Raw genomic sequence first — 57671 nt, forward strand, 5'->3', positions numbered from 1 at the left:
GCGGGGCATCCGGGCGGTTCAGGCGTACCGCCGTCAGGCACGCAACCAGCAGATCTTCGACTCGGTCAACGACGACTATCGCAGGTCCAGCCGGCATGCCTTCCATCTGATCGCGACGTACTCGCCGGGCATCAAGCTGATCGGCAACGTCACGGTCGCGGTGGTGCTCTGCTATGGCGGCGCCCGGGTGCTGGGCGGCGACACCGGGGTCGGTGTGCTCGCGGCCTTCCTGCTCTACCTGCGCCGGTTCTTCGAGCCGATGCAGGAGCTGAGCCAGTTCTACAACTCGCTCCAGTCGGCGACGGCGGCGCTGGAGAAGCTCGCCGGGGTGCTCGACGAGCGGCCCTCGGTCGCCGAACCGGCCCGGGCGGTGCCGCTGCCCGACGGCCCGACCCGTGGTGCGGTCCGCTTCCACGCGGTGTCGTTCGGGTACCGCCTCGACTCGCCGATCCTCACCGGGCTGGACCTCACCGTTCCCGCCGGGCAGACCGTGGCCCTGATCGGGCCGACCGGCGCCGGTAAGTCCACTGTCGCCAAGTTGCTCGCCCGCTTCCACGACCCGGACGCGGGCACGATCACGCTCGACGGGGTGGACCTGCGCGAGGTGGCCGACGCCGACCTGCGCCGGACGATCGTGCTCGTCACCCAGGAGACCCACCTGTACGGCGGCACCGTGGCGGACAACATCCGGTTCGGTCGCCCGGACGCGGACGACGCCGCCGTCGAGGCCGCCGCTCGGGCCATCGGCGCGCACGACTTCATCTCGGCGCTGCCCGACGGGTACGCCACCCAGGTACATCGACGCGGTGGCCGGCTCTCCGCCGGGCAGCGCCAGTTGGTCGCCTTCGCGCGGGCGTTCCTGGCCGACCCGGCGGTGCTGATCCTTGACGAGGCCACCTCGTCGCTGGACGTGCCCACCGAACGTCTGGTGCAGCACGCGCTCGGCAGCATCCTGCGGGACCGGACCGCGCTGGTGATCGCGCACCGGCTCTCCACGGTGGAGACCGCCGACCGGGTCCTGGTCCTCGACCGGGGCCGGATCGTCGAGGACGGCCCGCCGGCCGAGCTGATCGCCGAGGACGGCCGGTACGCCGCCCTGCACCGCCAGTGGCGCGACTCGCTGCTCTGACCCGTTCGTGGTCAGGTAATGGCGTGCCCACCCCGGTACGGGTGCCTAGGATCGGCGAATGACTGATACGGCGAGGACGGCCCGTACCGGTGTCCCCGAGCGTCCGAACCTGGACGGGCTCGAGGAGAACTGGTCGCGCCGCTGGCAGGAGGACGGCACGTACGCGTTCGACCGCACGAAGGAGCGGTCGGACGTATACGCGATCGACACCCCGCCGCCGACCGTATCGGGCGAGCTGCACATGGGCCACGTCTTCTCGTACACGCACACCGACCTGGTCGCCCGGTTTCAGCGGATGCGTGGTCGGACGGTCTTCTACCCGATCGGCTGGGACGACAACGGCCTGCCCACCGAGCGTCGGGTGCAGAACGTCCACGGGGTGCGCTGTGACCCGTCGCTGCCGTACGACCCGGACTGGGAGTCGCCGGCCGGTCCGGTGGACGACGCCGCCCGGAAGAACCCGACAGCGATCTCCCGGCGCAACTTCATCGAACTGTGCGAGCGGTTGACGGTCGCCGACGAGCAGGTCTTCGAGGCGTTGTGGCGGCGGCTCGGCCTGTCGGTGGACTGGTCGTTGATGTACACCACCATCGGACCGGTGGCCCGGGCCACCTCCCAGCGGGCGTTCCTGCGCAACCTGGCCCGGGGTGAGGCGTACCAGGCCGAGGCGCCGACGCTGTGGGACGTCGGGTTCGCCACCGCCGTGGCGCAGGCCGAGTTGGAGGACCGGGAACGCCCTGGCGCGTACCACAGGTTGCGCTTCCACGCGCCCGGCGGACGCGAGGTCCTCATCGACACCACCCGACCGGAGCTGCTGCCGGCCTGCGTCGCGCTGGTCTGCCACCCCGACGACGAGCGGTACGCCGACCTAGTCGGCACGACCGTGCGTACCCCGGTGTTCGGGGTGGAGGTGCCGGTGCGTGCACACGCGCTGGCGGACCCGGCCAAGGGCACCGGCGTCGCGATGGTCTGCACCTTCGGTGACCTGACCGATGTGACCTGGTGGCGGGAACTTGCCCTGGACACCCGGGTGGTGGTCGGCCGGGACGGCCGGCTGCTGCCGGAGCCACCGGCGGGGGTGCCGGCCCGGCCGTACGCGGCGCTTGCCGGGCAGACGGTGAACGCCGCCCGGCGGACCGTGGTGGAGCAGTTGACCGAGGCGGGTGACCTGGTCGGTGAGCCGCGCCCGATCACCCATCCGGTGAAGTTCTACGAGCGGGGCGACCGGCCCCTGGAGATCGTCTCGACCCGGCAGTGGTACCTGCGCAACGGTGGCCGCGACGCCGACCTGCGGGAGGATCTGCTGGCCCGGGGGCGAGAGCTGCGCTGGGTGCCGGAGCACATGCGGCACCGCTACGAGCACTGGGTGGGCGGCCTCACCGGCGACTGGCTGGTCAGCCGGCAGCGCTACTTCGGGGTGCCGGTGCCGGTGTGGTACCGGCTCGACGACGCTGGCGAGCCGGACTGGAGCCAGCCTCTCACGCCTGACGAGTCCACGCTGCCGATCGACCCGTCCGAGGACGCTCCGCCGGGGTACGACGAGTCGCAGCGTGGCGTGCCGGGCGGATTCGTCGGCGACCCGGACGTGCTGGACACCTGGGCAACCTCCTCGCTGACCCCGCAGATCGTCGGCGGCTGGGAACGTGACCCGGATCTGTACCGCCGGGTCTTCCCGATGGACCTGCGCCCGCAGGGGCACGACATCATCCGCACCTGGCTGTTCGCCACGGTGGTCCGGGCCCACCTGGAGCACGGCACGCTGCCCTGGCGGACGGCGGAGCTGTCCGGTTGGATCCTCGATCCGGACCGCAAGAAGATGTCGAAGTCCAAGGGCAACGTGGTCACCCCGATGGCGCTGTTGGAGCAGCACGGCTCGGACTCGGTGCGGTACTGGGCGGCCAGTGGCAAGCCCGGCACCGACCTGGCCTTCGACCCGGCCCAGATCCGGGTCGGCCGGCGGCTGGCGACCAAGCTGCTGAACGCGTCGAAGTTCGCGCTCGGGCTGGGCGCCGCCGACGCGCTGCGCGCACCCGCGACCGAACCGCTGGACCGGGCCATGCTCGCCGAACTGTCCGAGGTGGCGGCGGCTGCGACAGCGGCCTTCGAGGGGTACGACCACACAGCCGCGCTACAGACCACCGAGTCGTTCTTCTGGCGGTTCTGTGACGACTATATCGAGTTGGTGAAGGAGCGCGCCTACGGCAGCGGGGCCGGGGCCGACTCGGCCCGGGCGGCGTTGGCGACCGCGCTGTCGGTGCAGTTGCGGCTGTTCGCGCCGGTGCTGCCGTACGCCACCGAGGAGGTCTGGTCGTGGTGGCGGTACGGCTCGGTGCACCGCGCGCCGTGGCCGACCACGTACGAGGTGGGCCGGGCGATCCAGGGCGACGGTGATCCACAGCTGCTGCGCCTCGCCGCCGACGCGCTGGGGCAGGTCCGCCGGGCCAAGTCGGAACGGAAGTTGTCGATGAAGGCGGAGGTGCCGCTGGCCGAGGCCCTCGGTCCGGCCGCTCTGCTCGACCAGCTCACACTTGTCGTCGACGACCTGCGCGCCGCCGGCCGCATCAACAAGCTCGACCTGCTACCCGACCGCACCCCGACCCTGGTGATCGCCTGCGCCTTCTGAGAATGCCGCGCACCATCGGGGAAAGTGCTGCCTCAACAGCCGGGGAGGCAGCACTTTCCCCGAAAGTGCTGCCTCCCGATGGCCGCCCCCAGGGGTCAGCTGGTTTCGCCGGCTACCGAGAAGGAACGCAGGCGGTCGATGGAGAGGAAGGTGGCGGTAATGATAATCAACGCGGTCATCACCGCTGCCACCGCCACGGAGACGGTGGTGCTGAGCAGGTTGGTCGGGGCCAGCCGGTCGGCCAGGGCGATCACGTAGTGCTGGATCGACAGCACCCGGGTGCCGGTGACCACGTTGCTGAGCAGCCCCTCCCAGATCAGCACGTAGACCAGGCCGAGCAGCACCGGCCGCCGGGTAAGCAGGCTGGCCGCCACGAACAGGGCCGAGTAGGCGAGCGCGCCGACCGACGCGGCCACGGCGAGCGCCACGCCGAGGCGTACCGAGTCGGCGAGCAGGCCCGCCGCGAACAGGGGGACCGCGACGCTTACCGCTGTGACTCCGGCCGCGACGGCGAGCTTCGGCAGCACGATCTGCCAGCGTGGCAGCGGCGTGGTGAGCACGTGCACCACAGTGCCGTCGTCGATCTCGGCCCCGAGCACCCCGGTGCCGACGATCAGGGCGACCACCGGCAGCACCACGGCCAGCCCGAGGCCGACAAGCACCGGCGGCCCCCAGTCGGCGGGTGCGACCCCGAGCCCTCGGGAGAGGACGGCCAGCCCCACCAGCAGGACGGGCAGCGGAAGCAGCAGCAGGAACCGGCGACGCCCGAACAGGCCACGCACGGTGATCCAGGTGACAGTCGACATCAGGCCTCCACCAGGTAGGAGAAGACGCTCTCCAGGGATTCGTCCTCGGGCACCAGTTGCCGTACCCGTACGCCACGGGCCAGAGCGATCTTCGGCAGGGCCCGGGTGAAGGCGCCGTAATCGCCCGCACGGACGGTCAGGCCGTCGCGCCCCAGCTCGACCCCGGTGACCGACACCTCGGCCATCAGCGCCACGGCCAGCGCCCGGTCGTCGGTGGACCGGACGGCGAAGACGTGCGGCCGGTTGGTCATCAGCCGGCGGATGGTCCGGAAGTCGCCGGAGGCGGCGAGCCGGCCGGCGACCATCACCTGGACGGTGCCGGAGACCTGCTCGACCTCCTCCAGGATGTGCGAGCTGAACAGGATCGTCCGCCCCGCGTCGCCGAGGGAGTGCAGCAGCTCCATCATGTGCAGCCGCTGGCGTGGGTCCATGCCGTTGAACGGCTCGTCGAGCAGCAGCACCTGCGGGTCGTGCACAAGCGCCGCCGCCACCCGGGTGCGCTGCCGCATGCCCTTGGAGTACGTGCCGATGCGGCGGTCCTGCGCGTCGGCCATCTCCACCAGGTCGATGGCCCGCCGGGCCGCCGCCTGCGGGTCCGGCAGCTTGTGGAGCTTGGCGGTGGCCAGCACGAACTCGTACGCGGTGAGGAAGCTGTGCACCGCCTCCCGCTCACTGACCAGGCCGAGCCGGCGGTAGACCTCCGGGTTGCGCCAGGTGGGCCGGCCGTCCAGGGTGACCTGGCCCCGGGACGGGGTGAGGAAGCCGGCCATCATGTGCAGCAGCGTCGTCTTGCCCGCGCCGTTGGGACCGAGCAGCCCGGTCACCCCGGGCCCGAGGCTCATGCTCACGTTGTTCACCGCGACCACGTTGCCGTACCAGCGGGAGACCCCGGCGAGGTCGAGGGTGCTGGCGGTGATGGCCGCCGGTGGGGCGGTGTTCGTCGCGGTCATCGTGCGGCCACCTTCTTGTAGCGGGCCAACAGCAGGGCGACGCAGCCCGCCACGAGCGCGACGGCGACAAGCGCGTACACCGGGCCGAAGGACCCGAGGTCGAGGTCGGCGCTGTTGTCCTCGGTGACCAGCAGGTCGCGCATCGTCCAGAGGCCGACGCCCTGCACCAGGGTGGGCGGCGAGGCGATGCCGGCCAGCTGATTCGCCGTCTGCGAGGGCAGGACCGACAGGATGCCGACGATGGGCGTGGTCATCAGGAACACGGCGACGATCCCGCCGGCGGCGAAGGCGCGCTTGCCGGTCATCGAGGCGATCAGCAGACCGACCGAGGCGAACACCACAGCCCACAGCCCGGCGTAGAGCAGCCCGGGCAGCAGGTCGAGCAGTTCGTCCCAGACCGCCCCCATGCCGTCGGCGGTGAAGGCACCGCCGAGGAACATCAGCAGTTGCGGCGCGCCGAGCAGCAGGAAGAGCGCGGTGACCAGAGCGAGCAGCTTGGCCAGCGGGTAGTCGGCGTGCGGCAGCGGCCGGGAGAAGTACAGCGGCAGGACCCCGCTGCGCAGGTCGCGGGAGACCAGCTCGGGCGCGGCCACCGCGACGAAGAAGATGACAAGCCAGCTCATCGCGTCGGCGAACTGGGCGTACGTCATGATCACTTCGCCGATCTGGCTGCGGATCGCGGTCACCGCGGCGGCGACCAGCAGCACGATGCCGACCACCAGCCAGGGGAAGATCTTGGCCTTGGCGCTGCGGCCCAGCCCGAAGGCGGTCCGCACACCGTGCAGGTACAGCGCCCCGAAGACGTGCCGGCGGCCGAGCCGGGGGCCGGTGTAGCGCTGGTAGCCGATGTCGTGGATGACGCCTGTCGGCTCAGGCATGGCTGTTCTCCCTCCGGGCGAAGAGTTCGGCCACCCGGTGCCGGCGCTGGTCCAGCCGGTGCAGCGGCAGGTCCAGCTCGGCCACCGCACCGAGGATCAGGTCGTAGGTGCCCTGGTCGGCCAGCGGCACCAGCAACAGCCGGCCCTCGCGGCCCACCGGCAGGTCGAGCGCGGCGAGCCGGGCGGCAAGCGTCTCGGTGCCCTCGCTCACCTCGACCGCGAGCACGTCGGTGGCCGAGGTCATGGCGGCGATGTGGTCGGCCCGCAGCAGCCGCCCGCCCTCGATGGCGACCAGGGTGTCGCAGATCCGCTCGACCTCGCCGAGCAGGTGCGAGCAGACCAGGACCGAGATGCCGAACTCGGTGCCGATCCGCTGCACCAGAGCGAGCATCGCGTCCCGGCCGGCCGGGTCGAGGCCGTTCGTGGGCTCGTCCAGCAGCAGCAGGTCGGGATCGTGCACAAGCGCCTGGGCGAGCTTGACCCGCTGCTTCATGCCTGTGGAGTAGCCGCCCACCGGGCGGTGCCGTTCCTCGTGCAGACCCACGTGGCGCAGCGCCTCGGAGGCCCGCTCCCGAGCGACGGTGCGTGGTAGGCCGCTGATCCGTCCCAGATGGGTGACCAGTTCGGCGGCGGAGAGATCGGGTGGGAGACAGTCGTGTTCCGGCATGTAGCCGACCCGGGCCCGCACGGCCGCCGTCTCGGCGATCGGGTCGAGCCCCAGCACCTGTATCCGACCCCGGGTAGGAGTGAGCAGGCCGAGCAGCAGCTTGATCAGAGTCGACTTGCCGGCGCCGTTGGCGCCGACCAGGCCGACGATCCCTGGTTCCACCGCGACCGTCAGATCGGACAGTGCGGTGACCCCGCCGCCGTAGACCTTCGTCAACGACTCGGTTGCGATCAGTGTCACGCCGTCAGCCTAGAGCCGCCGGACAATGCGCCGCGCTCCGGAAGCAACCCCCGTTTCCCCTGATACCGGGGCACCCGCTCCCCCTAGGGAGATCGACCACGCCGCCGGTGTGCCACCGCCGGGCCGGGTGAACCGCCGCCGGGCCGGGTACGTCCCACCAGGGTCGCGAACCCGGCCGGCGGACAACCTGTCCCCCAGACCGGGACTGTCTGGTACACAATGGACCTGACTGTCCGCCGGTGCGGCGGCACGCCGGGTGACGGGAGAGCCATGACCGCTGGGGCCCTCAAGGTGAGCGTGGTGGTGCCGACGTACAACTCCGGCGAGGGTCTGGACCGGCTCGTCGCGTCGTTGCTGCGTCAGTCACTTCCGGCGGACGAGTTCGAAGTGATCTTCGTGGACGACGGTTCCACCGACACCACACCGGCCCGACTGGACGCGCTGGCCGCCGCCCATCCGCACTTCCACGTGCTGCACGCCGAGCGTTCCGGTTGGCCGTCGCGCCCGCGCAATCTGGGCGTGGCCCGGGCCGCCGGTGAGTACGTCCAGTTCGTCGACGACGACGACTGGCTCGCCGACGAGGCCCTGGCCCGGCTGTACGGGTACGCGACGGAGCACGGCGCGGACGTCGCCATCGGCAGGATGGTCGGGCACGGCCGTTCGGTGCCCCGGGACCTGTTCCGGGTCAACCGACCGGACGCCACACTTGCCGACGCGCCGCTGATGGAGAGCCTCACCTGCCACAAGATGTTCCGCAGGGCGTTCCTGTCGCGGCACGACCTGCGGTTCCCCGAGGAGGGCCGGAAACGGCTGGAGGATCATCACCTGGTCACCCGGGCCTACCTCCTCTCCCGCCGCACCTGCGTGCTTGCCGACTACACCTGCTACCACCACTCCCGCCGGCCCGGCGGCGACAACCTCACCGCCGCCCCGATCGAGCCGGAAGGCTACTTCCGCAGTCTGCGAGAGGTCCTCGACATCGTCGACGCGCACACCAAGCCGGGCCCGCTGCGTGACCGGCTGCACCAGCGCTGGCTGCGGATCGAGATGGTCCGCCGGCTGCGCGGCGCCCGGTTGCGCAACGCGCCCCGCGACTGGGTCGACGGGGTGGTCGCGGAGGTCGGGCGGACCGTCCGGGAACGCTTCGCGCCGGGTGTCGCGGCCGGGCTGCCGGCGCTGGAACGGACCATCGCCGGCCTGGCCGAGCGGGGACGTGTCGAGGATCTGTTCCGCATCGCCGGGTGGGAGGCCGGCGTCCAGGCGAAGGTCCGACTCAAGACGTACGAGCTGACCGGCCACCGGCTCACCGTCGCGGTCTCCGGCCGGCTCCGCAGCGGTGACCGACCCGTCTCGTACGACCGCACGCCGGACGGCCGGGAGCTGCTCGACCTACCGGTCGAGGAGGTGCCCACCGAGCTGGTCGACTGCTCCGACGAGCTGCTGACGGCCACCGACGAGCTGCGCCGGCCCCGACTCGACGTGGTCGCCCGGCGGGTCGACGACGGCGACGAGTTCTACCTGCCGGTGAGTTTCGAGGTGGATCGCGTACCGCATCGCTGGGGCGGGCTGCGGCTGATGTGGCACGGGCGGACGACAATCGACTTCCGCACCCTCAACGGCGGCCGTACCCGGGGCGAATGGATCCTCACCACGCGGCTCACCGGTTCCGGGTGCGAGGCCGACGCGAAGCTGCCGCTGGCCGTGACGTGTGCCGGCGACGGTGCTCGCCCGCTGGTGGTCGACGAGCGGCAGCCTCCGCCGCGTCCGGCCCAGCCGGCCCGCGCAACCGGGCCGTGGCAACGCCTGAAGCGGGCCGTGCGGCAACGGCTCGGCCGCAGCGCCGGGCAATCGGTTCGCACTTCGTAAGGTTTGCGCCGCTGACACCGCACCACCACCCGCGAAAAACTGGCAGCATGATCAGTCGCCTGTTCCGCACCCCGTTGACGTGGATCGCGATCACCGTGCTGGCCGCCGGCTCGGCCTTCGGCCTCTACTGGTTCCAGCCCTGGAAGCTGCTGACCGACGCCGAAGTGGCCGAGCAACTGACCGAAGTCGCACCGCCGGCCAGCTCGGCGGCGTCGGCCAGCCCGGCCGCGCCCGCCAGTTCCGCGCCGGCTTCCCCGGCGGCCACCGAGCCTGCCACGGCGACCCTGGTCAGCTCCGGTGACTTCATCAGTCACGAGCACGACACCTCCGGCAGCGCGCGGATCGTGCGTACCGCCGACGGGCGGCACCGGCTGGAGCTGGTCGGACTGAACACCTCCAACGGTCCGGACCTGCGGGTCTGGCTGACCGACCAGCCCGTCGTCGAGGGCCGGGCCGGGTGGCACGTGTTCGACGACGGCCGCTGGGTCGAGCTGGGACGGCTCAAGGGCAATCGCGGCGACCAGGGTTACGAGATCCCGGGCGAGGTCGAGTTGACGAACCTGACGAGCGTCTCCATCTGGTGCAAGCGCTTCGCCGTCTCGTTCGGTGCGGCTGCGCTGGGCTGATCGGGCCGACCGCGTACGCCTGGTGGAGCGCCGGCCGGAGCGGCCGGCGACCGGGTGAGCGTGGTGGCGCTCTCGACCGATCGGCGACCGGCTGCGAAACTGTGTGCCGGTCGCCGGAGTTGGGGGTCTGATGAGCAACGGGTGGGTGCTGCCCGACGAGGTGCTGCGGGAGGCACCGGCGTACACGCCGCGTCCCGGTGAACTCGCGGATCTCGAGCTGCTGCTGATCGGTGCGTACGCGCCGCTGGCCGGCTTCATGACCCGGGCCGACCTGGTCTCGGTCAGCCGCCGGGGCCGGCTCGTCGACGGTGCTCCCTGGCCGGTCGCCGTCACCCTCCAGGTACCCACGACGCTCGTGCAGCAACTCGACCTCGCCGACGCGGACCGGCGGACGCTCGTCCTCACCGACAGTGAGGGCGCGCCGATGGCCGCCCTGGAGGTGGCCGACGCCTGGACGATCCGCGACGGGGTGGCCGGGGTCGGCGGCACCGTGCGCCGGCTGGGCGACGGCGGGCACGGTCCGTTCCAGCGGCTGCGGCGCACGCCCGAGGAGATTCGCGGGTTGCTGCCGCCCGGCCGGGTGCTCGGGGTGGTCGCCGACCGCCCGCTGCACCGGCCGCAACTGGCCCAGATCGCGCACGCGGTACGCACCCTGAGCGCGCACCTGCTGATCATGATTCCGGTGGGTGAGGACGGCACCGGCGGGCTTCCGCCGGAGGCGCTGGTGCGCAGCGTGTTCGCCGCCCGGGACCGGATGCCACCGGCGACCCTGGTCGCCGTGCCGTTCTCCCGACGGCGCGACGAGATCAGCGACGCGCTGCTGCTGGCCCGGGTCTCCGCCGCGTACGGCGTCACCCACCTGCTCTCCACCGGAGAGATGCTCTCCGGTGCCGGGCTGCGGGTGCTGGTGCCCCGCGAGCTGGCCTACGACAACCGGGACGGCCAGTGGCGCTGGCGCGACGACATCCCACCCCGCAACCGGCGGCTCGCGCTGAGCCAGGCGGAGATCGAAGACCTGCTGGACCGGGGTTTCCCGCTGCCCGAGTGGCACACTCCGCCGGCCGTGGCGAAGGAGCTGAGCCGGGCCCGGCCACCCCGGCGGCACCGCGGCCTTGTGGTGTTCTTCACCGGGCTCTCCGGTTCCGGCAAGTCGACTGTCGCCCGAGGGCTCGCCGACGCGCTGCGTGAGGAGGGCGAGCGCACGGTCACCCTGCTCGACGGTGACGTGGTGCGTCGCGAACTGACCGCCGGGCTCGGTTTCAGCAAGGCTGACCGGGACACGAACGTGCGCCGGATCGGGTGGGTCGCCGCCGAGATCGCCCGGCACCACGGGATCAGCATCTGCTGCCCGATCGCCCCGTACGCCCAGGCCCGGGCGACCGCCCGGGAGATGGCGGCGGCGGCGGGCGCGGGGTTCGTGCTGGTGCACGTCGCCACGCCGTTGGAGGTCTGCGAGCGACGTGACCGCAAGGGCCTGTACGCCCGGGCCCGGGCGGGACTGCTCACCGGGATGACAGGCATCGACGACCCGTACGAGGAGCCGACCGACGCGGACCTGGTGCTGGACACCACCGAGCTGACCGTCGAGGAGGCGGTGCAGCGGGTGCTGCACCAGCTCACCGAGACCGGTTGGGTGGAGCCCCGCCTGCCCGCGCTCTGACCCCGCGGCAGCACCCCTTCCGGCGATCGACGCCGAACACTAGTGTTTGATTCTGTTCAGTGATGTTTGTTCACGTGAATTCTGGAAGGGGCCGATGCTCGCCCAGCAACGCCATGCGGCGATCCTCGACCGGGTCCGCGTGACCGGCGGCGTACGCGTCGGCGAGTTGGCCGCCGAGTTCGGTGTCTCCGACATGACCATCCGCCGCGACCTGGACCTGCTGCACGAACGCGGCCTGCTCGCCAAGGTGCACGGCGGCGCCACCGTCGCCGGGGCCACCGACGAGCCGGGATTCCAGGCGAAGTCGGTGCGTCAGCAGGCCGAGAAGGCGGCCATCGCGGCGCGTGCCGCGCAGCTGGTCAGGCCGGGGGCCGCGATCGCGCTCTCCGCCGGCACCACCACCGCCGAACTGGCCCGGCACCTGGTCGACGTGCCGGCCCTGACCGTGGTGACCAACTCGCTGCCGGTGGCCGACATCCTGCACGAGCGGGGCCGCGCCGACCAGACGGTGGTGCTGACCGGCGGGGTACGCACCCCCTCCGACGCCCTGGTCGGGCCGCTGACCGTCGGCGCGGTCCGCGCCCTGCACCTGGATCAGCTCTTCCTCGGCGTGCACGGGATAACCGAACGGACCGGTTTCACCACCCCGAACCTGACCGAGGCGGAGACGAACCGGGCGCTCGTCGCGGCGGCGGACCGGTTGGTGGTGCTCGCCGACCACACCAAGTGGGGCACCGTGGGCATCTCCGCCATCGCCGACCTGAGCTCGGCCGACGTCCTGGTCACCGACGACCGGTTGCCGCCGGAGGCCCGACGACTGCTCACCGACCGGGTCGGCGAGCTGATCGTCGTACCGGTCCTGCGAGGCGGGAGACCCCGATGAAGCGTACGGCGATCAGCCTGGCCGACGGCCGTGAACTGATCTATTTCGACGAGCGCGACGACGCGGTCCGGGACCAGCCGGACCGACGCCCGTTGCCACCGCCCCCGCCCGCCTCTCAACTGCGCCACGACCCGCTCACCGACGAGTGGGTGGCGCTGGCGGTGCACCGGCAGACGCGCACCTTCCTGCCGCCGGCCGACCAGTGCCCGCTCTGCCCCTCGACGGCGGACCGGCTCAGCGAGATCCCGGCACCGGAGTACGCCGTCGCGGTATTCGAGAACCGGTTCCCGGCGCTGAGCGAGCGGGTGGTGGCGGAGCCGGCCGCGATCACCCCGTTCACCGCGGCCCGACCGGGACAGGGGCGCTGCGAGGTGGTCTGCTTCACCGACGACCATGACGCCTCGTTCGCCGGGCTGCCGCCGAGCCGGGTGCGTACCGTGCTGGACGCGCTTGCCGACCGGACCACGGCGCTCGGCGAGCTGCCCGGTGTCGAGCAGGTGTTCTGCTTCGAGAACCGGGGCGTGGAGATCGGCGTGACGCTGCATCACCCGCACGGGCAGATCTACGCGTACCCGTTCGTCACCCCACGGACCCGGTCGCTGCTGGGCGCGGCCCGCCGGCACGCCGAACGCACCGGCGGCGGCAATCTCTACGCCGACGTGCTGGCCGCCGAACGCGCCGCCGGCGAGCGGGTGGTGGCGACGAACCAGCACTGGACGGCGTACGTGCCGGCGGCCGCCAGGTGGCCGTTCGAGGTGCACCTCGCACCGCACCGGGTGGTGCCCGACATCCCGGCGTTGACCGACCCGGAACGCGACGCGTTCGGTCCGCTCTACCTGGACCTGCTGCGCCGCTTCGACGGGCTGTTCGACAGTCCCATGCCCTACATCGCCGCCTGGCACCAGGCACCGGTACGCGTCGAGCGCGAGTTGGGGCATCTGCACCTGCAACTGTTCAGCGTCCGGCGGGCGGCGGACAAGTTGAAGTACCTGGCCGGTTCGGAGTCGGCAATGGGGGTCTTCATCAACGACATCGCTCCGGAACGCGCTGCCGAGTTGCTCCGCGCGGTGTGACGGGCGGTCCGCCTCGGCCGCCGCGTCGGGCAGGGCCGCAGCAGCGGCGCCGGACAACAGGGCGCGGGGGGCCCGGGACAGGGCCCCCCGCAGGGAAGGGACGGCTGGCTGTACTCGACAGCCGGGAAGGCTGGCTGCTGGGCACGCGTGTCGCGCGGTGGCGACGGTCAACCTTCCTGGACGGGACTGGCATCTCGTCCACCCAGGTCAACGAGGCGCGCCGGACGAAGTGACGCCGGCTGGCGCGTCCTTCACGACACGCCGCTGATCCGCGTACCGGAAACACCGAGCCCGCCGGCGCTCGGGCCGGCGGGCTCGGTGAATGGTTCTCAGGCAGCGAGCCGGCGCGCCAGGTTCTCGTCGAGCGTGTTCATGAACTCCTCGGTGGTCTGCCACGGAGCGTCCCGCGAGATGAGCAGCGCGAGGTCCTTGGTCATCTGACCGCCCTCGACGGTGTCGACGATGACCTGCTCCAGCGTGTTGGCGAACTCGCTGACCGCCGGGGTGCCGTCCAGCTTGCCCCGGTGGGCCAGGCCCCGGGTCCAGGCGTAGATCGAGGCGATCGGGTTGGTCGAGGTCTTCTCGCCCTTCTGCCACTGCCGGTAGTGCCGGGTGACGGTGCCGTGGGCAGCCTCGGCCTCGACGGTACGACCGTCCGGGGAGAGCAGGACCGAGGTCATCAGGCCGAGCGAGCCGAAGCCCTGCGCGACGGTGTCGGACTGCACGTCACCGTCGTAGTTCTTGCAGGCCCAGACGTAGCCACCCTCCCACTTGAGCGCGGCGGCGACCATGTCGTCGATGAGCCGGTGCTCGTAGGTGAGGCCGGCGGCGTCGAACTCGGCCTTGAACTCGTTCTCGAACACCTCGGCGAAGATGTCCTTGAACCGGCCGTCGTACGCCTTGAGGATGGTGTTCTTGGTGGACATGTAGACCGGGTAGTTGCGGTCCAGGCCGTAGCGGAACGAGGCCCGGGCGAAGTCCCGGATCGACTCGTCGTAGTTGTACATGCCCATCGCGATGCCGCCGCCGGGGAAGTTGGCGACCTCCATCTCGACAGGCGCCGAGCCGTCGGCGGGGGTGTAGGTGATGGTCACCGTGCCCGGGCCGGGGACCACGAAGTCGGTGGCCTTGTACTGGTCGCCGTGGGCGTGCCGGCCGATGATGATCGGCTTGGTCCAGCCGGGGACCAGCCGCGGCACGTTGGACATGATGATCGGCTCGCGGAAGACGACGCCGCCGAGGATGTTGCGGATGGTGCCGTTCGGCGACCGCCACATCTTCTTCAGCCCGAATTCCTCCACCCGCGCCTCGTCCGGGGTGATGGTGGCGCACTTGACGCCGACGCCGTGCTCCTTGATGGCGTTTGCGGCGTCGACGGTGACCTGGTCGTCGGTGGCGTCGCGGTGCTGGATCGAGAGGTCGTAGTAGTGCAGGTCGACGTCGAGGTAGGGCAGGATCAGCTGCTCCCGGATCTGCTTCCAGATGATCCGGGTCATCTCGTCGCCGTCGAGCTCCACGACCGGGTTGTTTACCTTGATCTTCGCCATCGGCCGGCGCTCCTCTCAGGGGACATGCTCAAGCAGTACGAGCGTACTGGATCGGCTCGGACAGGGAACGCCGCGCCCACCGGTCGGCCCGCGCCGGCAGTTCGAGGCACGGACGCGCGCTGGGCCCGGCGGAGCAATACCCCACCGGGCCCAGCGCACACCAGCGCGTCGACCGCCTGGATCAGCCGGCGGCCTCCGGGCCGTGCACCCACTGCACGAGTTGGAGGATCACCCCGTTGGGGTCGGCGACCTGGAAGAAACGCTCGCCCCACGGCTCGGTCTGGATCGGGGTGGTGATCGCCACACCGGCCTCGGTGAGCCGGGCGTACTCGGCATCGATGTCGTCCACCACGAAGGCGACGAGCACACCCTCGGCCCGCTGCGACCGCAGGCTGTCCGGCTGGAGGCTGGCCAACCCGGTACGCAGGAAGATCAGGTTGACGCCGGCCCCGTCGTGGGCCAGTGAGACGAAGCCGTCGGCCGACATCTGCTCGTGGAACCCGAAGTGCTGCTTGACGAACTCGGCCGAGGCCGGCACGTCCTCGACGTTAAGCGAAATCGCCGTTGCGGTGATGTGCACGCGCACCCCCTGTGAGTGACAGTAACTTCGTACATTGTACAACGTACTGCGTACGGCGATTAGACCTGCGAAGATCGAGGGGTGCCCGATCACCGCACCGGAGGCGGCGACCCCGCTCACACCCTGCGCCTGCTCTGGCGGCAGCCCGACGACGCCCCTCGTCGTGGCCCCCGCCAGGGCCGCTCCCTCGACGACATCCTGACCGCCGCGATCACCCTGGCGGACGCCGAAGGGTTGGCGGCGGTGACCATGCGGGCCCTCGCTCAGGCCGTCGGCGTGGCCCCGATGACCCTCTACACGTACGTTCCGGGCAAGGCCGAACTGCTCGATCTGATGCTGGACGCGATCTACGCGGGGATGCCGAGGCCGGACCGCTCCGGGGCACCGTGGCGGACGCGGGTGGTGGCGGTGGCGGCGGACAACCGGAACCTCTTCGCCACCCACCCGTGGGCCGCCGAGGTCGCCACCGGGCGGCCACCGCTCGGGCCGGGCCAGCTGGCGAAGTACGAGTACGAACTGCGCGCCTTCGACGACACCGGCCTGGACGACGTGACCCGGGACGCCGCGTTGACCTACGTCCTCGACTTCGTCCGGGCCGCCGCCCGCTCGGCGACCGAGGCCCGCTCCGCCCAGCAGGAGAGCGCCTGGACGGACGAACAGTGGTGGACGGCGAACGCTCCCCTGCTGACGCAGGTTCTCGATGAACGACGCTTTCCGACAGCCGTCCGGGTCGGCGCCGCGGCCGGAGCCGCTCAGAACGCCGCGTACCACCCCGACCACGCGTACGAATTCGGGCTGGCCCGGGTGCTCGACGGGCTGGGCGTGCTGATCGACGCCGGGCCCGGCGCGAACGACTGATTCCTGCGCCGCAACGCCGAGCGCCCCACGACATCGCGTCGTAGGGCGCTCGGCAAAGAGTGGATCACATGCTGGCGACGTCAGCCTGCTTGGCCCGGACGGCCTCAGCGGCCTCCTTGAGCGCGGCCAGCTCGTCCGCGTCGAGGTCGGTCTCCACCACGCGCTTGACGCCCTGGGCACCGATCTCGGCCTCCACACCGAGGTAGACACCGGAGATGCCGTACTCGCCGTCGACCCAGGCACAGACCGGCATGACCTCGCCGGAGTCCTCTGCGACGGCCTTCGCCATCCGGGCCGCCGCCGCCGACGGGGCGTAGTACGCCGAACCCGTCTTCAGCAGCGCCACCACCTCGGCGCCACCATTGCGGGTACGCACGACCAGGTCCTCGATCTGCTCGGCCGGCATGACCTCGCGCAGCGGCTTGCCGTCGACGGTGCTCTTCGACGGAACCGGAACCATCGTGTCGCCGTGCGAGCCGAGGGTGAGGGTGCGTACCGACTTCACCGGTACGTCCAGCGCCTCCGCCACGAAGTTGGTGAACCGGGCGGTGTCCAGCATGCCGGCCTGGCCGAGGACCCGGTTACGCGGGAACTGGGTCGCGATCTGGGCCAGCGCGGTCATCTCGTCGAGCGGGTTGGAGACCACGATGACTACGGCGTTCGGCGCGTACTTGGCCACGTTCTCGGCGACCTGACGCACGATCTTGGCGTTGGTCTCCAGCAGATCCATCCGGCTCATCCCGGGCTTGCGCGGCAGGCCGGCGGTGATGACCACCACGTCCGAGCCCTCGATGCCCTCGTAGCCCTCACCGTTCGGACCGGTGGTGACACCGACGACTGTGGTCTCGAAGCCCTCCACAGCACGCGACTGGTTGAGGTCGAGGGCGATGCCCGCGGGCTTTCCCTCGATGATGTCGGTGATCACGACGGTGTCGAAGACGTCGTACTCGGCCAGGCGCTGCGCGGTGGTAGAGCCGTAGAACCCGGCCCCGACGACAGTGACCTTCTTACCCATGGTCGTCCCACTCCCTGATACCAGTCGGTTTTCCGGACCGTATCAGCCATCCTGGCACCGAGCGGGCCAGGGGCGGACGGTTATGGGCGTTCGGCCCGCTCCACGACGTTCGTGAGGAGCATGGCGCGGGTCATCGGCCCGACCCCGCCGGGCATCGGCACCAGCTTGCCGGCCACCTCGGCCACCTGCGGGTCCACGTCGCCGGTGTAGCGGCCCTTGCCGTCCGAGCCGATCACCCGGGTGATGCCCACGTCGACCACGACGGCACCCGGCGTGACCATGTCCGCGGTGAGCAGGCCGGGCACGCCCGCCGCCACGATGACGATGTCGGCGGCGCGGGTGTGCGCGGTCAGGTCGAGGGTGCCGGTGTGGCAGAGGGTGACTGTGGCGTTCTCGCTACGCCGCGTCAGCAACAGCCCCAGCGGACGTCCGACGGTGTTGCCCCGACCCACCACCGCCACGTTGGCCCCGCGCAACGGCACGTCGTGCCGACGGAGCAACTCCACGATGCCGCGCGGGGTGCAGGGCAGCGGCGCGTCGTAGCCGAGCACCAGCCGGCCCAGGTTCACCGGGTGCAGGCCGTCGGCGTCCTTGTCCGGGTCGATCAGCTCCAGCACCCGCTGGGTGTCCAGGTGCGCCGGCAACGGCAACTGGACGATGTAGCCGTGGCAGGCCGGATCGGCGTTCAGCTCGGCCAGGATCTCGTCGACCTGCTCCTGGCTGGCGTCGGCCGGCAGCTCGCGGCGGATCGAGGCGATGCCGACCTCGGCGCAGTCCCGGTGCTTGCCGTTGACGTACGCCTGGGAGCCCGGATCCGACCCGACGAGCACCGTGCCGAGCCCCGGCACGGTGCCCCGTTCCGCAAGCGCCTTGACCCGCGCCCGCAGCTCGTCCTTGATCTCGGCCGCGGTCGCCTTGCCGTCCAGAAGCGTCGCCGTCACGAGCAGATCGTCTCACGCCCGCCACCACCGACTCCCCCGACCTCGGCGACCCGACCGACCAGCCGGACACACTACTTTGCGTGAGGTGTTGTTAGTCACCTAGCGTGACGATCTGTGGAGCGCGGCACAGCGATTCCGGACGCCGGGACATGAACATCCACAATCCGGCGATCATGACGATTGGTCCCAGGTGCCCCAGCGCATTCCTGGCACCCGCCAACCGCCCCACATCTCTGCACGTCAAGGCGGCATCTCGACGAAGCGCGTAGCACGCAGGCGTCAACCCGACAAGGCCGGGGGTGGCGTTCCGTTACCCCTTCGCAACCACTACGTTGCCGAGTCGCGGCATACGACCTACCGTTGCCGGTCGTTGCGCAGCGTTACCCAAAGCCGGGCCCGACTGCGCAGCGTAATGGAGATGAGGAGGCTAGATGCGTGTTCGTAGGCTCGCCGCCTGGACCGCCCTCCCGCTCGCGGTGACCCTGGGCCTGGTGGCCTGCGGCTCGGGCGGCGACGGCGGATCCGGCGAGAGCGACCCCAACGCGGCAGTGCGGATCGAGATCGCCGAGCCGCAGCACCTGGTGCCGACAAACACCAACGAGACGAGCGGTTCCCAGGTGCTCGCCGCCCTGTTCAGCCCGCTCGTCGACTACGACGAGGCGCACAAGCCGTACGAGGTGGCCGCCGAGTCGATCACCTCCGAGGACAACACCACCTGGACGGTCAAGCTCAAGGACGGCTACACCTTCCACAACGGCGAGAAGGTCACCGCCGACAACTACATCGACGCCTGGAACTACGGCGCGTACGCCCCGAACGGGCAGAACTCCAGCTACTTCTTCGAGAAGATCGCCGGCTACGACGACCTTCAGGGCGAGAGCCCGAAGGCCGAGACGCTCAGCGGGCTGAAGAAGGTCGACGACCTGACCTTCACCGTCACGCTGGCGCAGCCGTACAGCGAGTTCAAGGCGATGCTCGGCTACACCGCCTTCTACCCGCTGCCGGAGGCCGCGTTCTCCGCGCCCGGCGAGCTGGCCGAGGGCTACGAGCAGGCACCTGTCGGCCAGGGCCCGTTCAAGATGAAGGGCACCTGGCAGCACGACGCCAAGGTCGAGGTCGAGCGGTACGACGCCTTCCCCGGCGAGCAGCCGAAGGTGGCGGGCGTCGAGTTCCGGATCTACCAGCAGCTGACCGCCGCGTACGCGGACGTGCTGTCGGACAACCTCGACGTGATCAAGACCATCCCGACGGAGAACCTGTCCACTGCCGGCACCGACCTGGGCGACCGCTTCCTGCAGAGCCCGGCGTCGTCGCTGCACTTCCTGGCGTTCCCCACCTTCCAGGAGGAGTTCAGCAACCCGGACGTGCGCAAGGCCATCTCGATGGCGATCGACCGCGACGAGATCACCCGGTCGATCTTCAAGGACTCGCAGCAGCCGGCCCGCTCGTTCGTCTCCCCGGCCGTCGCCGGCTACCGGGAGAACACGGTCGGCGCGGCGGGCGAGTTCGACCCGGCCAAGGCCAAGACGCTCTACCAGGCCGCGGGCGGCCCGTCGAAGATCACCTTGTCGTACAACGGTGACGGTGGCCACAAGGACTGGATCGACGCCACCTGCAACCAGCTCAAGGCCAACCTGGGCGTGGACTGCGTCGGCAGCGCCGAGCCCAAGTTCGCCGACCTGCTGACCAAGGTCAAGGCCAAGCAGCCGGTGGGCCTGTTCCGGATGGGCTGGATCATGGACTACCCGTCCATGGAGAACTACCTGGGCCCGCTGTACAGCACCAACGGCTCGTCGAACTACTACGGCTACAGCAACCCGGACTTCGACCGCCTGCTCGCCGAGGGCGCCAGCGCCCCCAGCGAGGAGGAGGCGATCAAGAAGTACCAGGAGGCCGAGGACCTGCTGGCCGAGGACCTGCCGGTCGTACCGCTGCGGTTCGGCCAGAACAACTTCGGTCACTCGACAAAGGTCAAGAACGTCGAGATGGATCTCTTCGACCGGATCGACCTGATCAAGATCGAGGCCATCAAGTAACACCCACGTATGCGGGTCGGGTCATCGCGAGGTGACCCGACCCGCCACGCGGTTCGCACCTTTTCAGAGAGACTGCCAAGTATGTTCCGCTTCATCGTGCGGCGTCTGCTCCAGATGGTCCTGGCGTTCTTCGGGACCACGCTGATCGTCTACGCCCTGATGTTCGCCGGTCAGGGTGACCCGATCCAGGCCCTCGCCGGTGAACGCCCGGTCACCGCCGCACAGCGGGCGTACCTCACGGAGAAGTACCACCTGGACGCCACAGGCGTCGGTGGCTTCTTCTACAGGTACTTCGACTACATCTCCAACCTGCTCCGGGGCGACCTGGGCGAGTCGCTCACCGGACGGTCGATCGGCGACATCCTGGCCGCCGCGTGGCCCGTCACGATCAGGCTGGCCCTGATCGCCATCGCGGTAGCGGTCATCTTCGGCGTCACCGCGGGCGTGCTCGCCGGCATCCGGCGGGCCAGCATCTTCGACAACGCCACCCTGCTGCTGACCCTGCTGGTGCTCGGTATTCCGACGATCGTGCTCGCCCCGCTCGCGCAGTACTTCCTGGGCGTCAAATGGCAGCTCTTCCCGCCCACCGCCGGTGCCGACCCGGACTTCTTCGCGCTGCTGCTGCCGGGCATCGTGCTCGGCTCCCTCTCCCTGGCCACCGCGCTGCGGCTGACCCGTACCTCGGTCGCCGAGAACCTGCGTGCCGACTACGTACGCACCGCCCGGTCGAAGGGCCTGCCGAACCGGCGGGTGGTGAGCGTGCACGTGCTGCGCAACTCGCTCATCCCGGTGATCACGTTCCTCGGCGTCGAGGTCGGCAACCTGATGAGCGGCGCGATCATCACCGAGGGCGTGTTCAACATCCCCGGCGTCGGCTTCAACCTCTTCCGCGGCATCCGCACCGAGGACGGCCCACTCGTGGTGGGCATCGTCAGCGTGCTCGTCGTGGTCTACCTGGTCTCCAACCTGGTGGTGGACATCCTGTACGCCGTCCTGGACCCGAGGATCCGCTATGAGTGAGCACACCGTCAGCAGGTCGATCATGAAGTTGTTGTCCCGCCACGCCGCAGAGGCTGGCAATAACTTCATGATCGACGTGCGTGGTGGGGTCGAGCGCGGCGAGGTGCCGGCATGAGTGATTTCGAGACGGTGGCGGCGTCGGAGAACCAGGCCGCGCGGCGCGGGCCGTCCGGGGAACCCGGTACGCCGAACCAGGTCGGCCAACCCCGCAAGCCGCGCAGCCTGGCCGGCGACGCCTGGCGCGACCTGCGCCGTAAGCCGATCTTCTGGATCAGCCTGGTCCTGGTGGTGCTGGTGACCGCGATGGCCGCCGTGCCGGGCCTGTTCACCAGCAACGACCCCGCAGACTGCGTGCTGTCCCGGCAGCACGCGGCGCCCTCCGGCGGCGCCATCTTCGGCTACGACTTCCAGGGCTGTGACACCTACGCCCGGGCGGTCTACGGCGCTCGGGCGTCGCTGCTGGTCGGTGCCCTCAGCGCGCTCTTCACCGGGCTGATCGCGCTGGTCGTGGGGATGCTCGCCGGGTACTTCGGCGGCTGGGTCGACGCGGTGCTCTCCCGGGTGGTGGACATCGTGCTCGGCATCCCGCTGCTGCTGGCCGCGATCGTGCTGCTGAAGCGGGTCGCCACGGACAGCGCCACGGTGCGACTCGGCTCGGTGATCTTCGTTCTGGCGGTGCTCGGCTGGACGACAGCCGCTCGGGTCGTCCGCTCCTCGGTGATCACCGCCCGGGAGCAGGACTACGTGGCGGCGGCCCGGATGCTGGGGGCCGGCAACGGCCGGATCATGTGGCGGCACATCCTGCCGAACGCCCTGGCCCCGGCCATCGTGGTGCTGACCATCGCGCTCGGCTCGTTCATCGCCGCCGAGGCGACGCTGTCCTTCCTCGGCATCGGGCTGCGGGAACCGACCATCTCCTGGGGCATCGAGATCAACAATGGTCGGGTGCACATGCGGGAGTCGGCGACCCCGCTGGTGGTCCCGTCGACCTTCCTGGCGCTCACCGTGCTGGCCTTCATCATGCTCGGCGACGCGATCCGCGACGCCTTCGACCCGAAGCTCCGGTGAGGCGTTCATGCGAGCGCGAGGAGTGAGCGCAGCGAGCCCCGCAGTCGCGAGCGAAAGGCAGGCGTTATGAGTCAGCACGCGGTCCGGCCGACGCCGGCCTCGCCCACTCCGCCCGGTGGTCACCTGCTTGAGGTACGCGACCTGCACGTCGAGTTCCGCACCGGCGAGGGTGTGGCCAAGGTGATCAACGGGGTCAGTTACCACCTGGATCCGGGCGAGACGCTCGCCGTGCTGGGTGAGTCCGGCTCCGGCAAGTCCGTCACCGCCCAGGCGATCATGGGCATCCTGGACACCCCACCGGCGCACATCAGTTCGGGCGAGGTCCGCTACCAGGGCCGGAACCTGCTGGACCTGCCGGAGGAACAGCGCCGGCAGGTCCGGGGCAAGGAGATCGCGATGATCTTCCAGGACGCCCTCTCCGCGTTGAACCCGGTCTTCCCGGTCGGCTGGCAGATCGGCGAGACACTGCGCCAGCGACTGGGGATGTCCCGGGCAGACGCCCGCCGCCGCTCGGTGGAGCTGATGGACCTGGTGCAGATCCCCGGGGCGGGGGGACGTCTCGGCGACTACCCGCACCAGTTCTCCGGCGGCATGCGGCAACGGGTGATGATCGCCATGGCGTTGGCGATGGAGCCGAAGGTGCTCATCGCCGACGAGCCCACCACCGCGCTCGACGTCACAGTCCAGGCCCAGATCATGGACCTCCTCGCCGACCTGCGGCGGAACCTGGACATGGGGATGATCCTGATCACCCACGACCTCGGTGTGGTTGCCGACGTCGCGGACCGGATCGCTGTCATGTACGCGGGCCGGATCGTCGAACACGCCGACGTCCGGTCGCTGTACCGGGCGCCTGCCCATCCGTACACCAAGGGGTTGTTGAACTCGATCCCACGTCTGGACCAGCGGGGCGGAAGGCTGTCCACGATCCGTGGCCTGCCACCCAACCTGATGCGGATCCCCAGCGGTTGTCCCTTCCACCCCCGGTGCCCGTACGTGCAGCAGGTCTGTGTGGACGTGGTGCCACCCGATCTGGTCCTCGGCGACGGCCGGACCAGCGCGTGCCATTTCGCTCAGGAGGTACGTGATGACCGCGCCGGCTAGCTCCACCAAGATCCGCGGCGAGACGCTTCTCGACGTCAACCACGTGGTCAAACACTTCCCGATCACGCAGGGCGTGCTGTTCCGCAAGAAGACCGGGGCGGTGAAGGCCGTCGACGGGGTGAGTTTCCAGCTACGCCGGGGCGAGACGCTCGGCATCGTCGGCGAGTCGGGCTGCGGCAAATCCACCCTGGCCCGGCTGCTGATGCGGCTGGAGAAGCCCACCGCCGGCCGCGCCACCCTGGCCGGCCAGGACCTGTTCGCCGCCTCCGGCGGTGAGCTGCGCCGGATCCGGCGCAACATGCAGATGGTGATGCAGGACCCGTACACCTCGCTGAACCCACGGATGACAGTCGGCGACATCATCGGCGAGCCGTTCGAGATCCATCCGGAGGCGGCCCCCAAGGGCAGCCGCCAACGCCGCGTCCAGGAGCTGCTCGACGTCGTCGGACTGAACCCGGAACACATTAACCGCTATCCGCACCAGTTCTCCGGCGGCCAGCGGCAGCGCATCGGCATCGCGCGGGCGTTGGCGCTGCGGCCCGAGGTGATCGTCTGCGACGAGCCGGTCTCCGCGCTTGACGTCTCCATCCAGGCGCAGGTGATCAATCTGCTGGAGGAACTCCAGGACGAGCTGGGCCTGTCCTACATTTTCATCGCCCACGACCTGTCGGTGGTGCGGCACATCTCCGACCGGATCGCGGTGATGTACCTGGGCCGGATCGTGGAGATCGGCACCGAGGACGAGATCTACGACCGCGCCACCCACCCGTACACCCAGGCGCTGCTCTCCGCGGCACCGCTACCGGACCCGGACGCCCGGGAACACCGCAGCATCATCCGGCTCACCGGCGACGTGCCGAGCCCGGCGGACCCGCCGAGTGGCTGCCACTTCCGCACCCGCTGCTGGAAGGCCCAGGAGATCTGCGCCACCCAGGACCCGCAGGCGGTGCTACGCGCCGCGGACCCCCACCCGTCCGCCTGCCACTTCGCCGAACTACGTCCGGCATTGTGAAAAATGAACTCCCTCCCTAGTGGATCGCACCGCTCCGATCCTTTGTAGAAGAAGCACCCAATGACGGATGTCGTGCCCCTGACCACTCACTAGGGTCTACAGCCGTGACGCAGGTGGCGCTACGGCCGACGACGGGCCCCACGGTCGGGGCCACCGCGAGGAACAGCCGGATCGCTGTGCGGTATGTGCAGGCCACGGTCGTGGTAGCCGCCCTCGGCACCGCCTGGTGCGTCGCGAACTTCACTGTCGGCGCCGGCACCGAGGCGCTCGCGTACACATTCGTGCCCGTCGGCGGGTGTTTCGCCGCCGGGTCCGTCGTACATCTGCTCCGCCACGCCGACCTCGACCCGGTCACCCGACGCTTCTGGCGCGCGCTTCTCGTCGCGGCGGTCACCATCACGATCGGGTACGGCTGGCTGGCGCTGGACATGCTGACGCACGCCGCCGAGGCCCGTACGCGAAGCATGCCGTTGCCGGCGGCGGCCTGCGTGGCGATCGGCTTCGTCGTCGCCATCTGGGCTGTCGCCCGGGTGCCCGTGGTCGAGGCCGGCGGCGTTGAACGATGGCGCATCCTGCTCGACCGCATGATCGCGTTCCTCGGCTGCGCGGCCCTGCTCTGCTACGTCGGGCTGGCCCCGATGTTCTCCTCCGCCGAGCCGTGGAGCCCGCAGGCGATGGCACTCGTCGGGCTCGCCTTCCTGGTCGCGGTCGGCGCCGCGACGAAGGTGTCCTTCATCGCCGGTGGCCCGGTGGATCGCGTCGCCCTGCGCTGCGTCGCGGCCAGCGGCGGCGTCACCGCCGGGATCGTCGCCGTGCTCGCGGTCCGGTACGGATACGTCGCCGCCATCCCCGCCCAGGCGATCGTGATGCCGCTGACCCCTGTGTTCTTCACCCTCGGTGTCGCGGCACAGTGGCGGGCCGAGTTCGGGACCCGGCGCGATCAGGCCCGCAACGGCATGCTCCTGCCGTACCTGGCCGTGGTGGCGGTCGACGTGCCGCTGCTCGCGGTCGCGCTCGGCGCCCCCCTGACCTGGCCGGTCCGGGTGGTCCTGATCGCCGCGGTGGTGGTGACCGCGCTGGTGAGCGCCCGGCAGTTCATCGCCTACCGGGAGAACGCCCGGCTGCTGCGGAACACCCGCATCCAGGAGGAGCGCCTCCAGTACGAGGTCAGCCACGACGGTCTCACCGGGCTGGCCAACCGGGTGCTCTTCCGGGACCGCCTCGCCGCCGCGCTCACCGAGACGACACCCGCGTCGGTGCTCCTGGTCGACCTGGACGACTTCAAGACCGTCAACGACCTGCTCGGGCACGGCGTCGGCGACCGACTGCTGGTCTCGGTCGCCCAGTTGCTGCGCGCCGAGGTCGGCGACGACGGCCTCCCGGTGCGGGTCGCCGGGGACGAGTTCGCCGTCCTGCTCACCGGCGCGGACGCCGACCCCGAGGAACTGGCCGGCCGGCTGCTGGCCGCGCTCGACCAACCGATCAGCCAGCACCGCCTACTGGTCCAGGCCAGCATCGGCATCGCGGACGCCGCCCCCGGTGCCACAGTCGACTCGGTGCTGCGGGACGCGGACGTCGCCATGTACACAGCCAAGCAGCGCGGAAAGGCAGCCTTCGTACGCTACGTGGACGGCATGGGCGAGCCGGTACTGGCCCACATGCAGCTCGGCGGCGAACTGCGGCGGGCCCTCGACGACAACGAGCTACGTGTCGTCTACCAGCCGATCCTGCGACTCGACGACAACCGGCTGGTCGGAGTCGAGGCGCTGGTCCGCTGGCACCACCCGATCCGTGGGGTCGTCAGCCCGGCCGAGTTCATCCCGGCCGCCGAGCGGACCGGTCTGATCGTGCCGCTGGGCCGGTTCGTGCTGCGCGAGACGTGCCGCCAGGCGGCGGCGTGGGCACGGGAGTTCGGGCCGGACGCACTCCGGGAGGCGGGCCTGAACGTCTCCGCGCGGCAACTGCACGACCCCGACTTCGTCTCCGACGTGACGGCCGCGCTCGTCGACAGCGGGCTACCCTGCGAGCGGCTGGTGCTGGAGGTGACCGAGTCCGCGGTACTGCGCGGTCAGCAGGTCTCCCGAACCCTCTTCGAACTCGACCGGATGGGGATCCGCCTCTCGCTCGACGACTTCGGCACCGGCGAATCGTCGCTGAGCCTGCTGCGCGCCTTCCCCGCCTCGATCGTGAAGCTCGACAGGTCCTTCGTCGAGGGCATCGAGATCGACGACGGCCAGGCCGCGGCGGCCGACGCCCGACAGGCGGTGGCCCGCGCGGTGATCCAACTCGCCCGCGCGCTCGGCCTGGAGACAGTCGCCGAGGGCGTCGAGAGCGCCGAGCAGGTCGCCGTGCTCCGCGACCTCGGCTACACCCATGGCCAGGGATACTTCCTGGCCCGGCCGATGACCGCCGACGGCATCTCCTGCCTGCTGGCCCGCCAGCGGACCGTGGCGACCGTCCAACCGACGACCTGAGACGGGGACTGGCGGGCCAATCTGGTGGGGCGGCAGATAGAGCGCTGGTCGGATACTGGCCGGATGGTGGAAGAACAGGGCACCGGATCGACGCGGTGGACGATCCACGGTGAGCGGGTGGTGGATGGTGGCCGGCGGGCGCGGTTGAGCATCGCTGATGTGGAGTTGCCGGATGGGGTCCGCTTCGAGCAGTACGTGATTCGGGCTCCTCGGTCGGCGATGGTCGCGGTGCTCGACGGTCGGGAGCGGCTGTTGCTGATGCGGCGGCACCGGTTCGTGTTCGACCGTTGGGTGTGGGAGCTGCCCGGTGGCTACGTCGATGAAGGGGAAGATCCGGCAACGTGCGCGGTCCGGGAGGTTGAGGAGGAGACCGGTTGGCGTCCGGGTGCGGTGGAGCCGCTGCTGTCGTTCCAGCCATGGGTAGCGACCGCAGACGCGGAGAACCTGCTGTTTCTTGCCCGCGATGCGGAGCACATCGGTGCTCCGGTGGACATCAACGAGGCCGAGCAGGTCGCCTGGATCCCGCTGGAGGAGGCCCGGCATCTCGTCTCCCAGGGCGAGATCGTGGGTGCCGGTACGGTCATTGCGGTTCTGGACCTGGTCGCGCGTAAGGCTCACGGCGATTTGTAGTCAGCGGCGCTGCCCGAGCGCCGCGTCGATGCGGTTGATGAGGTTGCGGACTGTCAGTCGCAGGCGGTGCGCCATAAGGTCCGTTTGCAGGTCACGTACGTAGCGGACGGCGCGGGCGGACTTCAGTTGCGTGGTCAGGGTGAGGGCTTGGCCGCCGATGACGCTGGCGCGGTCGGGCTCGCCGTGGCGGACCTGGATGGTGGCCAGGAGTGCGAGGTTGAAGGCTTTGCCGCGTATGTAGCGCTCGTCCATGCGCAGGGATCGCGCGGCGAAGCGTTCGGCTTGGCGGTGTTGGCCGAGGGCGGTGAAGCAGTGGCCGAACTTGGCTGACAGGTATGCCTCGTCGAAGTACCCGAGCCACTGCGGGTCGCCGCTGCGGTCAGCTCGGTCGAGGGCTTGTTCCGCCTGGTGCAAGGCGGTGGCGCAGGCGGACGCGTCGCGGGCGACGGCGTGGGCATGGGCTTCCATGACCAGCGCCTCGGCGGTCAGCACGGTGATTCCGGCGCGGTGTGCGGTGTGTCGGGCTGCGCGGGCGAGGTCGACGCCGATGGCGGTGTGGCCGAGATAGGTCGCTTGGTGACTCATCGCGGCGAGGATTTCGGCACCCAGGCCGGGATCGTCGGCGGTGCGGGCCAATTCGAGGGCATGGGTGAGGTATCGCTGGGCGAGGCCGTGTTCGGCCATGTCGTACGCCTGCCAGCCGGCGAGCTGCGTCAACTCGGCGACGGCGGTCAGCAACTTGCGGCCGGTCGGTGGGTCGTATCGACCCTCGGTCAGCAGGGGCGTGACCTCCTGGTGGAGGTAACGGGTGACCTTGTCACAGGCGTGGCCCCCGCCAAACTGGTTGTCGAGTCGCCGGTACGTGGCGGTCATCACGCGGATGGTGTCGATATCGGGCTGACCGACCGTTCGTCGACCCTCCTGTGCGACGGGTTGCGGGTTGGTGGCGGTGAACCAGCGCAGCGCGGGCAGGGTGTACGCGGCAGAGCTGAACACTGTCTGACGGAGGACTTCTCGACGGTTCACGTCGCCTTCCCACAACTGTGCGGCAGCGCGCACATCCTCGCGCCAGGATCGGTTGACCGGCACGTCACTCTGCCGGCCGTCCCAACGGTGAGCCATGTCAGGGCGACATGACCGCTGGCGCGGCGCGAGACCGAGCGTCATCCGTGACTCGTCGGGCATACCGCAGCCGTCGGCGATCCGCTCCAACACGTCGATCGACGTGACCTTCCGGCCGGCGATGATACGACTGACGTAACCCTGCTCCAAGCCGACGGCAGCACCGATGCGGGTCTGACTCGCCCCGGTGTGCCGGGAGAGCAGCCGAAACAACGTCCCAACATCGCGGGCAGCCAGTGCCGCACGTATGTCCTCCCGCGACCAGAGGTCATCAGGAATCCGGAGATGATTGAACGGCACAGCGACTCCAGCGTCGTCGGGCGACTACTCATGGTGCTCAATCCGGAGCCTAGGGCTGCCGTCCGGACAGGTCGAGGCAGCGCATGTCACCGTGACATGACCAGCCGACATGGCCGCCACAGCTAGTCCAGCGGAATCGTCTCGCACATGAACGTCGACGCCGACAACACGCTGAACCTGGCATGGGCAGGCTGCTTCCAAGGCCCAGAAGCTCTCATCGGATCCGCCCTCCCGACGCTGATCGAGGAGGCGGAACTGTGACGCTCCGATCGCACCTGCACGGACTGATGCGATGGCTGCTGCGGCGTCCTGCAGCGCCACCACCGCCGGGGACCGGACAGCGGTACCAGGACGTCGAGCAGGCGGCAGCGCAACAACGGCTGCTCGACCGCGCAGCACGCCTGCAACCCGACGGCAGTCCTGAGCGGCCGTGGGAAACGCCCGGCAAGCCAGCCAGCAGACCTCAGCCGGGGAAGCTCCGTTGAGCCGATCCGTGTCCGACTCATTCGGACGGGCGGCTTCGAGCAGGCGGCGCGTCTCGTACGACGAGTACCTGTCGGCCACCGCGTTGACCTTCGCCCGACGGCATCGGCCGGTCTGGTCCTGGCAGCTCTGGCGGCGCGTCTGCCGCTGCGGAGCCGACCTGCCGTGTCGTGCCCGACACCGTATCCCGATCAACCGGGGTCACTGGCCGCAGGAGAACAAGCAGTGATCGGCGGCCCGGAGCAGATGATCCTCGTGGTGCACGTACGAGGGCTCGATGGCATGTGCGCCGGATGCCGGGCGTGGTGGTCACGGCTGTCGCCGTACCCCTGCTGGCAGGTGGAGTGGGCGACCAGTCGGCAGGCTCACGCGAGTGTCGCCCGGTTTCTGGGCGGTGTGCGGTGAGCACCCACGGCCCGGTGCTGCCGATCTGGAGCTGCGGCGGCTGCGACCTGCCCTGGCCGTGCCCCACGCGGCGGCGGGAGCTGCGCGCGGAGTACGCCGACGCGCCGGTGTCGCTATCTTGGACAGTTTCCGTTAGCCGCTAACGGAAACCGTCCAACATTTCGCATCCGCGTCTCATCCGCTGAGAAGCCGGACCACGCCTAGTGGAAGAAGTGGCGGGTGCCGGTGAGGTACATCGTGACGTCGGCCCGCTTGCAGGCGTCGATCACCTCTTCGTCGCGGATGGAGCCGCCGGGCTGGACGATCGCCCGGATGCCGGCCTCGATGAGGATCTGCGGGCCGTCGGCGAACGGGAAGAACGCGTCCGAGGCGGCCACCGCGCCGCGCGCCCGGTCGGCACCGGCCCGGCTGACCGCCAGGCGGGCCGAGTCCACCCGGTTGACCTGCCCCATTCCGACGCCGACAGTGGCGCCGTCCCGGGCCAGCAGGATGGCGTTGCTCTTCACCGCGCGTACCGCCCGCCAGGCGAAGGCCAGGTCGGCAAGGGTCGCCACGTCGGCCGGCTCGCCGGTGGCCAGCCGCCAGGTGGTCGGGTCGTCGCCCTCGGCGTCGATCGCGTCGCGCTGCTGCACCAGTACGCCGCCGGTGACCTGCCGCCACTCGGCCGGACGCGGCCGGACGTCAGGCGCGCGCAGCAGCCGGATGTTCTTCTTGGCCTGGAGCGTCTCGACCGCACCGGCTTCGTAACCGGGTGCCACCACGACCTCGGTGAAGATCTCGGCGATCTGCCCGGCCAGTTCCACGGTGACCGGCCGGTTGACGGCGATGACCCCGCCGAAGGCGGAGACCGGGTCGCAGGCGTGCGCCTTACGGTGCGCCTCCGCCACGTCCGCACCGACCGCGATGCCGCACGGGTTGGCGTGCTTGATGATGGCCACCGCGGGCTGGTCGGCGAAGTCGTTGGCGGCCCGCCAGGCGGCGTCCGCGTCGACGTAGTTGTTGTACGACATCTCCTTGCCGTGCAGCTGCTCGGCCTGGGCCAGCCCCGCCGGACCGGCCGGGTCGGTGTAGAGGGCGGCGGCCTGGTGCGGGTTCTCGCCGTAGCGCAGCACCGACTGCCGGCGCAACGCCAGGCCGGCGAAGTGCGGCCAGCCGTCGGCGGCCGGGGCCACCGACGCGGCGAACCACTCGGCGACAGCCACGTCGTACTCGGCGATGTCGGCGAAGGCGCGGGCGGCCAGCGCCCGACGCTGCGCCAGGGTGAAGCCACCGCCGTCGAGGGCGGCCAGCAGCATCGGGTACGCGCCCGGATCGGTGACCACGGCCACCGAGGCGTGGTTCTTGGCGGCGGCCCGGACCATCGCCGGCCCGCCGATGTCGATCTGCTCGACGCACTCGTCCTGACCGGCGCCGGAGGCGACGGTGTCCTGGAACGGGTACAGATTGGACACCAGCAGGTCGATCCCGACGATGCGGTGCTCGTCGAGCTGAGCGGTGTGCGCGTCCTTGCGCCTGTCGGCGAGGAGCCCGCCGTGGATGGCCGGGTGCAGGGTCTTCACCCGCCCGTCGAGGATCTCCGGGAAGCCGGTCACCTGCTCCACCGGGGTCACCGGCACCCCGACGGCGGCGATCGTCGAGGCGGTGCTGCCGGTGGAGACGATCTCCACACCGGACGCGTGCAGCGCCGTGGCCAGTTCGGCCAGGCCGGTCTTGTCGTAGACGCTGACAAGTGCGCGCCGGATCGGGCGTCGCCCGTCCTGGATGGAGTTCACTCCGACCGTGACCTTTCTTCCGGTGATCGTCCAACCTTCACGGACCAGCCGGCCCACCTGCTCGACGAGCTGGGCCCGCTCCGCTTCCTTGATGCGTTCGGTGAGCGTGTCGACATCGTCGTCGTCGCGTACCGGCACCGCCACCTGCGCGACGATCGGGCCGGTGTCCATCCCGGCGTCGACGAGGAAGAGGGTCGCCCCGGTCACCTTCACCCCGTAGGCGAGGGCGTCGCGTGGGCCGTGGATGCCGGGGAACGCCGGCAACAGGGTGTTGTGCGTGTTGAGGTACCGGTCGCCGAAGGCAGCGAGGAAACGCGGACCGACAAGCTTCAGGAACCCGGCCGAGATGACCAGATCGGGTCGGTGCTCGGCGACCTGCGCGGTGAGCGCGGCGTCCCACTGGTCGCGGTCCGGATGGTCCTTGACCCGCTCGACGAAGGTCGGCACCCCGGCTGCGGCGGCCCGGTCCAGGCCCGCGATCCCGTCGCGGTCCGCCCCGACCGCGACCACCCGTGCCCCGTACGCCGGGTCGGCGGTCGCGTCCAGCAGAGCCTGAAGGTTGCTTCCGGAACCGGAGACAAGGACGACGATACGGGCGGACTGGGTCACCGGCACACCCTATCCGGCCGGCGGCCGGTGCCCATCCGCTGGGCAGCGCGGCGTCGCGCACCTGCCGGACTGGCCTGGACCGGGTACGCTGCCGGTCGCTTGGGACCGGCGCGTGTCCGGCCCGCACCCGTCAGCGCACAACCGTGAGGAGCATGTCGTCATGCAGCCCGATTACCCTTCCCAGCCACCTCAGCCGGTCGACAACAACATGACAATGTCGATCGTCGCGATCTTCCTGTTCTGGCCGCTGGCCATCCCGGCGATCATCAACGCCTCGAAGGTAAACCCGCTGCTCCAGCAGGGTGACTACGCCGGTGCCCAGGCCGCGGCGGCCGAGTCGAAGAAGTGGTCCAAGTGGGCCCTGATCGTCGGTATCGCCTGGCTCGCGATCGTCCTGGTGTGCTGCCTGGGTGGCGGCCTGCTGGGCTCGATGAGCGGCAGCAACGCCAGCGGTTACTGAGCCTCGGATGCAGCCCGGTCACCCCGGTCAGGACCCGTACGGCCAGCAGCCGCCGTACGGGGAGCCGACCACACCACAGCCGGCGAACCCGTACGCGCCACCGCCGGCCAACCCGTACGCGCCGCCACCGGCCAACCCGTACGCCCAGCCGACCGATCCGTACGGTCAGCAACCCCCAGCCGACCCGTACGGTCAGCAACCCCCGGTGCCGGGTCAGCCGGAGGCCCAGCCGCCGGCCTCGCCCGCGCCCTACGATCCGTACGCGCCGCCGGCCGCCGGGCAGCCCCCGGGCTACGGACAGCCCCCGGCGTACGGACAGCCGGGCTACGGACAGCCCCCGGCCTACGGACAGCAGGGGTACGGACAGCCCTACGCGGACCCGTACGCACCGCAGCCCTACGGCGGCGCACCGATGTACCCGAACGCGGGCTTCACCGGAGCGCAGGGCCAGCAGAACACCCTCGGCCTGGTCGCGATGATCCTCGGTATCGCGTCGATCCCGCTGAGCTGCTGCTACCTCGGAATCCCGCTTGGGTTGGCCGCGCTGGTGACCGGCTGGCTGGGCAAGCAGAAGGCCGACCAGGGACTGGCCGGCAACTCCGGCCAGGCGCTCGCCGGCCTGATCTGCGGCGCCGTGGGACTGCTGCTGGGCGTGCTGCAGATCGTGGTGGTGGCGCTCAACGTCGGCGGGTCGATGTACCCCTGACGCGTGCGCCTGCCCGCCGCCAGGGGCGTCCCGGTACGTCCGGGACGCCCCTGGCTCGTCCGGAGATCCGTCGGTGGCGAGAAGCTCAGGTGGCGAGTCGGGCGAGCCACCGCGTGGCGGCGGCACCGAGCAGCGCGCCGCCGCCGGTGACCAGGAGTGCCGCGACGGCCACCTGCCAACCGACCGGCCCGACCTCCGCCAACCGGCCGGCGCCCAGCGGCCCGCCGGAGGCCGTCGCGGCCACACCCAGCAGCAGCCCGGCCACCGGCCCGGCGAACGCCGCCGGTACGAGCAGCCGCCGCCAGGGCAGCGGTGCCCGCTCGGCGGCGGCCAGTCGCAGCAACCGGCGCGCGAGCAGCCCGCCGGTGGCCATTCCGACAAGCACGGGCAGGGCGAGGATGGTCACCGCACCGAGCCCGTCGACCGGCCCGCCCGGCAGCCCGGCGAACAACGGCAGGGCCGGCAGCGCGCCGACGGAGACCTCGCTGGTGCGTACCGCCGTGTCGGTGCCGACCGCGAAGCCCGGGCCGAGCAGATAGCTGGCCGACCAGACGCTGACGTTCGGCGCGTACGCGAGGCTGACCAGGGTGATGCCGGCCTGCCCGGCGACACCTGTGCGATAGGCACCGATCAGGTCGGCCGCGTCACCGCCACCGGTCGCCACGGCCAGACCCGCCGCCGCAGCCCCCGCACCGAGCAGCACCAGAGCGGCGACCACACCTGCCCGCACACCCTCGCGCAGCGGCGTCGGCACCTGCTCGGCGAGAACCTCAGCCAGCCCTGTCGTCCGGGCGGCTCCCGCGCCGGCCGCGAGCGTGCCGATCGCGACGAGGGTCAGCCCGGCCCGCACCGGAGACACACCGGGCCCGCCGGTCCCCACGAGCATCGCGGCGAGCGCTCCCAACAGTGCGTACGCGAAACCGACAGCCGTCGCGACGGCGAGCGTACTGCCCGGCGACCGCCCACCCCGGGCACCGATGGCTCGGCTGGCATGCACTCCGGCCCGGGTGAGCCGCCACACCGCCAGCGCGGTGACGGCCAGCGGAGCCAGGCCCAGCGGACCGCTGGCCGTGGTCAGGGGCACCCCGTGCCCGAGCAGCCATCCCGCTGCCCCCGCCCGCACGGCGTCGAGCAGGCTGCCGGTGCCCTCGCTGAGCTGGAACAGCCAGAGCGCCAGCGCCACCGGCAGCCAGGCGGTGATGGCCGCCCCGGTGGCGGCGACAAGCGCGGCGACCGCGAGTGGCGGATGGCTGCGACCCGAGGGGGCCGCCCGCGTAGCGGGCACCCGACGCGGAGGGCCGGCCCGGCCGGGCGGCCGGGCACCGACTCCCCGGGCGTCGGTGGCCCGGCGAGGCTGGTCAGGGGTGACAAAGGACATCGGCTCTACTCTGGCATGCCGTGTCGGCGCCGGCTGCCCGACACCCGCCCATGGTCGGCGCTCAGCGCGGCGGTCCGGACCAGTTCGCCTGATCAGGCGTGGGCGGGCACCGGCTCCTCTAGCCTCGGCACAGGGGCCGTGACCGACGTCGCGGCAGCATGTGACAGTAAGGGGAGTCGTGAACGCTCCGTATCCACCACCCCCGCCGCCACCCGCCGGCCGGGACCGCACGACCCTCTGGGGCGTGCTGGGCATCGTGACAGGTGTGCTGTGCTGCGGCATCCTCGGCATCGTCTTCGGCTGGTTGTCGATCCGCGACGCGCGCCGGTACCGCCAGTCGCCGGTGCTGGGCTACGTGGCCATCGCGCTCGGCGTGCTGAACATCGTCGTCAGCCTGATCCTCCAGGCGACCGGGAACTACCCGTACTGGAACCGCTGAGGGGCCGACCTGACGGTCGGCCCCTCAGCGGGTTGTTTCCGCTCAGCCAGCGGACATGATCTCGCGCATCAGCTTGGCCGTCTCGGTAGGCGTCTTGCCGACCTTCACGCCTACCGCCTCCAGCGCCGCCTTCTTCGCGTCGGCGGTGCCCGCCGAGCCGGAGATGATCGCACCGGCGTGCCCCATGGTCTTGCCGGGCGGGGCGGTGAAACCGGCGATGTAGCCGACCACCGGCTTGCTCACGTTGGCCTTGATGAACTCGGCCGCCCGCTCCTCGGCGTCCCCACCGATCTCACCGATCATGACGATGGCGTCGGTGTCCGGGTCGGCCTCGAACGCGGCCAGCGCGTCGATGTGGGTCGTCCCGATGATCGGGTCACCGCCGATGCCGACACAGGTCGAGAAGCCGATGTCCCGCAGTTCGTACATCATCTGGTAGGTCAGCGTGCCGCTCTTGCTGACCAGGCCGATCCGGCCGCTGCCGGTGATGTCCGCCGGGATGATGCCGGCGTTCGAGGAGCCCGGCGATGCGATGCCGGGGCAGTTCGGGCCGATGATCCGAGTCCGCTCGCCCTTGGCCACGTTGTACGCCCAGAAGGCGGCGGTGTCGTGCACCGGCACCCCCTCGGTGATCACCACGGCCAGCGGGATCTCGGCGTCGATCGCCTCGATGACCGCGCCCTTGGTGAACTGCGGCGGTACGAAGATGACAGTGACGTCCGCGCCGGTGTCCTTCATCGCGTCCGCGACGCTGGCGAAGACCGGCAGTTCGGTGCCGTCGAAGTCGACTGTGGTGCCCGCCTTGCGCGGGTTGACACCGCCCACCACGTTCGTGCCGGCGGCGAGCATCCGGCGGGTGTGCTTGGAACCCTCGGAACCGGTCATCCCCTGAACGATGACCTTCGAGTCCTTGGTCAGCCAGATAGCCATGTGTCAGACCCCCGCAGCCGCCAGCTCGGCGGCCCGCTCGGCCGCGCCGTCCATGGTGTCGACCCGCTCGATCAACGGGTTGTTCGCGCCGTCGAGGATCGCCCGACCGGCTTCGGCGTTGTTGCCGTCGAGGCGGACGACGAGCGGCTTGGTGACCTGCTCGCCCCGCTGCTCCAGCAGTTCCAACGCCTGCACGATGCCGTTGGCGACCGCGTCGCAGGCGGTGATGCCGCCGAAGACGTTGACGAAGACGCTCTTGACCGACGGGTCGGAGAGCACGATCTCCAGACCGTTGGCCATGACCGCGGCGCTCGCGCCGCCGCCGATGTCGAGGAAGTTGGCCGGCTTGACGTTGCCGTGCCGCTCACCGGCGTAGGCGACCACGTCGAGGGTCGACATGACCAGGCCCGCACCGTTGCCGATGATCCCGACCTCGCCGTCGAGCTTGACGTAGTTGAGGTCCTTCTCCTTGGCGGCCTGCTCCAGCGGGTCCACCGTCGCCTGGTCGACGAGCGCCTCGTGGTCCGGGTGCCGGAAGCCGGCGTTCTCGTCGAGCGAGACCTTGGCGTCCAGCAGCAGCAGCTTGCCCTCGGCGGTCTTGGCCAGCGGGTTCACCTCGACCAGGGTGGCGTCCTCGGCGACGAACGCCTGCCACAGGCCGACCGCGACCTCGACGACCTGGTCGGCGACCTCGGCCGGGAAGTTGGCCGCGTCGACGATCTCCCGCGCCTTCGCCTCGTCCACGCCCTTGACGGCGTCGATGGGTGCCTTGACGACCTTCTCCGGGGTCTCGGCGGCGACCTGCTCGATGTCCATGCCGCCGGCGACACTGGCGATGCAGAGGAACGTACGGTTCGCCCGATCGAGCAGGTACGAGAAGTAGTACTCCTCGGCCACGTCCGCGGTCACGGTGATCATGACCTTGTGGACGGTGTGACCCTTGATGTCCATGCCGAGGATGTCGGTGGCTCGGGCCACCGTCTCCTCCGCGCCCTCGGCCAGCTTGACGCCGCCCGCCTTGCCTCGTCCGCCGACCTTCACCTGTGCCTTGACGACCACCCGGCCGCCGAGGCGTTCGGCGATCGCGCGGGCCTCCTCCGGGGTCGTGGCGACGCCGCCGGCGAGCACGGGAAGTCCGTGCCGCTCGAACAGGTCCCGCCCCTGGTACTCGTACAGGTCCACGATTGCGCGTCCCGTCCCGTCTCTGCGGCGCACCGTCGCGCCGCCACCAGCGTATGGAAAGAAAACAGTGTGATGCCCGACATCAGTTGAAGTTGACGCAGGCCGTCGAACCCTCGCCACCGCAACCACGCGCCGCAGCCGACCTGACGGTCCGGCCCGCAAGGGGAGGTCGGAAAGGGTTCATTGGGCGCAGCCTAGCGATGCCGGCACATCCGGCAACCGAGCGGGTGCGCGGTGTGCGGTAATGCACAACCCCGCTGACGGTGGGTCACCGGCGGGGCACCGATCAGGGCAACGGGCCGAGCGACGTCACCCGTTCGAGCGATCTTGCCCGAGGGACGACGGTTCTCGACGGTCCCGCGTAACCCCGCAGGAAGGGCGTCGTTGAGTCAGGTGTCGGAGCGCTGGAAAGCGCGAGGACGGAAACGGCCGATGCCCTGTCGGTCGAGGGGTGGCGGCGGGGCATCGTGCATAGAGGGGCCGGACGTGTGAGGGGTGCGTCCGGCCCCTCCCCTGTGCTCAGGCACACCGGCTGGTGCGCTCAGGCCACCGGCTGGGCGACGTTGTCCCGGACCCACTCCACGATGGACGTGGTGGTGGCACCCGGCGTGAAGATCTTGGCAACGCCGAGCCGCTCCAGCTCCGGCAGGTCGGCCTCCGGGATGATGCCCCCACCGAAGACCACGATGTCCCGGGCGTCCCGTTCGTCGAGCAGCTCCAGGACCCGGCGGAACAGCGTCATGTGCGCCCCGGAGAGCACCGAGAGACCGACGGCGTCGGCGTCCTCCTGGATCGCGGTCTCCACGATCTGCTCCGGGGTCTGGTGCAGGCCGGTGTAGATGACCTCCATGCCGGCGTCGCGGAGAGCGCGCGCCACCACCTTGGCACCACGGTCGTGGCCGTCCAGGCCCGGCTTGGCGACGACGACCCGAACACGAGAGCTCATCTGGGCATCCCTTTCACCGGCGCAGCGGCTATCACCTGAACGAACGGTAACCCGCCCGACCGGGGCCGGGGAACCGGGGCCGGCAGGGCGAGCGGCAGACGACGTTCGGCCTCGGCGTCGGCACGGCATCCCCCGCCCCTCACGCAGGCACCACAATCACCTCACGCAGAGGCACGACCCGACACCCGACACGTCAAGCGGGACGACTCCGCCGAACGGTCACGGTGTGCGACGAACGGAGGATAACGAGGACACCCCACCGCACCCCCGAGCCATGACAATCTCGGACGGAAACGGACAGAACGTTGCAAGCAATTCGGCGCTCCGGCTTGTGACAGGCCTGACGGTTGGCTACCGTGTCCACGGTTGTCATCAGGTCTACGGACGGGTGACGACGCGAACAGCCGACGCACGGTCACCAGATCCGGACGACGGCTATCCGCATCGGAACCCCGACAACGGAGGGTGTGCGTGCGCCAGCGCCTGTCGTCTGAGCCCGATCGATATCGCGGCCGCCGCCGCGTACCCACCCCCCCACGCAGCCGCTACGCCGCGGTTGTCACCACCGCCTTCGTCGGTGCCGGTGTGGTGGCACTGGGGGCCAACGCCATGCCGGACGCCAAGAGCGTCAGCCCGTCGGTACTCGACGAGCTGAAGCAGGCGTCGATAAGCAACCAGGGCGCGGCCGAACGGGCCGACGCCGCCGACCGGGCCTCCCGGGACAGCCGCAACGGTCCGGAGAGCGCCGAGGAGAACGGCGTCTGGCTGCTGCCCCTCCAGGGCTACGACTTCAACTCCCCGTACGGCATCCGCTGGGGCAAGCTGCACACCGGCGTCGACCTGGTGGCGCCGGAGGGCACGCCGTACGTCGCCATCCACGAGGGCACCGTCACCAAGGCCGGCTGGTTCGGCGGCTACGGGCACGCGGTGATCGTCCAGCACGCCGACGGCAGCGAGGCCATCTACGGTCACTCCTCCGCGCTCAACGTGCGCGAGGGGCAGCAGGTGAAGGCCGGTGACCAGCTCGGTCTGGTCGGCAACACGGGCCACTCCTACGGCTCCCACCTGCACCTGGAGATCCATGTCAAGGGCGAGCCGCTCGACCCGGTGCCGTGGCTGCAGGAGCGCGGAGTGGACATCAAGCTACAAGTCGAAGCAATCTACAGCGAGGTAGCCGCGTCCTGACCGGCCGTGACGCCCGTTGACCGCCCGGATCAACCGATCCGGGCGGTTTTGCTTTCCGGCCCGGTGACGCAAGTGTCCCAGCTCACAGGTGAGAGTGTGACTGGCGGCACAACAGGCGGTCGGGTCAGCATCGGGCAGTCGGGGACAGCCACGCCCAGAGGTGGACAGCGGCACCGACCGCCGTACCCAGCGCCCGCACCCCCGGTACCCGGCGTCGCCCGGACCGACACCAGGATTTCGAGGTCACGTACCACTCGAAACCAGTGAGGTCCGTACCCGTGCCTGACGACAACCCCACCCCGACCCGCAGCATCCCCCACACCCCGGCCCGCCACCGGCGAACGCTGAGCCGGCGCTCCCGTCTCCTGGCGGTCGGTGCGGTCGCCCTGGTGGGGCTCGGCGTCGCCGGTGTCGTCATGACCGACCGCGACGACCAGCCGACCACCAGCCCGGTCGCCCTGGACACCCAGGACCGGGCCGCAGCCGCCGAGCGGGCCGACCGCTCGGCCCGGCAGCCCGCCACCCTGGGCAGCCCGTCGCCGAGCCCGACCACGAGCGCCAGCCCCACCGCGAAGCCCAGCCCGAAGCCGAAGCCCAGCCGGACCGCCACCGCCACGGCGAAGCCGAAGAAGAGCGCGAAACCGAAGTCGTCCTGGGTCCTCCCGATGGCCGGCGGGGCCATCACCTCCTGCTACGGGCCCCGCTGGGGCACCCTGCACGCCGGCATCGACTTCGCCATGCCCGCCGGCACCCCGGTACGCGCCGCCTTCCGTGGCACCGTGACCAAGGCCGGCGACGCTGGCGACGGGTACGGCATCTCCGTGGTCATCGACCACGGCAACGGCTACCTGACCCACTACGCCCACCTGAGTACCGCCAGGGTGAGCGTGGGCGAGCAGGTGGGCACCGGGCAGACGATCGGCCTGGAGGGCTCCACGGGCGACTCCACCGGCCCGCATCTGCACTTCGAGGTGCACCAGGGCCAGATGTGGAACCAGATCGACCCCGCGCCGTTCCTGCGCGCCCGGGGTATCGACGTGGCCTGCTGACCCCCTGGGCCCTGGTCAGATCTTCTCGATCGGGGCGTGTCGCAGCACCAGCCACAGCGTCTGGTCGCCGAAGTCGATCTGCGCCCGGGCACCCGGGCCGTGCCCCTCCACGGCCACCACCCGACCGAGGCCGTACCGCTGGTGGTTCACCCGGTCCCCGGCGGACACCTTCGGCCCCTGCGGCAGCTCGCTGGCGGTGGCCAGCCGGCTGCCGTCCACCCCGAGCTTGCGCGCCAGCTGCACAGCCCGAGGGGTACCTCCGGCGAAGCCGCCACGCCCGCCGGGCGCCCGGTCCGCGCGGCCCCCCACGCCGCCGCCACCGCCGCCCCACGAGGTGTACGAGCCTTCGGTCCGCTCCCAGCGGACCAGCTCGGGCGGTAGCTCCTCGACGAAGCGGGACGGCGGGTTGTAGGACGGCTGGCCCCACGCCGAACGGGTCACCGCCCGGGAGAGGTAGAGCCGCTGCCGCGCCCGGGTGATGCCGACATACGCCAGCCGACGCTCCTCCTCCAGCTCCCGGGTGTCCCCGAGCGAACGCAGGTGCGGGAAGACGCCGTCCTCCAGGCCGGTCAGGAACACCACGGGGAACTCCAGGCCCTTGGCGGTGTGCAGGGTCATCAGGGTGACCACGCCCTGATGTTCGGGATCGTCGGTGGGCACCTGGTCGGCGTCGGCGACGAGGGCGACCTGCTCCAGGAAACCGGCAAGGGTGGCCCGCTCCCCCTCCGCGCCTGTCGCCTCGATCCGCTCGGTGTACTCGCGGGCGACGCTCACCAGCTCCTGGAGGTTGTCGACCCGGCCCGCGTCCTGCGGGTCGAGACTCTCTTCCAGCTCGGTCAGGTAGCCCGAGCGGGTAAGCACCGCCTCCAGGACCTCCTCCGGGGTGCCGTCGACGGCCAGCTCGCGGGCCGAGTCGAGCAGCGCCACGAACTCGGCGATGCCGTTCGCCGCCCGGGTCGAGATGCCGGGCGCGTCTCCGGCCCGGCGCAACGCCGCGCCGAAGGAGATCCGGTCCCGGCTGGCCAGCGCCTCCACACATGCCTCGGCGCGGTCGCCGATCCCCCGGCGCGGGGTGTTGAGGATCCGACGCAGGCTGACCGTGTCGTCGTCGTTGACCACCGAACGCAGGTAGGCCAGTGCGTCCCGGACCTCCTTGCGCTCGTAGAAGCGCACCCCGCCGACGACCTTGTACGGCAGGCCGAGGCGGATGAACACCTCCTCGAAAACCCGGGACTGCGCGTTGGTGCGGTAGAAGACCGCCACGTCACCCGGCCGGGTCTCCCCGTCGTCGACCAACCTGTCGATCTCCCGGGCCACCCAGTCCGCCTCGGCGTGCTCGGTGTCGGCGACGTACGCGACGATCGGTTCACCCGGACCGGCGTCGCTCCACAACCGCTTCGGCTTGCGGGACGTGTTGCGGTCGATCACCGCGTTCGCCGCGTTCAGGATGGTCTGGGTGGAGCGGTAGTTCTGCTCCAGCAGGATGGTGCGGGCGTCGGTGAAGTCGCGCTCGAACTCCAGGATGTTGCGGATCGTCGCACCCCGGAAGGCGTAGATCGACTGGTCCGCGTCGCCGACCACGCACAGCTCCGCCGGGTCGAGGCCCTCGGTGCCGGAGACCAGCTCCTTGATCAGGACGTACTGCGCGTGGTTGGTGTCCTGGTACTCGTCGACGAGTACGTGCCGGAACCGGCGGCGGTAGCTCTCCGCGACGTGCGGATGCGACTGGAACAGGTGCACCGTCGTCATGATCAGATCGTCGAAGTCGAGCGCGTGTGCCTCGCGCAGCCGCCGCTGATAGAGGGCGTACGCCTCGGCGAGGGCCCGTTCGTTGGGCCCGCTGGCCCGCGCGGCAAACACCTCCGGGTCGACAAGCTCGTTCTTCAGGTTGGACACCTGGGCGGCGAGGCCGCGCGCCGGATAGCGCTTCGGATCCAGGTCGAGCTCGCGGGCGACGAGCTGCATCAGCCGGCGTGAGTCGTCCGCGTCGTAGATCGAGAAGGTGGACTTCAGGCCGGCGTGCTCGTGCTCGGCCCGCAGGATCCGCACGCAGGCCGAGTGGAACGTGGAGACCCACATCAGCCGGGCCCGTGGGCCGACCAGGGCGGTGACCCGGTCCTTCATCTCACCGGCGGCCTTGTTGGTGAAGGTGATCGCGATGATCTCGCCGGGATGAACATCCCGCGCGGCGAGCAGATAGGCGATCCGGTGGGTCAGCACCCGGGTCTTGCCGGAGCCGGCACCAGCCACGATCAGCAGCGGCGAGCCCGCGTGGGTGACCGCGTCCCGTTGCGGGCCGTTGAGTCCCTCCACCAGCTGCGCCGGATCGAGGCGGCCGGGCACCGGCCGATGGGGCGGCAGCGCCCGGGCAGGCTCGGGCTCGGGCGGGGACGCGGGGATGTCGAAGAGAGGATGCATCGCACGGCGAGTCTATGCCGCCGCCCGGACATCCCCCGCTCACGGCACCGCCCGGTGCCGTGACCAGGCAGCACCGTCGGGAGGGCGGTTCTTCCCGACAGGTGAGCGGAGGACGGCCTTCTTCGGCCTTTCCTTGCGCGCCGCCCCGGTGCGGCGGCATACTCGACAGCGTGTTCGACACGCGCTTCTACTTTTACTACGGCTCCGGGAGTCCGGCAGCCGTAGGTCGCGCCTGATCGATCAGACCTACGAAAAGCCCCGGGCTCTCGGAGCCCGGGGCTTTTCGCGTCCCGGGATCCGGGCACCGGGCACCACACCGCGAGAGGTACCCGAAGATGACAGACGTGATGGAGCAGAACGGCGGCGCGAACGGGTCCGGCGCGATCTCGAACGGGGCCGGTACCACAGGTCCGACGGGTAGCGTCCCGGCCACCGGCACCACCGAGCCGGACGCCGCCAACCGGATCGCCGAGATCCGGGTACGGATCGATGAGATCGACAGCTCGCTCATCGAGCTGTGGCAGGAGCGGGCAGCGCTCTCCCGTGAGGTCGGCGCGACCCGGATGGCCTCGGGCGGCACCCGGCTCGTCCTCTCCCGCGAGCAGGAGATCCTGGAGCGGTTCCGGGCCGCCCTCGGCGCGGACGGCACCCAGCTCGCCCTGCTGCTCCTCAGAGCCGGCCGCGGTCCCCTGTGACAACCCCGTTGGTGTGGGCGTGAGCGGGACGTGGACCGGGGCGCCGGCTGCTGGTGACGGCCGACGCCCCGATCACTGAGGAGGCACTACCTTCACCGCCGCTCCCGCTGCGGATGGACGGGAGCCGGCGGCGTCTGTGGGGCTACTCCGTCGCGTGCACCACGTCGCGTACCTCGGCGAAGTGGCAGGCGCTCGGATGGCCCGACTTGTCCCGGACCTCAAGCGTCGGCTGCTGCTCGGCGCAGATGTCCTGGGCCTTCCAGCACCGCGTACGGAACCGACAGCCCGACGGCGGGTTGGCCGGCGACGGCACGTCACCGGTCAGCACGATCTGATCCCGGAGCCCGCGCAGCTTCGGATCGGGCACCGGCACCGCGGACAGCAGCGCCTGCGTGTACGGGTGGGTCGGCTTGTCGTAGATCTCGTCCTCGGTGCCGATCTCGATGATCTTTCCGAGGTACATGACCGCGACCCGGTCGGCGATGTGCCGGACCACCGACAGGTCGTGGGCGATGAAGATGTACGACAGCCCGAGTTCCGCCTGGAGCTTCTCCAGCAGGTTGATCACCTGGGCCTGGATGGAGACGTCGAGCGCGGAAACCGGCTCGTCACACAGAATGATCTCCGGGTTGAGCGCCAGCGCCCGGGCGATGCCGATGCGCTGCCGCTGGCCGCCGGAGAACTGGTGCGGGTACCTGTTGATGTGGTCCGGGTTGAGACCGACCAGATCCAGCAGTTCCTGCACCTTGGCCCGCCGCTTGCCCTTCGGCACCACGTCCGGGTGCACCTCGAACGGCTCGCCGATGATGTCGCCGACGGTCATCCGTGGGTTGAGCGAGGTGTACGGGTCCTGCATCACCAGCTGGATGTTGCGCCGGCCCCGGCGGCGCTCCTCGGCGCCGACCTTCGACATGTTCTTGCCCTGCACGAACAGGTCACCGGAGGTCGGCGTCTCCAGCCCGACGAGCATCCGGGCCAGCGTCGACTTGCCGCAGCCGGACTCACCGACGATGCCGAGCGTCTCGCCCCGCCGCAGTTGCAGGTTGACCCCGTCGACCGCCTGAACCGCACCGTACTGCTTCTTGAAGACGATGCCCCGGGTCAGCGGGAAGTGCTTGACCAGGTCGCGGGTTTCCAGCACCACATCACTCATCGCCCTTGACCTCCTTCCAGAAGTGGCAGGCAGCCGTCCGGCTCGGCGACACCTGGTACAGCGGCGGCGCCGGATCCTGCCGGCAGACCTCCTGCGCGTACCCGCACCGGGGGTTGAAGGCGCAGCCCGGTGGGATGTTCGTCAGCATCGGCGGCAGGCCCTTGATGGCGCTGAGCTCGTGACCCTTGAGGTCCAGGCGCGGGATCGACTCCAGCAGACCCTTTGTGTACGGGTGGGCGGGGCTGGCGTAGATGTCGTCCACGCCGGCTTCCTCGATGACCCGGCCGGCGTACATGACCGAGATCTGGTCCGCCACGTCGGCCACCACACCCATGTCGTGCGTGATCAGCACGAGGCCCATGTTCCGTTCCCGCTGCAACTCGGCGAGCAGCGCCATGATCTGCGCCTGCACTGTCACGTCGAGCGCGGTGGTCGGCTCGTCCGCGATCAGCACCTCGGGGTCGAGCGCCAGCGCCATGGCGATCATGACGCGCTGCCGCATACCGCCCGAGAACTGGTGCGGGTAGTCGTTCACCCGCTGCCTGGCCGCCGGGATCTTCACCAGGTCCAACAGCTCGACGGCACGGGCCTTGGCGTCCTGGCGGGACATGCCCCGGTGCTTGCGGAACAGCTCGGCGAGCTGGAACCCGACGGTGAAGACCGGGTTCAGCGCGGAGAGCGCATCCTGGAAGATCATCGCAATCCGGTTCGCGCGCACCTTGCGGCGCTCCGACTCCGGCAGCTTGAGCAGGTCGACACCCCGGTAGAGGATCTCGCCACCGGTGATGAAGCCGGGCGGGGTGTCCAGGATGCCCATGATCGCCTGAGCGGTCACGCTCTTGCCGCAGCCGGACTCACCGAGGATCGCCCGGGTCTCACCGGCCCGCAGGTCGAAGCTCACGCCGTTTACCGCGCGGGCGATGCCGTTGCGGGTACGGAACTCCACGTGCAGGTCCTTGACCTGCAGCGGCAGCGCGTCCGGGTCGACACCCGCCAGCGCATCGATCTTGACGTTCACATCAGTGCTCATGCCGGCACTCCGCTCGCTCCGTGCCCTCGTGAGGCACCGTCGCCCTGGGCTGATGACTCGCTCGCTGAGACTCGCTCATCGGACTCACCGGAACTTCGGGTCGAGGGCGTCACGCAGGGCGTCACCCATGAGGATGAAGGACAGCACCGTGCCGACCAACAGACCACAGGGGAAGAGCAGCAGCCACGGGTCGTCCAGGAAGTAGACCTGGTGAGTGCTGATCATGATGCCCCAGGACTGCGCCGGCTGCTGGAGCCCGACACCGAGGAAGGTCAACGTGGCCTCGGCGGCGACGAACGAGCCGAGCACGATGGTGGCGTACACAAGCATCGGGGCTATCGCGTTCGGCAGGATGTGCCGGAACATCAACCGGGAGTTGCGGGCGCCGACCGCCTTCGCGGCGTGCACGTAGTCCAGGTCCTTCGACGAGATGACGCTGCCCCGGATGATCCGGGCGATTGTCGGCCAGGCCAGCAGGAACAGCACCGCGGTGATGGTCCAGATGTTCTGCCGCTTGATCACGGTGAGGAACACGATCGCGCCGAGCAGGAACGGCAGCGAGAAGAAGATGTCCATCACCCGGGAGATGACCGCGTCGACCCAGCCGCCGTAGTAGCCGGCGAGCAGGCCGAGCACCCCACCGAACAACACGATGCCGCTGGTCGCCATCACCGCGATCACCATGGACGGGCGGGCACCGTAGATCGCGTGCGCGTAGTAGTCACAGCCCAGCACGTCGAAGCCGAAGGGGTGCTCCCCGCTCGGCGAGACCCGGGACCTGTCGGTGCTGCACGCCCGCGGGTCCTGGCTGGTCCAGAGCTTCGGGAAGGCCGCCATCGAACCGACCGCGAGGATGTACAGAAGGGCGATCACGAAGACCGGGTCGCGCAGCAACTGCCGCCGGGCGTCCGCCCACAGGCTCGCGCTGCGCTCCTTGCCGCCCGGCGCGTCTGTCGTAGGGCCGTCACCGGCCACCGGCGCACCGCCGATGGCGGTGCCCGCGCTCGTCAGGTCACTCATGTCCACACCTCGTTTCGCTCCACCCGGCCACCAGGAACGGTGGGAAGACAAGCGTCCGCCACCGTGGTTCGGTCACTCATAGCGGATCCTCGGGTCGAGCACGGCGTACAGCAGGTCGACAAGGAGGTTGGCGACCAGCACGACAAGCACCAGCATGGTCACCACGCCGACCACCACCGAGGACTCACCGGTACGCGCCGACAACGTCACCAGTCGGCCGATGCCCGGGACGTTGAAGATGGTCTCGGTGACGACCGCGCCGGCCATCGCGGCGCCGATGTCGACGCCGAGGAAGGTGATCACGGGGATCAGCGAGTTGCGGAGCGTGTGCACGCCGATGACGCGCTTGTTGGTCAGACCCTTGGCCTTGGCGGTACGGACGTAGTCGGCCCGGATGTTCTCCATGATGCTGGTCCGGGTGAGCCGGGCGGTGGTGGCGAGCGAGACCGCGCCGAGCACCATGCCGGGAATGATCAGGCTGGCGAACGGATAGTCGGGCTTGAAGCCGGGGCTGAACATGCCAGAGGCGATCACGTCCGGAATCCAGTCCTGGCCACGCAGCACGTTGCCGAACTTGACCCCGACGAACTCCCGGACCACCAGGCCCAGCACGAAGATCGGCACCGAGATGACGAAGACCGTGCTGATCTTCACCAGGTAGTCGGTGAAGCTGCCGCCCCGAAGACCGGCGAGCACACCCGCCGCGATACCGACGACCGCCTCGAACACGATCGCGATGACCAGCAGCTTCAGGGTGAACGGAATGGCATCGGCGACCAGTTCGGTGACCTCCCGCTGGCGCAGGTTGATGCCGAAGTCGAAGTGGAAGAAGATGTTCTGCAAGCGGTCCAGGAAGAGCCCGAAACAGGGGTTGCCCCGCTGGTCGAGACAGGGGTCGGCGTAGCCGAGCCGCTCGGTGATCGCCTGCAGCAGCGCGGGATCCGGCGTCCGGTCCCCGAACAGCGCCCGGACCGGGTTCCCGCTGAACTGGATCGCCAGCGAGGTCATGTAGTGCAGGAGGAACATGGTGCCCAGCACTGTGGGAATGAACTGGAGCAACCGTCGAATGACGTAGCGCCCCATGACGGGGTCTCCTCTCGGCGCTGACGTGGCGGCAACGATCACCCTGTTGGGGTCACCGTTGCCGCCACGTCGTATTACGGCAGGATCAGGAGTCTGAAGCTCAGTTCTGCTTCAGCGAAATCGCACCGTAGTCGGCGTCCGAGACGGCGTTCCAGACGAACTGGTCGACGTTCTCGCTGTAGACCGCGCCAACCTTGTTCCACCACATCGGGATGACCGGCAGGTCCTCGCCGAGGAGGTCCTCCGCCTTCTGGTAGGACGGGATGGCGGCCTGGATCGAGTCGGCCGAGTCACCCTCCTTCATCAGAGCGTCGAAAGCCTCGTTCGTGTAGCCCGAGTTGTTGCTGCCGGCACCGGTGCCGTACAGCGGGTAGAGGAAGGTCTCCATGAACGGGTAGTCCGGACCCCAGCCGAGGCGGAACCCACCGGTGAACTTCTTCTGGTCAGCGGTCTCGAGGTACTCGGCGAACTGCAGGTTGACCTTGAGCTCGTAGTCGATGCCCAGGGCCTCCTTGATCTGGTCACCAACCGCCTGCAGCCACAGGTCGTGGCCGGCGCCGGCGTTGGCCCACAGGATCAGCTTCTCACCGGCCGGCCAGCCGCCAGCCTCGGCGAGCAGCTGCTTGGCCTTCTCGACGTCCTTGGCGCAGTACTTGCAGACGCCCTCACGGGCACCCTCGAAGGTCGGGGCCACGTAGCCGGTCGCCGGGGTGAACCGACCGTCGAAGACCGCGTCGATGATCGACTGACGGTCGATCGACAGCGACAGCGCCTGGCGGATCCGCTTGTCCTTGAAGGTGTCCTGGTACAGCGGCATGCCGACGTAGGTGAAGCTGTCACCCGGCGACTCGTACATCCGGTCGCCGTACTGCGCCTTGGCCTCCTTGTAGCGGGCCGGGGGCAGGGTGTAGAGCACGTCCAGCTCGCCTGCCTGGAAGGCGGCGTAGCCGGCGTCGATGTCGGCGAAGATCCGGTACTCGATGCGGTCCGGCTTGCCCGCCTCGCCCTTCCAGCTCTCGCTGCGGACCAGGTTGATGGCGACGTTGTGCTGCCAGCTACCGTCGATCTTGTAGGGGCCGTTGCCGATCGGCGTCTCGTTGCACTTCGCGATGTCGTCGACGCACGCCTGGGCCATCGGGAAGAAGCCCGGGTAGCCGATCGTGGTCGGGAAACCGGAGAACGGCGCGTCAAGCTCGACGGTGAAGGTCAGGTCGTCGACCTTCTTGAGACCCGACATGGTCTCGGCGGTCGGCGCCGGAGCCTTCTTCGGGCCCTCGCCGTCCGGGTCGGCCGGTGCCACGTCCGCCTTACCGGCGATCCGCTTCATGAAGTAGCCGTTGTTCTGGGCGTTCGGCCCATAAGCGGCGTAGTTCCACGACCGGAGGAACGCGTCGGCGTTGACCGGCTCACCGTTGTCGAAGGTGTAGCCGCTCTTGAGCTTGATCGTCCAGAGCTTCTGGTCGGTCGACTCGACCGACTCGGCCAGGTCCATCTCGACCGCGGAGGTCTCGGCGTTGTACTTGACCAGACCGCGGTAGAGCTGACGGATCACGTACAACGACGGCTCGTCGTCGCCGCCGGACGGGGTCAGGAACGCCGGCTCGGCGTTGTAGACCCGCAGCGTGCCGCCGGACTCGCCGGCCGACTCGTTGTCGTTGCCACCGCCACTACAAGCGGTAGCCAACATGGCGGTGGCGGTCGCCGCGACCGCCACCTTCAGGAATTTCCCGCGCATGGGAGTGCCTCCTCAGGGCGCTCGGCTCACGAGGGGGTTGTGAGGTGCCTGCAACTGTGACACTCGATGCGCCCAGGCGGGAAGGCGTGTTATCAAGCCGATACCCGCCCGGGACGGGGCCGACATCGACCCGGAGGCGCCTCTTCGGCGCGCCGGAGGCATGGTATGAGCTGCTGGTCAACCAGATTTCCGCGCTCAACCGACCACCGCGTGACGGAGGGGCGACGGCTCCGCGAACCTCCGGAGTATTGACGTGAACCCCACCACTTCTTGGCAATGCTACCCGAAAGTATGAGTCTGATTCCAGACCAGCGGCCGATCGTCGCGGCCGAGGAAAGGACCCTTCTGCCGGAGACGGTCCGACCCCGGATCCTCAGGGTGGGATCCGGGGTCGGACAGGCAGCGCTACGGCGCGGTGATCAGGCCGTGAAGTGGACCCTGCGACGACGCAGCACCAGTACGGTGACCGCGCCCGCGATCAGCAGCACCAGCCCGGCGGCGATCGCGGTGATGATCGGCGCGCCGGTCAGCGGCAGACCACCGTCATTCGAGGCCGGCGAGGTGGACGGGGCGGGGCTCGACGGCGACTCCTCGGGAGTGCTCGGCGACGGCTCCGGCGACGGGGAGTCCGTCGGGGTGGACGGGGTCGGCTCCGGCGTCGTCGGCTCGGGCTGAGGGCTGCTCGGCTGCGGCGATGGCGCCTCGGTGAAGGTGGCAGCCGCCGTGGCGGTCACCGTGGCACCGGTGCTGCCGCCCAGGATCAGCTTCTGCGCCGCCTTGCGCCCGGTGTAGAGGAACACCCGGCCGTAGGAGACCGAGTCGGCCGCGGACGCGGTCACGCTGACCTCGCCGGCACCCTCGGCGGTCAGCCAGAACTGACCCCCGTTGCTCGCGGTCGCCACCGGCGCACCTTCGGCGTCGACAGCGGTCCCGCCGGTGACCACAAGCGTGATCTCCCCTGCCGGTCCCTTCACGGTGAAGGGACCGGCCTTCTCGCCGACCGTCGCGGTGGCCGTGGTCGGGTCGATGCTCAGCTCGGCCTTCGGCTCGGGCTGGTCGGTGGCGTTCCCGACCAGGTAGTCGTGGACCTTCTTGATCACGTCGTACTTCGGCTTGCTGATCAGGCCACGTCCGGCGGCCCAGTCACCGAGCACGATGCCGTCGCTGAAGTGCCACACGGCGGTCTGCGTGCCGAAGTAGAGCAGGTTGAGGCTCTCCTGCTCGTTCGTGCCGGCGGGCACGACGGCACCGGCGGCGGACAGCAACGCGGCCGGGTCGGCGTTGGGGTGACCGTGGGTGAGCACCCACTGCACCTTCGCGAGGTTCTTCACCTGGGACTCGTCCCAGGTGCCCTCCTGGTAGGTGCCGTCGATGGCGACGTTCGTGTGGTAGTCGATGCAGAAGGCCGGTACGCGCTTACCGTCGATCTCGATGGCCAGCGCGGAAGTCCGCTTGACCTTCCCGTCGAGCAGCAGCTTGACGCTGGTGCCAGGTACCGCCTTCGCCACGCCGGTGGCCGGGTCTTCGGCAGCGGCCGGGGCGGCGGCGGCGAGTGCCAGCGCGCCGCCGGTGACGGCTGCGAGCGCGATCCGCGCCCAACGCCGTCCTCGTTGGTTGATCATGAGTTTCGTGCACCTCTCGGGCAGGGAGTGACCCGCGTACGCGCGGGCGGCCGGAGTACGCCGTTCCCGCGGGATGAGCGGCATCCGCACGCAGGGAAGGCGAGGGGCATTATCAACCGCGCCTTGATCACATGTCACGCCCTGGGGCCAGATTGGCCACTTATGCCGGAAAGATCGGTTATACCAGGCGCCGGTCCGCCGCCCAGCGGGACAACTCGTACCTGTTGGACATCTGGAGCTTGCGCAGCACGTTCGAGACGTGGGTCTCGACCGTCTTGATCGAGATGTACAGCTCCCGGGCGATCTCCTTGTACGCGTACCCCCGGGCGAGCAGCCGCAGCACCTCGCGTTCCCGGTTGGTCAGCTGGTCCAGCTCCGGATCGGCGACCGGAGCGTCCGGACGCGCGGCGAAGGCGTCCAGCACGAAGCCGGCCAGGCGCGGGCTGAACACCGCGTCGCCGTCGGCCACCCGCCGGATCGCCGCGGCCAGCTCGTCCGGCGAGATGGTCTTTGTGACATAGCCTCGGGCACCGGCCCGGATCAGCCCGATCACGTCCTCGGCCGCGTCGGAGACGCTGAGCGCCAGGAATCGCACCTGGGGATGGCTGCGCCGCATCGCCTCCAGCACGGCGCGGCCACCGCCGTCGGGCATGTGCACGTCGAGCAGGACCACGTCCGGAGCGGTGGCCGCGATCCGGCTGACCGCCTCGGTCACCGTGCTCGCCTCACCCACCACCTCGACGTGCGCGCCGAGTTCGGCGCGTACCCCAGCTCGGAACATGGCGTGATCGTCGACCAGGAACACCCGCAGCCGCCCGGGCCCGGTGCCTTCCGGTTCGACGGGTGGCGTCGACTGCTCGGCCATCATCTGTCCCTCTCCGCCGTGGCCGAATCCCGGGAGATCGGCAGGATCAACCGGACCTCGGTCCCCTCTCCAGGCCGGGAGCGGATCTCCGCCCGGCCACCGTGCCGCTTCATCCGCCCGACGATCGAGCCTCGGACACCGTGCCGATGGTCCTCCACCGTATCCGGGTCGAACCCGACACCCCGATCCCGTACGAAGACACTTACCTGTTCGGGCTCGACCTCCGCGTAGAGCGAGACGGTCTGCACGCCGGCGTGCCGCGCTGCGTTCACGAGCGCCTCGCGGGCGGCGGCCACGATCGCGCCGACCCGCTCGTCGGTTTCCCGGTCGCCCACCACGACCGCCTCCACGGTGATCGCGAAGGTGTCCTCCACCTCGGCAGCGGCCTGCTCCAGCGCGGCGGCGAGGCGCTCCGTGGGTGACGCGGTGGACTTGTACAGCCAGTTGCGCAGCGAGCGCTCCTGCCCCCGGGCGAGCCGCTGCACCGTCTTCACGTCACTGGCATTGCGCTGGATCAACGCGAGGGTGTGCAACACCTGGTCGTGCACCATGGCCGCCAGCTCGGCCCGCTCCTGCTCGCGGATGCGACCCTCACGCTCCGAGCGCAGTTGGTTCCAGGTACGCCAGAGCACCGGCGCGGCAACCACCCCGACACCGGCCAGGCCGACCAACGCGAAGATCACTCCGTTGATCACCGCGTCGAGGTTCTGCGCCGGGGAGTAGACCGCGGCCACCCCGATGATGCCGACCGCGACCAGCACCCCACCGCCGACGAAGCGGAGCACGAACGCCCGCCTGTCGCTCTCCTCTATCACCGCGCCGAGCCAGGGCACGGGCATCGACTCGCCCCACTGCCGCCGCCGCTCGGGCGCGGACTGGTGCCAGATCACCCCGGCGCCGACCGCGATGATGGCGACCAACCAGCCCGCGGTGCCGGCCGCGCCCACCGAGTCGAAGACCATCACCTGGATCAGCAGCACACCGAGCCCGATGGCCACGAACGGCAGTAGCTGGCCGACGTCGCGACGCGGCGGTACCGCGGTGTCACCTGGCCGCAGCGGCACGACAGCCCAGAAGGCCGCGTAGAGCAGCAGGCCCAGGCCACTCAGCCCGAGCAGCACCATGAAGGCGATCCGGACCCGGACCACCGGAACGCCGAGGTGCTCGGCGATGCCGGCGGCCACCCCGGCGCCCATCCGGTGCTCCGGGGCTCGATAGAGGCGGGGTGGTTGACTGCTGCTGCTGATCGCGAGCTCCCTGGTCAGGACCGGTCGGGCCGGCTGAGAGGCGAGATTTCCGGCGCTGGTCCGATCGTCACACGCGGCGCGGCCACCCGACCACGGGGACGCCCCCGACATTCGAGCGGCCCGGATCTCAGGGTGGGGTCAGGGTCGCTGCCGGAGGACGCTGGGGCGTCGGGCGCAGCAGGATCGAGGGCATGACCGACGACGCTGCCCAGCCGTACCGGCCGGGGCCGACCGAACCGGAGCCGACGCCTCCGGCGGCCACCCGGCCGGCCGTACCCGAATCGCCAGGTGCCGAGGCGGACGACCTGGCCGCGCCGGAGGGTGGGCGGACGCCCACCGGCGGCGCGGCGTGGGACGACACGCCTCCACCCGTCGCCGCCGCGGCACCGCCCGCCGGCGAGCGGGCATGGGACGGCACCACCGCACCACCATCCGCCGGGCCGGGGGGGCCGGGCGGGCCGGGTGGAACGGGTTGGCCGGGCGGGTACGGCGGAGCCGGCGGGCCGGACCAGCACGGTGGAACGGGCGGGCCGGGGTGGCCGGGCGGGCCGCCGCCGGGGGGCGGCCCAGGCGGCCCCTTCGGCGGTGCCGGCTTCACCTCCCGGTACGGGCTGGTCCGGCCCAGGGAGGGCCGTTACCTGGCCGGCGTCTGTGCTGCCGTCGGCCGGGCCACCAACACCGACCCCGTCCTCTGGCGGGTGCTGCTGGCGGTCCTGGGCTTCTTCGGCGGCGTCGGAATCCTGGTCTACGTCGCCGCCTGGTTGATCATTCCGGGCGAGGGTGACAGCGCCTCGCCTGTCGAGTCCATGCTGGGCCGGGGACGTTCCAGCATGTCCCCGGTCACCGTGATCATCCTCAGCGTCGTGGTCGCGGTGGGCTTCGGGTTCGTCGTCACCGACGCCTTCCGCGCGGTACTGCTCGGCGCGGCCATCCTGGTCGGCGGCGCGCTGATGCTCAACCGTCAGCAGCGCGAGTCCCGTCCCGAGTCGACGGGGACCGGGCCGGGCGTGGGTGTCCCCGCGAGCCCACCCCCGCCACCGGGTCCGGTGCCACCCGTCAGTTACCCCGGGCCGGCCGCCTACCCGGCGGCGTATCCGGAGTTCGGCCGGACCGCGACCGTCGCACCGCCCGCGTTCCCACCACCCGGTCCGACCTCCGGCGTCCCCTCGGCACCACCCGTGCCGTCGGCGCCGGGCGGGGCTGAGGAGCCGACAACGCAGCTGCCGCCGGCACCGTCCTGGCCGACGAGCGCCGCGGCGACGGGCCCGCCGATCACCTCACCGACCTACCGTCCCCCGTTCGCCCCGCACGGCCCCTATGCCGGGCCGCCGAAGGTTGCGCCGCCACCACCGCCCAGGTCGAAGCCACCCCGCAAGCCCCGGGAACGTTCGGCCCTGGGTGCGGTGACCTTCTCACTGATCTTCGTCGCGCTGGGACTGGTGGGTGTTCTCGACCTGCTTGACGTCTTCGGGATCGGCGCGTCGGCCTACTTCGCCGCGGCACTCGCGGTGATCGGTCTCGGCCTGCTGGTGGGCACCTGGTTCGGGCGGGCCCGCTGGCTGATCGCGCTCGGTCTGGTCACCGCCGCCGCCCTGGCCGTGGTCACAGTCGTCGAGTCCTACGACCGGGTACGCGGAGTCGACGGCGCGGTCACCTGGGCGCCGGCCAGTCACCGTGAGCTCGCCGTCCGGTACGAGCAGAGTTTCGGTGACGCGGTGCTCGACCTGCGGGCTATCGACTTCAGCCAGCAGGACACGGAGGTCACAGTCGCCATCAACTTCGGCGAAGCCACAGTGGTGCTGCCGCCGAACGTGGACGTCACGGCGGTGGCACAGGTGACCGCCGGTGACGCGAACGTCCTCGGCCAGCGGACGCAGGGCATGGACAACCGACTCGCGGACATCGTCGACCTCGGCCCGGACGGCGTCGGCGGCGGAAAGCTGCGCCTGAACCTGCACGTCAACGCCGGACAGATGGAGGTGACCAGGTGAGGGCCCACCGTACCGACCTGGTGTCGTTCGCCTTCGGGCTGCTCTTCCTCGCACTCTCCGCCTGGTGGCTGCTCGCCCAGGTGCTCGGTCTCGTGCTGCCGCCTGTCGGCTGGTTCCTGGCCGGTGGCCTGATCCTGGTCGGCGGGCTCGGCCTGGTCGGTGCGCTGCGCTCCGGCCGGGTCAACGGACGGCCGGCACCGGCCGACTCCCCTCACGGCACCGGCCGGGACACCTCGGCGGCGGGTGATGACGCCTCGGCACCGGATGCCGGGGACACCGCCGTCGACCCGCTTGCCGACCCGGCGGAACCCGAAACCCCGACCCCGGCCCGCCCGGAGGCACCAGCAACAGGCGAGTCGCCGGAGGACCGTACGCTCGATCTGTTCGGCGGGGACGACGCGCCGCCGCCCGGACGGTCGGGGCGCGACGCCTGACCGTGCGGTAGCTGTCGCTCGCCGCCTATGCTGGCCGGTGTGCTCCCGCCAGCGCCGGCCGGCCCGCGCCGCAGGGCACCCCGCGCGGGTCGCCGGCTCGCGCGGGCCGTCCGTGGTCGGGCCGTCCGCGCCGGCGGTGACCCTCGCGTCAGTCGCCTCTACCCGTCAGGAGCCCGTTCGAGATGACCCAGTCCCCCGCCGTGCGTACGCCCGACCGATCCGGTCCGGTCCGCCTCGGCGAGCGCGCCGCCCGTACCCTCGTCTCCGAGCTTGCCCGGATCAACGACCCGAAGGCCGCTCTGCTGGTCGGCGCGGCTCCGGAGTCCGCGGTGCTGACCGCGGCGATCGAAGCGATGCTGCCCGGCGACACCCTCACCGTGGTACCCGCCGAGCAGGTCAGCGCCACCACGCTGCGGGAGCACGTCAACGCCCAGGGCCGCTGGGTCGCCGAGCGGGTCCGGGTCGTGGACAGCCTCGCCGAGGCGGAGACCGCAGCGGTGGTCATCGCCGCCGAGGCGTTCACCGGCACCGCCGACGAGGCCCGGACCACCATCGGAGCCCTCACCAAGTACCTGGCCGACGGCGCGGTGCTGAGCGTCGCCACCCCCGTCGTCCGGACCGCCGGCGCCGCCGCCGAATTGGACCGGCAGGGCGCGCTGTACGGCGTCGGCAACGACCTGGTGCTGCGCAACAACCCACCGGTACGCGTGTACCGGCTCCGCTTCACCCCGGCCGACGCGGCGGCGGCGGAGCAACTCGCTCCCGCTTACCGGCCGTCGAGTGTGCCGCTCAGCCGCGACATGCACATCGACTCAAACGGGGTCACCGCCGCCGGCATCGCCCTCGGGCTGGCCGCGCTGACCCGCCTGGCCCGACCGAAGTCGAAGCTCTGGCTGCTGCCCGCGCTGGCCGCCGCGCCGGTGGCTGCCTTCTTCCGGGACCCGGAGCGGGACGTGCCGGAGGACCCGTCGGCAGTGGTGGCCGCCGCCGACGGGCAGGTGCTGTCGGTGCAGCGCCTCACCGACGAGCGTTTCGGCGACAGCGAGTTCCTGCGGATCGCGGTCTTCCTGTCGGTGCTCGACGTACACGTCAACCGGTCCCCGGTGGCCGGCAAGGTGGTCGACTACTTCGTCGCCGACGGCGGGTTCGTCAACGCGATGAAGCCGGACGCGGAGCACAACGTGGCCGCCTACACGGTGCTGGACACCACGCACGGCACCGTGGTGGTGGCCCAGCGCACCGGCCTGATCGCCCGCCGGATCGTGCAGCGCGCGCCGATCGGCGCGTTGCTGGCCCGTGGTGAGCGGTTCGGGCTCATCCGCTTCGGTTCGCGTACCGACGTTTACCTGCCGGCGGACGCCGCGGAGCCGCTTGTCGGGCCGGGCGACAAGGTGATCGGTGGATCGAGTGTGATCGCCCGCTGGCGCTGAGACCTGGCGGTACCGGCAGTCCAACTCGAAAGGGCGTCGCGGCCTGGCCGCGACGCCCTTTTCGTGGTTTCCGGCTCAGACGATGGTGCGCCGCTGGCGCAGCCAGAGCACCGGGCCGCTGACCAGGTAACCGACCACGATCAACCCGAAGGTGAGCCGGACGTCGATCAGGGCACCGATCACCGGAGCGAGCCAGACCCACGGCGGCAGCTTGACCAGGCGGGCGAGCTTCGCGTACGGGAAGCTGCTGACCATGGTGAACGCGAGCAGGGCCACCCCGGCGATCTGCACCGCCC

At 70.4% G+C, this 57671-nt stretch carries 50 protein-coding genes and 1 pseudogene (2 of these 51 cut by a window edge); 26 read left to right on the forward strand and 25 right to left on the reverse strand.

Annotated features, from left to right (window positions below):
- Both Van01_RS19875 and valS read left to right on the forward strand, forming a co-directional pair.
- A protein-coding gene (locus tag Van01_RS19875; protein WP_204009497.1) for an ABC transporter ATP-binding protein crosses the window boundary here: on the forward strand, positions 1 to 1129 show its 3' portion. Its footprint begins 749 nt before the window's first position; only the last 1129 of its 1878 coding nucleotides appear in the window; its start codon lies off the left edge, out of view; it ends in the stop codon at positions 1127 to 1129.
- 58 nt (positions 1130 to 1187) lie between these two features.
- Entirely contained in the window at positions 1188 to 3752 is a 2565-nt protein-coding gene (valS, locus tag Van01_RS19880; RefSeq protein ID WP_204009510.1) for a valine--tRNA ligase, read from the forward strand.
- Positions 3753 to 3847: 95 nt separating this feature from the next.
- Here the strand turns inward: valS and Van01_RS19885 are convergent, their stop codons facing one another.
- From Van01_RS19885 to Van01_RS19900, 4 genes are read right to left on the reverse strand one after another with little or no spacing between them, the layout of a single operon-like run.
- Positions 3848 to 4558 (reverse strand): ABC transporter permease, encoded by a 711-nt coding sequence (locus Van01_RS19885; RefSeq protein WP_204009512.1) that lies wholly within the window; start codon positions 4556 to 4558, stop codon positions 3848 to 3850.
- Positions 4558 to 5508, reverse strand: a complete 951-nt coding sequence (locus Van01_RS19890) for an ABC transporter ATP-binding protein (protein WP_204009514.1) — start codon at positions 5506 to 5508, stop codon at positions 4558 to 4560. The genes Van01_RS19885 and Van01_RS19890 overlap by 1 nt, the downstream gene beginning before the upstream one ends.
- Entirely contained in the window at positions 5505 to 6386 is an 882-nt protein-coding gene (locus Van01_RS19895; RefSeq protein WP_204009516.1) for an ABC transporter permease, read from the reverse strand. The genes Van01_RS19890 and Van01_RS19895 overlap by 4 nt, the downstream gene beginning before the upstream one ends.
- A complete protein-coding gene (locus Van01_RS19900; protein WP_204009519.1) occupies positions 6379 to 7293 on the reverse strand; it encodes an ABC transporter ATP-binding protein in 915 nt (304 codons plus the stop codon). The genes Van01_RS19895 and Van01_RS19900 overlap by 8 nt, the downstream gene beginning before the upstream one ends.
- 270 nt (positions 7294 to 7563) lie before the next feature.
- On the opposite strand from Van01_RS19900, the gene Van01_RS19905 reads away from it, so the two are divergent.
- The 5 genes from Van01_RS19905 to galT all read left to right on the forward strand — a co-directional run bounded on the left by Van01_RS19905 (position 7564) and on the right by galT (position 13401).
- Positions 7564 to 9159, forward strand: coding sequence for a glycosyltransferase family 2 protein (locus Van01_RS19905; protein WP_204009521.1), 1596 nt, complete (start codon positions 7564 to 7566; stop codon positions 9157 to 9159).
- A 47-nt stretch (positions 9160 to 9206) separates the two neighbouring features.
- A complete protein-coding gene (locus Van01_RS19910; RefSeq protein ID WP_204009525.1) occupies positions 9207 to 9785 on the forward strand; it encodes a DM13 domain-containing protein in 579 nt (192 codons plus the stop codon).
- Between the two features lie 130 nt (positions 9786 to 9915).
- Positions 9916 to 11445 carry an adenylyl-sulfate kinase gene (gene cysC, locus Van01_RS19915; protein WP_099849803.1) on the forward strand — a complete coding sequence of 510 codons (1530 nt, stop codon included), beginning with the start codon at positions 9916 to 9918 and terminating at the stop codon, positions 11443 to 11445.
- Positions 11446 to 11539: 94 nt separating this feature from the next.
- The gene (locus tag Van01_RS19920; RefSeq protein WP_204009528.1) at positions 11540 to 12328 is read left to right on the forward strand and encodes a DeoR/GlpR family DNA-binding transcription regulator; all 789 of its coding nucleotides are present in this window, start codon (positions 11540 to 11542) and stop codon (positions 12326 to 12328) included.
- Positions 12325 to 13401, forward strand: coding sequence for a galactose-1-phosphate uridylyltransferase (gene galT, locus Van01_RS19925; protein ID WP_204009531.1), 1077 nt, complete (start codon positions 12325 to 12327; stop codon positions 13399 to 13401). Before Van01_RS19920 ends, galT begins: the two co-directional genes overlap by 4 nt.
- A 329-nt stretch (positions 13402 to 13730) precedes the next feature.
- On the opposite strand, the gene Van01_RS19930 is transcribed toward galT, so the two are convergent.
- A complete protein-coding gene (locus Van01_RS19930; protein ID WP_099849797.1) occupies positions 13731 to 14948 on the reverse strand; it encodes an NADP-dependent isocitrate dehydrogenase in 1218 nt (405 codons plus the stop codon).
- A 181-nt stretch (positions 14949 to 15129) separates the two neighbouring features.
- The gene (locus Van01_RS19935) at positions 15130 to 15528 is read right to left on the reverse strand and encodes a VOC family protein (RefSeq protein WP_204009546.1); all 399 of its coding nucleotides are present in this window, start codon (positions 15526 to 15528) and stop codon (positions 15130 to 15132) included.
- 81 nt (positions 15529 to 15609) lie between these two features.
- On the opposite strand from Van01_RS19935, the gene Van01_RS19940 reads away from it, so the two are divergent.
- On the forward strand, positions 15610 to 16386 hold the full coding sequence (locus Van01_RS19940) for a TetR/AcrR family transcriptional regulator (RefSeq protein ID WP_204009549.1): 777 nt from the start codon (positions 15610 to 15612) through the stop codon (positions 16384 to 16386).
- A gap of 64 nt (positions 16387 to 16450) precedes the next feature.
- Here the strand turns inward: Van01_RS19940 and Van01_RS19945 are convergent, their stop codons facing one another.
- Together Van01_RS19945 and Van01_RS19950 are read right to left on the reverse strand one after the other, a co-directional pair.
- Positions 16451 to 17401: a malate dehydrogenase gene (locus tag Van01_RS19945; RefSeq protein ID WP_204009552.1), complete on the reverse strand. Its 951-nt coding sequence runs from the start codon at positions 17399 to 17401 to the stop codon at positions 16451 to 16453.
- An 80-nt stretch (positions 17402 to 17481) separates the two neighbouring features.
- On the reverse strand, positions 17482 to 18342 hold the full coding sequence (locus tag Van01_RS19950) for a bifunctional methylenetetrahydrofolate dehydrogenase/methenyltetrahydrofolate cyclohydrolase (RefSeq protein WP_204009555.1): 861 nt from the start codon (positions 18340 to 18342) through the stop codon (positions 17482 to 17484).
- 431 nt (positions 18343 to 18773) lie between these two features.
- On the opposite strand from Van01_RS19950, the gene Van01_RS19955 reads away from it, so the two are divergent.
- The 8 genes from Van01_RS19955 to Van01_RS19985 all read left to right on the forward strand — a co-directional run bounded on the left by Van01_RS19955 (position 18774) and on the right by Van01_RS19985 (position 27686).
- Entirely contained in the window at positions 18774 to 20378 is a 1605-nt protein-coding gene (locus tag Van01_RS19955; RefSeq protein ID WP_204009558.1) for a peptide ABC transporter substrate-binding protein, read from the forward strand.
- A gap of 81 nt (positions 20379 to 20459) precedes the next feature.
- Positions 20460 to 21398, forward strand: a complete 939-nt coding sequence (locus tag Van01_RS19960) for an ABC transporter permease (RefSeq protein WP_204009561.1) — start codon at positions 20460 to 20462, stop codon at positions 21396 to 21398.
- Complete coding sequence (locus tag Van01_RS33510) at positions 21391 to 21513, forward strand: hypothetical protein (protein WP_275410375.1); 123 nt, start codon at positions 21391 to 21393, stop codon at positions 21511 to 21513. The genes Van01_RS19960 and Van01_RS33510 overlap by 8 nt, the downstream gene beginning before the upstream one ends.
- Entirely contained in the window at positions 21510 to 22466 is a 957-nt protein-coding gene (locus Van01_RS19965) for an ABC transporter permease (protein WP_204009563.1), read from the forward strand. Before Van01_RS33510 ends, Van01_RS19965 begins: the two co-directional genes overlap by 4 nt.
- 66 nt (positions 22467 to 22532) lie before the next feature.
- A complete protein-coding gene (locus Van01_RS19970) occupies positions 22533 to 23570 on the forward strand; it encodes an ABC transporter ATP-binding protein (RefSeq protein WP_204009566.1) in 1038 nt (345 codons plus the stop codon).
- Positions 23554 to 24582 carry an ABC transporter ATP-binding protein gene (locus Van01_RS19975; protein WP_204009569.1) on the forward strand — a complete coding sequence of 343 codons (1029 nt, stop codon included), beginning with the start codon at positions 23554 to 23556 and terminating at the stop codon, positions 24580 to 24582. Before Van01_RS19970 ends, Van01_RS19975 begins: the two co-directional genes overlap by 17 nt.
- A 176-nt stretch (positions 24583 to 24758) precedes the next feature.
- A complete protein-coding gene (locus Van01_RS19980; RefSeq protein ID WP_239099175.1) occupies positions 24759 to 27056 on the forward strand; it encodes a putative bifunctional diguanylate cyclase/phosphodiesterase in 2298 nt (765 codons plus the stop codon).
- Positions 27057 to 27119: 63 nt separating this feature from the next.
- On the forward strand, positions 27120 to 27686 hold the full coding sequence (locus tag Van01_RS19985; protein ID WP_204009572.1) for an NUDIX hydrolase: 567 nt from the start codon (positions 27120 to 27122) through the stop codon (positions 27684 to 27686).
- Here the strand turns inward: Van01_RS19985 and Van01_RS19990 are convergent, their stop codons facing one another.
- Positions 27687 to 29108: a helix-turn-helix domain-containing protein gene (locus Van01_RS19990; RefSeq protein ID WP_204009576.1), complete on the reverse strand. Its 1422-nt coding sequence runs from the start codon at positions 29106 to 29108 to the stop codon at positions 27687 to 27689.
- A gap of 504 nt (positions 29109 to 29612) precedes the next feature.
- Here Van01_RS19990 and Van01_RS33140 point away from each other — a divergent pair.
- Positions 29613 to 29996, forward strand: coding sequence for a hypothetical protein (locus tag Van01_RS33140; protein WP_239099182.1), 384 nt, complete (start codon positions 29613 to 29615; stop codon positions 29994 to 29996).
- Between the two features lie 200 nt (positions 29997 to 30196).
- On the opposite strand, the gene purH is transcribed toward Van01_RS33140, so the two are convergent.
- Together purH and purN are read right to left on the reverse strand one after the other, a co-directional pair.
- On the reverse strand, positions 30197 to 31768 hold the full coding sequence (purH, locus tag Van01_RS20000) for a bifunctional phosphoribosylaminoimidazolecarboxamide formyltransferase/IMP cyclohydrolase (protein WP_204009813.1): 1572 nt from the start codon (positions 31766 to 31768) through the stop codon (positions 30197 to 30199).
- 3 nt (positions 31769 to 31771) lie between these two features.
- A pseudogene (purN, locus tag Van01_RS20005) lies at positions 31772 to 32383 on the reverse strand (phosphoribosylglycinamide formyltransferase); the annotation flags it as partial.
- 154 nt (positions 32384 to 32537) lie between these two features.
- On the opposite strand from purN, the gene Van01_RS20010 reads away from it, so the two are divergent.
- The gene (locus Van01_RS20010) at positions 32538 to 32837 is read left to right on the forward strand and encodes a CD225/dispanin family protein (protein ID WP_204009582.1); all 300 of its coding nucleotides are present in this window, start codon (positions 32538 to 32540) and stop codon (positions 32835 to 32837) included.
- 7 nt (positions 32838 to 32844) lie between these two features.
- The gene (locus tag Van01_RS20015; RefSeq protein WP_204009585.1) at positions 32845 to 33543 is read left to right on the forward strand and encodes a DUF4190 domain-containing protein; all 699 of its coding nucleotides are present in this window, start codon (positions 32845 to 32847) and stop codon (positions 33541 to 33543) included.
- Positions 33544 to 33628: 85 nt separating this feature from the next.
- Here the strand turns inward: Van01_RS20015 and Van01_RS20020 are convergent, their stop codons facing one another.
- Positions 33629 to 34921, reverse strand: coding sequence for a cell division protein PerM (locus Van01_RS20020; RefSeq protein WP_204009588.1), 1293 nt, complete (start codon positions 34919 to 34921; stop codon positions 33629 to 33631).
- A gap of 178 nt (positions 34922 to 35099) precedes the next feature.
- Here Van01_RS20020 and Van01_RS20025 point away from each other — a divergent pair, with 178 nt between their 5' ends.
- Positions 35100 to 35360, forward strand: a complete 261-nt coding sequence (locus Van01_RS20025) for a hypothetical protein (RefSeq protein WP_093404994.1) — start codon at positions 35100 to 35102, stop codon at positions 35358 to 35360.
- A 42-nt stretch (positions 35361 to 35402) separates the two neighbouring features.
- Here the strand turns inward: Van01_RS20025 and sucD are convergent, their stop codons facing one another.
- The 3 genes from sucD to icmB all read right to left on the reverse strand — a co-directional run bounded on the left by sucD (position 35403) and on the right by icmB (position 38418).
- Positions 35403 to 36290 (reverse strand): succinate--CoA ligase subunit alpha, encoded by an 888-nt coding sequence (gene sucD, locus Van01_RS20030; protein WP_204009591.1) that lies wholly within the window; start codon positions 36288 to 36290, stop codon positions 35403 to 35405.
- A gap of 3 nt (positions 36291 to 36293) precedes the next feature.
- The gene (gene sucC / locus Van01_RS20035) at positions 36294 to 37472 is read right to left on the reverse strand and encodes an ADP-forming succinate--CoA ligase subunit beta (RefSeq protein WP_099849770.1); all 1179 of its coding nucleotides are present in this window, start codon (positions 37470 to 37472) and stop codon (positions 36294 to 36296) included.
- Positions 37473 to 38013: 541 nt separating this feature from the next.
- Positions 38014 to 38418, reverse strand: coding sequence for a coenzyme B12-dependent isobutyryl CoA mutase small subunit (gene icmB / locus Van01_RS20040; protein ID WP_099849768.1), 405 nt, complete (start codon positions 38416 to 38418; stop codon positions 38014 to 38016).
- A 471-nt stretch (positions 38419 to 38889) separates the two neighbouring features.
- Here icmB and Van01_RS20045 point away from each other — a divergent pair, with 471 nt between their 5' ends.
- Positions 38890 to 39603 (forward strand): M23 family metallopeptidase, encoded by a 714-nt coding sequence (locus Van01_RS20045; protein ID WP_204009594.1) that lies wholly within the window; start codon positions 38890 to 38892, stop codon positions 39601 to 39603.
- 278 nt (positions 39604 to 39881) lie between these two features.
- Positions 39882 to 40652 (forward strand): M23 family metallopeptidase, encoded by a 771-nt coding sequence (locus Van01_RS20050; RefSeq protein WP_204009597.1) that lies wholly within the window; start codon positions 39882 to 39884, stop codon positions 40650 to 40652.
- 15 nt (positions 40653 to 40667) lie between these two features.
- On the opposite strand, the gene pcrA is transcribed toward Van01_RS20050, so the two are convergent.
- The gene (pcrA, locus tag Van01_RS20055) at positions 40668 to 43070 is read right to left on the reverse strand and encodes a DNA helicase PcrA (RefSeq protein WP_204009600.1); all 2403 of its coding nucleotides are present in this window, start codon (positions 43068 to 43070) and stop codon (positions 40668 to 40670) included.
- Between the two features lie 335 nt (positions 43071 to 43405).
- Between pcrA and Van01_RS20060 the strand changes: the two genes are divergently transcribed.
- Entirely contained in the window at positions 43406 to 43765 is a 360-nt protein-coding gene (locus Van01_RS20060; RefSeq protein ID WP_204009603.1) for a chorismate mutase, read from the forward strand.
- Between the two features lie 142 nt (positions 43766 to 43907).
- Here Van01_RS20060 and Van01_RS20065 read toward each other — a convergent pair whose 3' ends face one another.
- The 8 genes from Van01_RS20065 to Van01_RS20100 all read right to left on the reverse strand — a co-directional run bounded on the left by Van01_RS20065 (position 43908) and on the right by Van01_RS20100 (position 53538).
- The gene (locus Van01_RS20065; protein ID WP_204009606.1) at positions 43908 to 44918 is read right to left on the reverse strand and encodes an ABC transporter ATP-binding protein; all 1011 of its coding nucleotides are present in this window, start codon (positions 44916 to 44918) and stop codon (positions 43908 to 43910) included.
- Complete coding sequence (locus Van01_RS20070) at positions 44911 to 45948, reverse strand: ABC transporter ATP-binding protein (RefSeq protein WP_204009609.1); 1038 nt, start codon at positions 45946 to 45948, stop codon at positions 44911 to 44913. The genes Van01_RS20065 and Van01_RS20070 overlap by 8 nt, the downstream gene beginning before the upstream one ends.
- Before the next feature lie 84 nt (positions 45949 to 46032).
- The gene (locus tag Van01_RS20075) at positions 46033 to 46968 is read right to left on the reverse strand and encodes an ABC transporter permease (RefSeq protein WP_204009612.1); all 936 of its coding nucleotides are present in this window, start codon (positions 46966 to 46968) and stop codon (positions 46033 to 46035) included.
- 72 nt (positions 46969 to 47040) lie between these two features.
- Positions 47041 to 48051: an ABC transporter permease gene (locus Van01_RS20080; RefSeq protein WP_204009615.1), complete on the reverse strand. Its 1011-nt coding sequence runs from the start codon at positions 48049 to 48051 to the stop codon at positions 47041 to 47043.
- A gap of 100 nt (positions 48052 to 48151) precedes the next feature.
- Positions 48152 to 49786 (reverse strand): peptide ABC transporter substrate-binding protein, encoded by a 1635-nt coding sequence (locus Van01_RS20085; RefSeq protein WP_204009618.1) that lies wholly within the window; start codon positions 49784 to 49786, stop codon positions 48152 to 48154.
- Between the two features lie 419 nt (positions 49787 to 50205).
- Entirely contained in the window at positions 50206 to 51492 is a 1287-nt protein-coding gene (locus Van01_RS20090; RefSeq protein WP_239099176.1) for a thioester domain-containing protein, read from the reverse strand.
- Positions 51493 to 51586: 94 nt separating this feature from the next.
- Entirely contained in the window at positions 51587 to 52273 is a 687-nt protein-coding gene (locus Van01_RS20095; protein WP_204009819.1) for a response regulator, read from the reverse strand.
- A complete protein-coding gene (locus tag Van01_RS20100) occupies positions 52273 to 53538 on the reverse strand; it encodes an ATP-binding protein (RefSeq protein ID WP_204009822.1) in 1266 nt (421 codons plus the stop codon). Before Van01_RS20100 ends, Van01_RS20095 begins: the two co-directional genes overlap by 1 nt.
- Positions 53539 to 53711: 173 nt before the next feature.
- On the opposite strand from Van01_RS20100, the gene Van01_RS20105 reads away from it, so the two are divergent.
- The 3 genes from Van01_RS20105 to Van01_RS20115 all read left to right on the forward strand — a co-directional run bounded on the left by Van01_RS20105 (position 53712) and on the right by Van01_RS20115 (position 57375).
- Positions 53712 to 55511 carry a PspC domain-containing protein gene (locus Van01_RS20105; protein WP_239099177.1) on the forward strand — a complete coding sequence of 600 codons (1800 nt, stop codon included), beginning with the start codon at positions 53712 to 53714 and terminating at the stop codon, positions 55509 to 55511.
- Positions 55508 to 55945, forward strand: a complete 438-nt coding sequence (locus tag Van01_RS20110) for a hypothetical protein (RefSeq protein ID WP_204009621.1) — start codon at positions 55508 to 55510, stop codon at positions 55943 to 55945. Before Van01_RS20105 ends, Van01_RS20110 begins: the two co-directional genes overlap by 4 nt.
- Before the next feature lie 182 nt (positions 55946 to 56127).
- Positions 56128 to 57375 (forward strand): phosphatidylserine decarboxylase, encoded by a 1248-nt coding sequence (locus Van01_RS20115; protein WP_204009632.1) that lies wholly within the window; start codon positions 56128 to 56130, stop codon positions 57373 to 57375.
- A 75-nt stretch (positions 57376 to 57450) separates the two neighbouring features.
- Here the strand turns inward: Van01_RS20115 and Van01_RS20120 are convergent, their stop codons facing one another.
- A protein-coding gene (locus Van01_RS20120) for a CDP-alcohol phosphatidyltransferase family protein (RefSeq protein WP_204009826.1) crosses the window boundary here: on the reverse strand, positions 57451 to 57671 show its 3' end. It continues 727 nt past the right edge of the window; 221 of the gene's 948 nt are visible here — the last part of the coding sequence; its start codon lies beyond the right edge, outside the window; its stop codon occupies positions 57451 to 57453.

It is taken from the genome of Micromonospora andamanensis (assembly GCF_016863495.1).
Lineage (GTDB): Bacteria > Actinomycetota > Actinomycetes > Mycobacteriales > Micromonosporaceae > Micromonospora > Micromonospora andamanensis.

What these genes read in the sequence shown, in the direction of transcription:
- valS (WP_204009510.1), top strand. Translation starts at nt 1,188, where the DNA reads ATGACTGATACGGCGAGGACGGCCCGTACCGGTGTCCCCGAGCGTCCG.
- Van01_RS19885 (WP_204009512.1), bottom strand. Translation starts at nt 4,558, where the DNA reads ATGTCGACTGTCACCTGGATCACCGTGCGTGGCCTGTTCGGGCGTCGC.
- Van01_RS19890 (WP_204009514.1), bottom strand. Translation starts at nt 5,508, where the DNA reads ATGACCGCGACGAACACCGCCCCACCGGCGGCCATCACCGCCAGCACC.
- Van01_RS19895 (WP_204009516.1), bottom strand. Translation starts at nt 6,386, where the DNA reads ATGCCTGAGCCGACAGGCGTCATCCACGACATCGGCTACCAGCGCTAC.
- Van01_RS19905 (WP_204009521.1), top strand. Translation starts at nt 7,564, where the DNA reads ATGACCGCTGGGGCCCTCAAGGTGAGCGTGGTGGTGCCGACGTACAAC.
- Van01_RS19910 (WP_204009525.1), top strand. Translation starts at nt 9,207, where the DNA reads ATGATCAGTCGCCTGTTCCGCACCCCGTTGACGTGGATCGCGATCACC.
- cysC (WP_099849803.1), top strand. Translation starts at nt 9,916, where the DNA reads ATGAGCAACGGGTGGGTGCTGCCCGACGAGGTGCTGCGGGAGGCACCG.
- Van01_RS19920 (WP_204009528.1), top strand. Translation starts at nt 11,540, where the DNA reads ATGCTCGCCCAGCAACGCCATGCGGCGATCCTCGACCGGGTCCGCGTG.
- galT (WP_204009531.1), top strand. Translation starts at nt 12,325, where the DNA reads ATGAAGCGTACGGCGATCAGCCTGGCCGACGGCCGTGAACTGATCTAT.
- Van01_RS19930 (WP_099849797.1), bottom strand. Translation starts at nt 14,948, where the DNA reads ATGGCGAAGATCAAGGTAAACAACCCGGTCGTGGAGCTCGACGGCGAC.
- Van01_RS19945 (WP_204009552.1), bottom strand. Translation starts at nt 17,401, where the DNA reads ATGGGTAAGAAGGTCACTGTCGTCGGGGCCGGGTTCTACGGCTCTACC.
- Van01_RS19955 (WP_204009558.1), top strand. Translation starts at nt 18,774, where the DNA reads ATGCGTGTTCGTAGGCTCGCCGCCTGGACCGCCCTCCCGCTCGCGGTG.
- Van01_RS19960 (WP_204009561.1), top strand. Translation starts at nt 20,460, where the DNA reads ATGTTCCGCTTCATCGTGCGGCGTCTGCTCCAGATGGTCCTGGCGTTC.
- Van01_RS33510 (WP_275410375.1), top strand. Translation starts at nt 21,391, where the DNA reads ATGAGTGAGCACACCGTCAGCAGGTCGATCATGAAGTTGTTGTCCCGC.
- Van01_RS19965 (WP_204009563.1), top strand. Translation starts at nt 21,510, where the DNA reads ATGAGTGATTTCGAGACGGTGGCGGCGTCGGAGAACCAGGCCGCGCGG.
- Van01_RS19970 (WP_204009566.1), top strand. Translation starts at nt 22,533, where the DNA reads ATGAGTCAGCACGCGGTCCGGCCGACGCCGGCCTCGCCCACTCCGCCC.
- Van01_RS19975 (WP_204009569.1), top strand. Translation starts at nt 23,554, where the DNA reads ATGACCGCGCCGGCTAGCTCCACCAAGATCCGCGGCGAGACGCTTCTC.
- Van01_RS19985 (WP_204009572.1), top strand. Translation starts at nt 27,120, where the DNA reads ATGGTGGAAGAACAGGGCACCGGATCGACGCGGTGGACGATCCACGGT.
- Van01_RS20010 (WP_204009582.1), top strand. Translation starts at nt 32,538, where the DNA reads ATGCAGCCCGATTACCCTTCCCAGCCACCTCAGCCGGTCGACAACAAC.
- Van01_RS20015 (WP_204009585.1), top strand. Translation starts at nt 32,845, where the DNA reads ATGCAGCCCGGTCACCCCGGTCAGGACCCGTACGGCCAGCAGCCGCCG.
- Van01_RS20020 (WP_204009588.1), bottom strand. Translation starts at nt 34,921, where the DNA reads ATGTCCTTTGTCACCCCTGACCAGCCTCGCCGGGCCACCGACGCCCGG.
- sucD (WP_204009591.1), bottom strand. Translation starts at nt 36,290, where the DNA reads ATGGCTATCTGGCTGACCAAGGACTCGAAGGTCATCGTTCAGGGGATG.
- icmB (WP_099849768.1), bottom strand. Translation starts at nt 38,418, where the DNA reads ATGAGCTCTCGTGTTCGGGTCGTCGTCGCCAAGCCGGGCCTGGACGGC.
- pcrA (WP_204009600.1), bottom strand. Translation starts at nt 43,070, where the DNA reads ATGCATCCTCTCTTCGACATCCCCGCGTCCCCGCCCGAGCCCGAGCCT.
- Van01_RS20060 (WP_204009603.1), top strand. Translation starts at nt 43,406, where the DNA reads ATGACAGACGTGATGGAGCAGAACGGCGGCGCGAACGGGTCCGGCGCG.
- Van01_RS20065 (WP_204009606.1), bottom strand. Translation starts at nt 44,918, where the DNA reads ATGAGTGATGTGGTGCTGGAAACCCGCGACCTGGTCAAGCACTTCCCG.
- Van01_RS20070 (WP_204009609.1), bottom strand. Translation starts at nt 45,948, where the DNA reads ATGAGCACTGATGTGAACGTCAAGATCGATGCGCTGGCGGGTGTCGAC.
- Van01_RS20075 (WP_204009612.1), bottom strand. Translation starts at nt 46,968, where the DNA reads ATGAGTGACCTGACGAGCGCGGGCACCGCCATCGGCGGTGCGCCGGTG.
- Van01_RS20080 (WP_204009615.1), bottom strand. Translation starts at nt 48,051, where the DNA reads ATGGGGCGCTACGTCATTCGACGGTTGCTCCAGTTCATTCCCACAGTG.
- Van01_RS20085 (WP_204009618.1), bottom strand. Translation starts at nt 49,786, where the DNA reads ATGCGCGGGAAATTCCTGAAGGTGGCGGTCGCGGCGACCGCCACCGCC.
- Van01_RS20090 (WP_239099176.1), bottom strand. Translation starts at nt 51,492, where the DNA reads ATGCCGCTCATCCCGCGGGAACGGCGTACTCCGGCCGCCCGCGCGTAC.
- Van01_RS20095 (WP_204009819.1), bottom strand. Translation starts at nt 52,273, where the DNA reads ATGGCCGAGCAGTCGACGCCACCCGTCGAACCGGAAGGCACCGGGCCC.
- Van01_RS20105 (WP_239099177.1), top strand. Translation starts at nt 53,712, where the DNA reads ATGACCGACGACGCTGCCCAGCCGTACCGGCCGGGGCCGACCGAACCG.
- Van01_RS20115 (WP_204009632.1), top strand. Translation starts at nt 56,128, where the DNA reads ATGACCCAGTCCCCCGCCGTGCGTACGCCCGACCGATCCGGTCCGGTC.